Annotated in this window: 52 protein-coding genes and 1 pseudogene; 27 read left to right on the forward strand and 26 right to left on the reverse strand. The window is 67.0% G+C overall.

The window, feature by feature from the left end:
- Nucleotides 1–1,956 (forward strand): annotated as a pseudogene (locus tag AWC16_RS25050) (PE family protein); the annotation flags it as partial.
- Nucleotides 1,957–2,047: 91 nt separating this feature from the next.
- Here the strand turns inward: AWC16_RS25050 and AWC16_RS09845 are convergent.
- From AWC16_RS09845 to AWC16_RS09855, 3 genes are read right to left on the reverse strand one after another with little or no spacing between them, the layout of a single operon-like run.
- The gene (locus AWC16_RS09845) at nucleotides 2,048–2,536 is read right to left on the reverse strand and encodes a nitroreductase family deazaflavin-dependent oxidoreductase (RefSeq protein ID WP_085264579.1); all 489 of its coding nucleotides are present in this window, start codon (nucleotides 2,534–2,536) and stop codon (nucleotides 2,048–2,050) included.
- Between the two features lie 9 nt (nucleotides 2,537–2,545).
- On the reverse strand, nucleotides 2,546–2,926 hold the full coding sequence (locus AWC16_RS09850; RefSeq protein ID WP_234812201.1) for a DUF8021 domain-containing protein: 381 nt from the start codon (nucleotides 2,924–2,926) through the stop codon (nucleotides 2,546–2,548).
- Nucleotides 2,927–2,934: 8 nt separating this feature from the next.
- Entirely contained in the window at nucleotides 2,935–4,086 is a 1,152-nt protein-coding gene (locus AWC16_RS09855; protein ID WP_085264581.1) for a steroid 3-ketoacyl-CoA thiolase, read from the reverse strand.
- A 171-nt stretch (nucleotides 4,087–4,257) separates the two neighbouring features.
- On the opposite strand from AWC16_RS09855, the gene AWC16_RS09860 reads away from it, so the two are divergent.
- The 6 genes from AWC16_RS09860 to AWC16_RS09885 are packed head-to-tail and all read left to right on the forward strand — an operon-like array spanning nucleotide 4,258 to nucleotide 10,254.
- On the forward strand, nucleotides 4,258–5,508 hold the full coding sequence (locus AWC16_RS09860) for a cytochrome P450 (RefSeq protein ID WP_085264582.1): 1,251 nt from the start codon (nucleotides 4,258–4,260) through the stop codon (nucleotides 5,506–5,508).
- 36 nt (nucleotides 5,509–5,544) lie between these two features.
- Complete coding sequence (locus AWC16_RS09865) at nucleotides 5,545–6,549, forward strand: acyl-CoA dehydrogenase family protein (RefSeq protein ID WP_085264583.1); 1,005 nt, start codon at nucleotides 5,545–5,547, stop codon at nucleotides 6,547–6,549.
- Nucleotides 6,550–7,713 (forward strand): acyl-CoA dehydrogenase FadE29, encoded by a 1,164-nt coding sequence (fadE29, locus tag AWC16_RS09870; RefSeq protein WP_085264584.1) that lies wholly within the window; start codon nucleotides 6,550–6,552, stop codon nucleotides 7,711–7,713.
- Between the two features lie 14 nt (nucleotides 7,714–7,727).
- Nucleotides 7,728–8,699 carry a bifunctional MaoC family dehydratase N-terminal/OB-fold nucleic acid binding domain-containing protein gene (locus tag AWC16_RS09875; RefSeq protein WP_085264585.1) on the forward strand — a complete coding sequence of 324 codons (972 nt, stop codon included), beginning with the start codon at nucleotides 7,728–7,730 and terminating at the stop codon, nucleotides 8,697–8,699.
- Nucleotides 8,696–9,097, forward strand: a complete 402-nt coding sequence (locus tag AWC16_RS09880; protein ID WP_085264586.1) for a MaoC family dehydratase — start codon at nucleotides 8,696–8,698, stop codon at nucleotides 9,095–9,097. The genes AWC16_RS09875 and AWC16_RS09880 overlap by 4 nt, the downstream gene beginning before the upstream one ends.
- Nucleotides 9,097–10,254: a lipid-transfer protein gene (locus AWC16_RS09885; RefSeq protein ID WP_085264587.1), complete on the forward strand. Its 1,158-nt coding sequence runs from the start codon at nucleotides 9,097–9,099 to the stop codon at nucleotides 10,252–10,254. Before AWC16_RS09880 ends, AWC16_RS09885 begins: the two co-directional genes overlap by 1 nt.
- A 106-nt stretch (nucleotides 10,255–10,360) precedes the next feature.
- On the opposite strand, the gene AWC16_RS09890 is transcribed toward AWC16_RS09885, so the two are convergent.
- The 3 genes from AWC16_RS09890 to kstD all read right to left on the reverse strand — a co-directional run bounded on the left by AWC16_RS09890 (nucleotide 10,361) and on the right by kstD (nucleotide 14,522).
- Nucleotides 10,361–11,893 (reverse strand): PPE family protein, encoded by a 1,533-nt coding sequence (locus tag AWC16_RS09890; RefSeq protein WP_085264732.1) that lies wholly within the window; start codon nucleotides 11,891–11,893, stop codon nucleotides 10,361–10,363.
- 83 nt (nucleotides 11,894–11,976) lie between these two features.
- On the reverse strand, nucleotides 11,977–12,837 hold the full coding sequence (locus AWC16_RS09895; protein ID WP_085264588.1) for a MaoC/PaaZ C-terminal domain-containing protein: 861 nt from the start codon (nucleotides 12,835–12,837) through the stop codon (nucleotides 11,977–11,979).
- Nucleotides 12,838–12,839: 2 nt separating this feature from the next.
- Nucleotides 12,840–14,522 (reverse strand): 3-oxosteroid 1-dehydrogenase, encoded by a 1,683-nt coding sequence (gene kstD, locus AWC16_RS09900; protein ID WP_085264733.1) that lies wholly within the window; start codon nucleotides 14,520–14,522, stop codon nucleotides 12,840–12,842.
- A 249-nt stretch (nucleotides 14,523–14,771) separates the two neighbouring features.
- Between kstD and AWC16_RS09905 the strand changes: the two genes are divergently transcribed.
- The 6 genes from AWC16_RS09905 to AWC16_RS09930 all read left to right on the forward strand — a co-directional run bounded on the left by AWC16_RS09905 (nucleotide 14,772) and on the right by AWC16_RS09930 (nucleotide 21,370).
- Nucleotides 14,772–16,022: a cytochrome P450 gene (locus AWC16_RS09905; RefSeq protein WP_085264589.1), complete on the forward strand. Its 1,251-nt coding sequence runs from the start codon at nucleotides 14,772–14,774 to the stop codon at nucleotides 16,020–16,022.
- A 161-nt stretch (nucleotides 16,023–16,183) separates the two neighbouring features.
- On the forward strand, nucleotides 16,184–16,969 hold the full coding sequence (locus AWC16_RS09910) for a 2-keto-4-pentenoate hydratase (protein WP_085264590.1): 786 nt from the start codon (nucleotides 16,184–16,186) through the stop codon (nucleotides 16,967–16,969).
- Between the two features lie 10 nt (nucleotides 16,970–16,979).
- Complete coding sequence (locus tag AWC16_RS09915; RefSeq protein ID WP_085264591.1) at nucleotides 16,980–17,921, forward strand: acetaldehyde dehydrogenase (acetylating); 942 nt, start codon at nucleotides 16,980–16,982, stop codon at nucleotides 17,919–17,921.
- Nucleotides 17,918–18,949, forward strand: coding sequence for a 4-hydroxy-2-oxovalerate aldolase (dmpG, locus tag AWC16_RS09920; protein WP_085264592.1), 1,032 nt, complete (start codon nucleotides 17,918–17,920; stop codon nucleotides 18,947–18,949). The genes AWC16_RS09915 and dmpG overlap by 4 nt, the downstream gene beginning before the upstream one ends.
- Nucleotides 18,950–18,988: 39 nt before the next feature.
- The gene (locus AWC16_RS09925) at nucleotides 18,989–21,076 is read left to right on the forward strand and encodes a RecQ family ATP-dependent DNA helicase (protein WP_085264734.1); all 2,088 of its coding nucleotides are present in this window, start codon (nucleotides 18,989–18,991) and stop codon (nucleotides 21,074–21,076) included.
- A 30-nt stretch (nucleotides 21,077–21,106) separates the two neighbouring features.
- On the forward strand, nucleotides 21,107–21,370 hold the full coding sequence (locus AWC16_RS09930; RefSeq protein WP_085264593.1) for a heme-binding protein: 264 nt from the start codon (nucleotides 21,107–21,109) through the stop codon (nucleotides 21,368–21,370).
- Here AWC16_RS09930 and AWC16_RS09935 read toward each other — a convergent pair.
- The 4 genes from AWC16_RS09935 to AWC16_RS09950 are packed head-to-tail and all read right to left on the reverse strand — an operon-like array spanning nucleotide 21,345 to nucleotide 24,475.
- Nucleotides 21,345–22,064, reverse strand: a complete 720-nt coding sequence (locus tag AWC16_RS09935; RefSeq protein ID WP_085264594.1) for an EthD domain-containing protein — start codon at nucleotides 22,062–22,064, stop codon at nucleotides 21,345–21,347. The two genes, AWC16_RS09930 and AWC16_RS09935, sit on opposite strands and share 26 nt — an antisense overlap.
- Before the next feature lie 10 nt (nucleotides 22,065–22,074).
- Nucleotides 22,075–23,007, reverse strand: a complete 933-nt coding sequence (locus tag AWC16_RS09940; RefSeq protein WP_085264595.1) for a TIGR03619 family F420-dependent LLM class oxidoreductase — start codon at nucleotides 23,005–23,007, stop codon at nucleotides 22,075–22,077.
- Complete coding sequence (locus AWC16_RS09945; protein WP_207572294.1) at nucleotides 23,004–23,471, reverse strand: nuclear transport factor 2 family protein; 468 nt, start codon at nucleotides 23,469–23,471, stop codon at nucleotides 23,004–23,006. The genes AWC16_RS09940 and AWC16_RS09945 overlap by 4 nt, the downstream gene beginning before the upstream one ends.
- A complete protein-coding gene (locus tag AWC16_RS09950) occupies nucleotides 23,468–24,475 on the reverse strand; it encodes an IclR family transcriptional regulator (RefSeq protein WP_085264596.1) in 1,008 nt (335 codons plus the stop codon). Before AWC16_RS09950 ends, AWC16_RS09945 begins: the two co-directional genes overlap by 4 nt.
- Nucleotides 24,476–24,572: 97 nt before the next feature.
- Between AWC16_RS09950 and AWC16_RS09955 the strand changes: the two genes are divergently transcribed.
- Genes AWC16_RS09955 through AWC16_RS09965 form a run of 3 tightly spaced genes read left to right on the forward strand, consistent with a single transcriptional unit; the run spans nucleotide 24,573 to nucleotide 27,639 of the window.
- Nucleotides 24,573–25,700 carry a hypothetical protein gene (locus AWC16_RS09955; protein ID WP_085264597.1) on the forward strand — a complete coding sequence of 376 codons (1,128 nt, stop codon included), beginning with the start codon at nucleotides 24,573–24,575 and terminating at the stop codon, nucleotides 25,698–25,700.
- A gap of 2 nt (nucleotides 25,701–25,702) precedes the next feature.
- Nucleotides 25,703–26,485: an SDR family oxidoreductase gene (locus tag AWC16_RS09960; protein WP_109561356.1), complete on the forward strand. Its 783-nt coding sequence runs from the start codon at nucleotides 25,703–25,705 to the stop codon at nucleotides 26,483–26,485.
- Nucleotides 26,485–27,639 carry a sulfotransferase family protein gene (locus AWC16_RS09965; RefSeq protein ID WP_085264599.1) on the forward strand — a complete coding sequence of 385 codons (1,155 nt, stop codon included), beginning with the start codon at nucleotides 26,485–26,487 and terminating at the stop codon, nucleotides 27,637–27,639. Before AWC16_RS09960 ends, AWC16_RS09965 begins: the two co-directional genes overlap by 1 nt.
- Nucleotides 27,640–27,726: 87 nt before the next feature.
- Here the strand turns inward: AWC16_RS09965 and AWC16_RS09970 are convergent, their stop codons facing one another.
- Together AWC16_RS09970 and AWC16_RS09975 are read right to left on the reverse strand one after the other, a co-directional pair.
- The gene (locus tag AWC16_RS09970; protein ID WP_085264600.1) at nucleotides 27,727–28,197 is read right to left on the reverse strand and encodes a hypothetical protein; all 471 of its coding nucleotides are present in this window, start codon (nucleotides 28,195–28,197) and stop codon (nucleotides 27,727–27,729) included.
- Between the two features lie 9 nt (nucleotides 28,198–28,206).
- Nucleotides 28,207–29,379 (reverse strand): 3-ketosteroid-9-alpha-monooxygenase, oxygenase component, encoded by a 1,173-nt coding sequence (locus AWC16_RS09975; RefSeq protein WP_085264601.1) that lies wholly within the window; start codon nucleotides 29,377–29,379, stop codon nucleotides 28,207–28,209.
- 110 nt (nucleotides 29,380–29,489) lie between these two features.
- Here AWC16_RS09975 and AWC16_RS09980 point away from each other — a divergent pair, with 110 nt between their 5' ends.
- Nucleotides 29,490–30,026 (forward strand): gamma carbonic anhydrase family protein, encoded by a 537-nt coding sequence (locus AWC16_RS09980; RefSeq protein ID WP_085264602.1) that lies wholly within the window; start codon nucleotides 29,490–29,492, stop codon nucleotides 30,024–30,026.
- A 58-nt stretch (nucleotides 30,027–30,084) separates the two neighbouring features.
- Here the strand turns inward: AWC16_RS09980 and AWC16_RS09985 are convergent, their stop codons facing one another.
- Genes AWC16_RS09985 through AWC16_RS10000 form a run of 4 tightly spaced genes read right to left on the reverse strand, consistent with a single transcriptional unit; the run spans nucleotide 30,085 to nucleotide 33,804 of the window.
- On the reverse strand, nucleotides 30,085–30,510 hold the full coding sequence (locus tag AWC16_RS09985) for a nuclear transport factor 2 family protein (RefSeq protein ID WP_085264603.1): 426 nt from the start codon (nucleotides 30,508–30,510) through the stop codon (nucleotides 30,085–30,087).
- Between the two features lie 26 nt (nucleotides 30,511–30,536).
- Nucleotides 30,537–31,733, reverse strand: a complete 1,197-nt coding sequence (locus AWC16_RS09990) for a thiolase domain-containing protein (RefSeq protein WP_085264604.1) — start codon at nucleotides 31,731–31,733, stop codon at nucleotides 30,537–30,539.
- Entirely contained in the window at nucleotides 31,733–32,797 is a 1,065-nt protein-coding gene (locus tag AWC16_RS09995; protein ID WP_085264605.1) for a thiolase domain-containing protein, read from the reverse strand. Before AWC16_RS09995 ends, AWC16_RS09990 begins: the two co-directional genes overlap by 1 nt.
- An 8-nt stretch (nucleotides 32,798–32,805) precedes the next feature.
- Nucleotides 32,806–33,804 (reverse strand): Zn-ribbon domain-containing OB-fold protein, encoded by a 999-nt coding sequence (locus AWC16_RS10000; protein WP_085264606.1) that lies wholly within the window; start codon nucleotides 33,802–33,804, stop codon nucleotides 32,806–32,808.
- A 58-nt stretch (nucleotides 33,805–33,862) separates the two neighbouring features.
- Between AWC16_RS10000 and AWC16_RS10005 the strand changes: the two genes are divergently transcribed.
- Nucleotides 33,863–34,894, forward strand: a complete 1,032-nt coding sequence (locus AWC16_RS10005; protein WP_085264607.1) for an LLM class F420-dependent oxidoreductase — start codon at nucleotides 33,863–33,865, stop codon at nucleotides 34,892–34,894.
- Between the two features lie 54 nt (nucleotides 34,895–34,948).
- The gene (locus tag AWC16_RS10010) at nucleotides 34,949–36,499 is read left to right on the forward strand and encodes an acyl-CoA synthetase (protein ID WP_085264608.1); all 1,551 of its coding nucleotides are present in this window, start codon (nucleotides 34,949–34,951) and stop codon (nucleotides 36,497–36,499) included.
- Here the strand turns inward: AWC16_RS10010 and AWC16_RS25055 are convergent.
- The 3 genes from AWC16_RS25055 to AWC16_RS10025 are packed head-to-tail and all read right to left on the reverse strand — an operon-like array spanning nucleotide 36,496 to nucleotide 39,146.
- A complete protein-coding gene (locus tag AWC16_RS25055; RefSeq protein ID WP_234812202.1) occupies nucleotides 36,496–36,987 on the reverse strand; it encodes a hypothetical protein in 492 nt (163 codons plus the stop codon). The genes AWC16_RS10010 and AWC16_RS25055 overlap by 4 nt on opposite strands.
- Nucleotides 36,988–36,990: 3 nt before the next feature.
- Nucleotides 36,991–38,850, reverse strand: coding sequence for a TNT domain-containing protein (locus AWC16_RS10020; RefSeq protein WP_085264609.1), 1,860 nt, complete (start codon nucleotides 38,848–38,850; stop codon nucleotides 36,991–36,993).
- Complete coding sequence (locus tag AWC16_RS10025; RefSeq protein WP_085264610.1) at nucleotides 38,832–39,146, reverse strand: DUF2563 family protein; 315 nt, start codon at nucleotides 39,144–39,146, stop codon at nucleotides 38,832–38,834. The genes AWC16_RS10020 and AWC16_RS10025 overlap by 19 nt, the downstream gene beginning before the upstream one ends.
- A 251-nt stretch (nucleotides 39,147–39,397) precedes the next feature.
- Here AWC16_RS10025 and AWC16_RS10030 point away from each other — a divergent pair, with 251 nt between their 5' ends.
- Nucleotides 39,398–39,874, forward strand: a complete 477-nt coding sequence (locus AWC16_RS10030) for a hypothetical protein (protein ID WP_085264737.1) — start codon at nucleotides 39,398–39,400, stop codon at nucleotides 39,872–39,874.
- Nucleotides 39,875–40,196: 322 nt separating this feature from the next.
- Here the strand turns inward: AWC16_RS10030 and AWC16_RS25060 are convergent, their stop codons facing one another.
- Nucleotides 40,197–40,403, reverse strand: a complete 207-nt coding sequence (locus AWC16_RS25060; RefSeq protein ID WP_133055929.1) for a hypothetical protein — start codon at nucleotides 40,401–40,403, stop codon at nucleotides 40,197–40,199.
- 1,320 nt (nucleotides 40,404–41,723) lie between these two features.
- On the opposite strand from AWC16_RS25060, the gene AWC16_RS25065 reads away from it, so the two are divergent.
- Both AWC16_RS25065 and AWC16_RS10045 read left to right on the forward strand, forming a co-directional pair.
- Nucleotides 41,724–42,497, forward strand: coding sequence for a DUF5631 domain-containing protein (locus tag AWC16_RS25065; protein ID WP_234812203.1), 774 nt, complete (start codon nucleotides 41,724–41,726; stop codon nucleotides 42,495–42,497).
- A 32-nt stretch (nucleotides 42,498–42,529) separates the two neighbouring features.
- Nucleotides 42,530–42,928, forward strand: coding sequence for a hypothetical protein (locus AWC16_RS10045; protein WP_085264613.1), 399 nt, complete (start codon nucleotides 42,530–42,532; stop codon nucleotides 42,926–42,928).
- On the opposite strand, the gene AWC16_RS10050 is transcribed toward AWC16_RS10045, so the two are convergent.
- Nucleotides 42,925–43,707 carry an acetoacetate decarboxylase family protein gene (locus AWC16_RS10050; RefSeq protein WP_109561357.1) on the reverse strand — a complete coding sequence of 261 codons (783 nt, stop codon included), beginning with the start codon at nucleotides 43,705–43,707 and terminating at the stop codon, nucleotides 42,925–42,927. The genes AWC16_RS10045 and AWC16_RS10050 overlap by 4 nt on opposite strands.
- A 28-nt stretch (nucleotides 43,708–43,735) precedes the next feature.
- Here AWC16_RS10050 and AWC16_RS10055 point away from each other — a divergent pair, with 28 nt between their 5' ends.
- On the forward strand, nucleotides 43,736–44,968 hold the full coding sequence (locus AWC16_RS10055) for a cytochrome P450 (protein ID WP_085264738.1): 1,233 nt from the start codon (nucleotides 43,736–43,738) through the stop codon (nucleotides 44,966–44,968).
- Nucleotides 44,969–45,064: 96 nt separating this feature from the next.
- Here the strand turns inward: AWC16_RS10055 and AWC16_RS10060 are convergent, their stop codons facing one another.
- Both AWC16_RS10060 and AWC16_RS10065 read right to left on the reverse strand, forming a co-directional pair.
- A complete protein-coding gene (locus AWC16_RS10060) occupies nucleotides 45,065–46,039 on the reverse strand; it encodes an NAD-dependent epimerase/dehydratase family protein (protein WP_085264615.1) in 975 nt (324 codons plus the stop codon).
- Nucleotides 46,039–46,839 (reverse strand): crotonase/enoyl-CoA hydratase family protein, encoded by an 801-nt coding sequence (locus AWC16_RS10065; RefSeq protein ID WP_085264616.1) that lies wholly within the window; start codon nucleotides 46,837–46,839, stop codon nucleotides 46,039–46,041. Before AWC16_RS10065 ends, AWC16_RS10060 begins: the two co-directional genes overlap by 1 nt.
- Nucleotides 46,840–46,899: 60 nt before the next feature.
- Here AWC16_RS10065 and AWC16_RS10070 point away from each other — a divergent pair, with 60 nt between their 5' ends.
- Nucleotides 46,900–48,564 (forward strand): acyl-CoA synthetase, encoded by a 1,665-nt coding sequence (locus AWC16_RS10070; RefSeq protein ID WP_207572295.1) that lies wholly within the window; start codon nucleotides 46,900–46,902, stop codon nucleotides 48,562–48,564.
- 23 nt (nucleotides 48,565–48,587) lie between these two features.
- On the opposite strand, the gene AWC16_RS10075 is transcribed toward AWC16_RS10070, so the two are convergent.
- On the reverse strand, nucleotides 48,588–49,451 hold the full coding sequence (locus AWC16_RS10075; protein WP_133055930.1) for an alpha/beta hydrolase: 864 nt from the start codon (nucleotides 49,449–49,451) through the stop codon (nucleotides 48,588–48,590).
- 100 nt (nucleotides 49,452–49,551) lie between these two features.
- Here AWC16_RS10075 and AWC16_RS10080 point away from each other — a divergent pair, with 100 nt between their 5' ends.
- The gene (locus AWC16_RS10080) at nucleotides 49,552–50,961 is read left to right on the forward strand and encodes a WS/DGAT/MGAT family O-acyltransferase (protein WP_085264619.1); all 1,410 of its coding nucleotides are present in this window, start codon (nucleotides 49,552–49,554) and stop codon (nucleotides 50,959–50,961) included.
- 3 nt (nucleotides 50,962–50,964) lie between these two features.
- On the opposite strand, the gene AWC16_RS10085 is transcribed toward AWC16_RS10080, so the two are convergent.
- Both AWC16_RS10085 and AWC16_RS10090 read right to left on the reverse strand, forming a co-directional pair.
- Nucleotides 50,965–52,518, reverse strand: a complete 1,554-nt coding sequence (locus tag AWC16_RS10085; protein ID WP_085264620.1) for a succinic semialdehyde dehydrogenase — start codon at nucleotides 52,516–52,518, stop codon at nucleotides 50,965–50,967.
- 42 nt (nucleotides 52,519–52,560) lie between these two features.
- Entirely contained in the window at nucleotides 52,561–53,361 is an 801-nt protein-coding gene (locus tag AWC16_RS10090; protein ID WP_234812204.1) for a serine hydrolase, read from the reverse strand.
- A 585-nt stretch (nucleotides 53,362–53,946) separates the two neighbouring features.
- Here AWC16_RS10090 and AWC16_RS10095 point away from each other — a divergent pair.
- Nucleotides 53,947–54,747 carry a hypothetical protein gene (locus AWC16_RS10095; protein ID WP_085264621.1) on the forward strand — a complete coding sequence of 267 codons (801 nt, stop codon included), beginning with the start codon at nucleotides 53,947–53,949 and terminating at the stop codon, nucleotides 54,745–54,747.
- A gap of 106 nt (nucleotides 54,748–54,853) precedes the next feature.
- Complete coding sequence (locus AWC16_RS10100; protein WP_207572296.1) at nucleotides 54,854–55,567, forward strand: hypothetical protein; 714 nt, start codon at nucleotides 54,854–54,856, stop codon at nucleotides 55,565–55,567.
- The last annotated feature ends 81 nt before the right edge of the window (nucleotides 55,568–55,648 follow it).

Genomic DNA, 55,648 nt, shown 5'->3' on the forward strand with positions numbered 1-55,648 from the left:
GGCGGGCATGCCGGTGGTATCGGCAATGGTGGTGACGGCGGTGCCGGTGGCTTCGGTGCCGACGGTGGCAACGGTGGTCACGGTGGCGAGATGTGGGGCAACGGCGGTGATGGTGGCGCCGGCGGTGCCGGCACCTCGGATCTGGTTGCGGGCAACGGCGGCAATGGTGGTTCGTCGGGTCAGGCCCAGGACTTCTTCGGTATGGGCGCGTGGGGCAACGGCGGTAACGGCGGGGCAGGCGGCGCCGGCTACACCGGGCCCAATGGCGGCGCGGGTACCGCTCCGGGTGGCAACGGTGGCAACGGTATTGCCGGCGGTGCCGGTGGCAACGGCGGCAAGGGCGGCGACGGTTCGTCGTTCGTCGGTATCGGCGGCAACGGTGGTGCCGGTGGTGTGGGCGGCAACGGCGGCAACGGCGGTTCGGGCGCGGCCGGTGCGACGGGGACGTTCGTCGACGACGGTACTGGCAACGGTGGTACCGGTGGCAACGGTGGTGACGGTGCGCTCGGCGGCAACGGTGGCGTAGGCGGTGCGGCCGGTATCGGCGGTTCGGCCGACGGCACCGTCGGTGTCGACGGCGACGACGGCGCAGTCGGCAACGGTGGTGCCGGTGGTAACGGCGGCGCCGGCGCGACCGGTGATCTCGGGGTCAACAACGGCACCGGTGGCGATGGTGGTGCCGGCGGCAATGGTGGTAACGCCGGGGACGCGACCGGCCAGGCCGGTAAGGGTGGAACCGGCGGGACCGGCGGTGCGGGCGCGACCGGTGATCTGTCGGAGAACAACGGTATCGGCGGTAACGGCGGCGACGGTGGGACCGGTGGGCTGGCCGGGACGATCGGCACTGGGGGCGAGGTCGGCAACGGCGGGGCCGGCGGTACCGGCGGTGCCGGGGCGACCGGTGATCTCGGGGTCAACAACGGCGCCGGCGCCGGTGGTGGTACGGGCGGCAACGGTGGCAATGCCGGAGATGCGACCGGCCAGGCCGGTAAGGGTGGAGCCGGCGGGACCGGTGGTGCGGGCGCGACCGGCGATATCTCGGAGAACAACGGCATCGGCGGCAACGGCGGCGACGGTGGTACCGGTGGGTTGGCCGGGACGATCGGCACTGGGGGCGAGGCCGGCAACGGCGGGGCCGGGGGTACCGGCGGTGCCGGGGCGACCGGTGACATTGTGTTGAACAACGGCGCCGGCGGCGATGGTGGTGCCGGCGGCAACGGTGGTAACGCCGGGGACGCGACCGGCCAGGCCGGCAATGGCGGTACGGGTGGTACCGGCGGTGCCGGCGCGGCCGGTGACATCACGGTCGACAACGGCATCGGTGGTGCCGGCGGCACCGGGGGTACCGGTGGGTTGGCCGGGACGGTCGGCACCGCCGGGCAGGCCGGCAACGGTGGCGACGGCGGGGCCGGCGGCAATGGTGCGGACGGTGACATCACGGTCGACAACGGCATCGGCGGCGCCGGTGGCACCGGCGGGTCCGGAGGCAACGCCGGCGGAGCCTCCGGTCAGGCCGGGTCTGGCGGGAACGGCGGGGACGGCGGCAACGGCGCCGACGGTGACATCACGGTCAACGGCGGCAACGGCGGCAACGGCGGCGACGGCGGTGATGGCGGAGCCGCCGGGACGATCGGTACGGCCGGTTCCAGCGGCAACGGTGGCGACGGCGGGGACGGCGCCACCGGCGCGGACGGTGAGATCACGGTCGACAACGGCAATGGCGGCGACGGCGGCAACGGCGGCGCCGGCGGCAACGCCGAGTCGGGCGGTGTGAACGGCGACGGTGGCGACGGCGGGGCCGGCGGCAACGGCGCAGATGGTGACCCCGACCTCAACGGCGGCGCTCCCGGGCAGGGCGGCGCCGGCGGGCTCCTCGGACCTGCCGGGAGTGGCGGCGGCGGCGCTGGTCAGCCCGGGGTAGGCGGCCCACCCGGGGTGCCGGGGAATCCGGCCTAACAGCGGTTCTCGGCGGGCCTAAGGGTTTCGCCTACCGGGGCGAACGTCTCTGGCAGGCGACGCTGGCTGAGGCGCCGTGATCGTCGTCGGGTCAGGATTCGCAGATGACGATCGGGATCTCTCGGTCGGTCCAGGCGCGGTAGTTGACGAAGTCGGGATACATCACGTCAAGCTTCGGCCAGTAGGCGGCGCGCTCGGACTCGGTCGCGTCCCGGGCGCGCAGGGCCAGCACCTCGTTGCGGATCCGGAATGACACCTGCGGGTTGGCCTTCAGGTTCAGGTACCACATCGGGTTGGTGGCGCGCCCGCCCTGGGAGGCCACCAAGATCACCCGGTCGCCTTCCCGCAGGAACAGCAACGGAGACTCACGCGGCTGACCGGTCTTGCGTCCGATGGTGGTGAGGATGCCGACCTCGGGAACCTCACCGAAATGCTTGGTGCCCAAGCGCCATTTGCCGCCGACCCGGCCGCCGGTCGCCTTGTAGGCCCAGGTGTTGGCCCGCGACATCCACTTGATGATGGTGCCGGTGACCGGCGAATCCAGCGACTTCGGCTTCTCTGGCGTACCTGGGTTGCTCACGGCATCACTCTAACGGTGAATGAACGGACGAATCCCAGCCCGGATGTGGTGGATGACGGCGGTACCGTCCGGGCTGTCGGCGGGAATCCGGAAAACCTCGTCCACGTGCGAGCAGACCCGCACCCCGAACAGCGACGGCTTGGTGATGATGTCGTAGACCGCTCGCACGTCATCACCGTCGATGCTGTACTCCGGCAACGTGGCCGCTGAGATCAACCGGAACTGCGGCCCGCGGTTCAGGCTGCGGCGCAGATGATTTCCCGAGAAACCGGTCTTGAGCCCGACCTCGATCCGGACGCAGTCCGGGCTGAACGAGACCGCCGAGGCGTCATGGCTGACCAGTGCGTCGATGTAGGACTGGGCGGCCGCGATCCGGTCGGCCTCCGGCACGGGGGCCACTAGATGCGCTCGATGATGGTGCCGGTGGACAATGCGCCGCCCGCGCACATGGTGATCAGCGCGGTCGAGCCGTCGGTGCGCTCGAGCTCGTGCAGCGCGGTGGTGATCAGCCGGCTGCCGGTGGAGCCCACCGGGTGGCCCAGCGCGATCGCCCCGCCGTTGACGTTGACCCGGTCCATGTCCGGCTTGTGCACCGAGGCCCAGGACAGCACCACCGAGGCGAACGCCTCGTTGATCTCGACCAGGTCGATGTCGCCCATCTTCATCCCGGCCTTCTCCAGCACCTTGGCGGTGGACTGCACCGGACCGTCCAGGTGGTAGTAGGTCTCCGAGCCGACGTTTGCCTGGCTGATGATCCGGGCCCGCGGCTTCAGACCCAGGGCCCTGGCCTTATCCTCGTCCATCCACAGCACCGCGGCCGCGCCGTCGGAGATCTGTGAAGAGGTGCCGGCGGTGTGGATGCCGCCTTCCATCACCGGGTTCAGCGCCGCGAGGCCCTCGATCGTGGTGTCGCGCAGGCCCTGGTCACGGCTGACCATGTTCAGCTCCGCGGTGGGCTGCTTGTTCTCGTCGATCACCGGGGCTTCGATCGGGGAGATCTCCCGGTCGAACCGGCCCTGCGCCCAGGCCTGCTTGGCCAGCTGCTGGGACCGCAGGCCGAACGCATCCACGTCGGCACGGGTGATGCCCCGGCGCTTGGCGATCCGCTCGGCCGCCTCGAACTGGTTGGGCAGGTCGATGTCCCAGGACGCCGCACGGGCACCGCCGCCGTTCGCGCCAAGAGGCACCCGGCTCATCGCCTCGATGCCGCAGGCGATGCCGATGTCGATCGCGCCGCTCGCGATCAGACCGGCAACCAGATGGTTGGCCTGCTGCGCGCTGCCGCACTGACAGTCGACACTGGTGGCGCCGACGTGCTCGGGCAGCCCGGCGACCAGCCACGACTGCCGGGTCACGTTGTTGCCCTGCTCGCCGAACTGGGTGACGCAGCCGCCGATGACCTGCTCGACGTCGCCCGCGTCGATCCCCGCCTTGGTGATCAGTGCCTTCTGCACCGCCCCGAGAAGTTCGGTGGCGTGCAGGCCGGACAACCAGCCGTTACGTTTGCCGATAGGGCTGCGAGTGGCTTCGACGATGACAGGATTACCCATGCGGCCAGGCTAGAACACGTTTCATTACTCTGACAAGCGACGATGCGACACTGCCTTTGATCTGCGGTCGAGCCGTGTTTCAATGGTCGCAATCAGGCACTAGACGGCGTTGTCCGGCTGCATCGTTCAAACGTCGTCGAACCACCAACAGATCACTCTAGGAGTAGACACATGGGCTGCCCCGCCATCCCCGACGAGTTCGACTTCCTCGATTCCGACCTGAATCTCCGAGGCCTACCGGTCAAGGAGCTCGCCGAGCTGCGCAAGGCGGAGCCGGTGCACTGGGTCGACGTTCCCGGGGGTACCGGAGGTTTCGGCGACAAGGGTTACTGGCTGGTGACCAAGCACAAGGACGTCAAGGATGTCTCGCTGCGCAGCGACGTCTTCTCGAGTGCGATGAACGGCGCGATCCCGGTCTGGCCGCAGGAGATGACTCGCGAGCAGGTCGACCTGCAGCGCGCCGTCCTGCTCAATATGGATGCGCCGCACCACACCCGGCTGCGCAAGATCATCTCTCGTGGCTTCACCCCCCGTGCCCTCTCCCGGCTCGAGGACGAGCTGAGGGCCCGCGCGCAGAAGATCGCCGAGACCGCCGCGGCGGCCAACACCGGAGACTTCGTCGAGCAGGTGTCCTGCGAGCTGCCGCTGCAGGCCATCGCCGAACTGCTCGGTGTGCCCCAGGATGACCGGGACAAGCTCTTCCGCTGGTCCAACGAGATGACCGCGGGCGACGACCCCGAGTACGCAGATGTCGACCCGGCCATGTCGTCGTTCGAGGTCATCAGCTACGCGATGAAGATGGCCGAGGAGCGGGGCAAGAACCCGACCGATGACATCGTGACCAAGCTGATCCAGGCCGACATCGACGGCGAGAAGCTCAGCGACGACGAGTTCGGCTTCTTCGTCGTCATGCTGGCCGTCGCCGGCAACGAGACCAGCCGCAACTCGATCACGCACGGCATGGTCGCGTTCTCGCAGAACCCCGACCAATGGGAGCTGTTCAAGCGGGAACGCCCGCAGACCGCAGTGGACGAGATCATCCGCTGGGCCACACCGGTCTCGGCATTCCAGCGGACTGCGAGCGAAGACACCGAGATCTCGGGCGTCAAGATCAAGGCAGGCGATCGGGTGGTGATGTCCTACCGTTCGGCCAACTTCGACGAGGAGGTGTTCGACGACCCGTTCACCTTCAACATCCTCCGCGACCCGAACCCCCACGTCGGCTTCGGCGGTACTGGAGCGCACTATTGCATCGGAGCCAACCTGGCCCGGTTGACCATCAATCTGATCTTCAACGCTGTGGCCGACCACATGCCTGACCTGAAGCCGATCGGCGAACCCGAGCGGTTGAAGTCTGGATGGCTCAACGGCATCAAGCACTGGCCGGTCGACTACACCGGTGGGTGTCCGGTCGCTCACTGAGCTGACCGCCGGCCTAACCGAACAAGGAGGATTCGGGTGGATTTCACACCGAACCCGGAGCAGCAGGCTGTCGCCGATGTGGTGACTTCCGTTCTGGATCGTGACAACAGCTGGGAAGCCCTGGTGTCCGGCGGTGTCGCGGCGCTGGGCGTGCCGGAACGACTCGGTGGTGACGGCCTGGGGCTGTCGGAGCTGGCAACAGCCCTGACCGAGATCGGTCGCCACGGCACGATCGGTCCGGCGCTGGCAACACTGGGCCTGGGACTGATACCGCTGCTCGACCTGGCGTCCGAGACCCAGCAGGACCGGTACCTGTCGGGGGTGCCCACCGGAGCGGTGCTCTCAGCCGCGCTGAACGAGCCTGGCCGGCAGCTGCCCGAGCACCCCGCGACCAGCTTCGCCGGCGGAAGGCTCAACGGCACCAAGACCGGAGTGCCCTACGCCGAGACGGCGGCGTGGCTGATCGTCACCGCTGACAAGGCGGTCGTGGTCGTCGCTCCGAACGCCGACGGCGTCACGGTCACCAAGACCCCGACCTCCAACGGATCCGACGAATACGTGGTGACGTTCACCGACGTCGCCATCGAGGACGCCGATGTGCTCGACGGTGCCGGCGTGGCCCGGGTTAACCAGCTGGCGCTGGCGGCCACCGGGGCATTCGCGGCCGGACTGGTGGCCGGCGCCCTGCGGCTGACCGCCGACTACGTGGCGACCCGCGAGCAGTTCGGCCGTCCGCTGTCGACCTTCCAGACAGTGGCCGCGCAGCTCTCCGAGGTTTACATCGCCTCGCGGACAATTGATCTGCTGTCGACCTCGGCGATCTGGCGGTTGGCCGAAGGCCTTGATGCCGACGAGGATCTGAACATCCTGGGCTACTGGCTGACATCGCAGGCCGCACCGGCCATGCGACTCTGCCACCACCTGCACGGCGGTATGGGTATGGACATCACCTACCCGATGGACCGCTACTACTCCTCGATCAAAGACTTGACCCGGCTGTTGGGTGGTCCGGTGCACCGCCTCGATCTGGTGGGAGCGTAAATGTTCATCGACCTGACACCCGAGCAGCGGGCGCTGCAAGCCGAACTGCGCGAGTACTTCTCGACCCTCATCACGCCCGAAGAGGCGCAGGCGATGGAGTCGGATCGGCACAACGAGGCCTACCGCGCCGTGATCAAGCGGATGGGCAGCGACGGCAAGTTGGGCGTCGGCTGGCCCAAGGAGTACGGAGGTCTGGGTTTCGGTCCGGTCGAGCAGCAGATCTTCATCAACGAAGCCAACCGGGCCGACATCCCGTTGCCCATGGTCACCCTGCAGACCGTCGGCCCCACGCTGCAGGCGCTCGGCACCGAAGCGCAGAAGAAGAAGTTCCTGCCTGGAATTCTTTCCGGCGACGTGCATTTCGCGATCGGCTACTCCGAGCCCGACGCCGGCACCGATCTCGCCTCACTGCGCACCACCGCGGTCAAGCACGGTGACGAGTACATCGTCAACGGGCAGAAGATGTGGACCACCGGCGCCCACGATGCCGACTACATCTGGCTGGCCTGCCGAACCGACCCGACCGCTGCCAAGCACAAGGGCATCTCGATCCTCATCGTCGACACGAAGGATCCCGGATACTCCTGGACTCCGATCATCCTGTCCGACGGGGCCCATCACACCAACGCGACGTACTACAACGACGTGCACGTACCCGCCGACATGCTGGTCGGCGAGGAGAACGGTGGCTGGAAGCTCATCACCACTCAGCTCAACCACGAGCGCGTCGGTCTGGGGCCGGCTGGTCGCATCGCCGGCATCTACGACCAGGTACACCACTGGGCGTCCAAGCCCGGTTCGGACGGCGTTACGCCGATCGAACACGACGACGTGAAACATCTGCTGGCGCAGATCAAGTCGATCTGGCGGATCAACGAGTTGCTCAACTGGCAGGTGGCAGCTTCTGGTGAGAACATCGCCGTCGCCGACGCTGCGGCTACCAAGGTGTTCTCCACCGAGCGAATCCAGGAAGTCAATCGCCTCGCTGAGGAGATCGTCGGCAGATTCGGCAACCCGGCGGACCCCGAGACCGCCGAAGTCCTCGTCTGGCTGGACAAGATGGCCAAGCGCAACCTGGTGATCACCTTCGGTGGCGGTGTCAACGAGGTCATGCGCGAGATGATCGCCGCTTCTGGGCTGAAGGTTCCGCGGGTGTCACGATGAGTCGAGGAGAGGTGATGACCGACATTTCCTCCGGGATCGAGCAGATACTGGCCTCTGGCCGCAGCAAGCCGCGGACCGGCCGGGATCCGGTGAACCAGCCGATGATTCGGCACTGGGTGGATGCCATCGGCGACGCCAACCCGATCTACACCGACGACGCAGCCGCGCAGGCGGCCGGGCATCCCGGAATCGTCGCTCCGCCGGCCATGATCCAGGTGTGGACGATGATGGGCCTTGGTGGGGAGCGCCCCGCCGATGACCCGCTCGGCAAGGTCATGGAACTGTTCGACGGCGCAGGCTATGTCGGCGTGGTGGCCACCAACTGTGAGCAGACCTACCACCGCTACCTGCGCCCCGGCGAAGAGGTCAGCGTCACCGCCGAGGTGACCGACATCGTCGGCCCCAAGCAGACCGGTCTGGGTGAGGGATACTTCATCACCCAGAAGATCCGCTGGTGGGTGGGCGAAGAGAACGTCGCCGACATGATCTGGCGCATCCTGAAGTTCCTGCCCGCCGAGAAGACGAGCCCGGGCTCGACGGCCGCGGTGCCGGACGATCTCGACCCCGACAAGATGATGCGCCCGTCATGGTCGAGGGATTCCAAGTACTTCTGGGACGGGGTGGCCGCGCACGAGCTGCGGATCCAGCGCCGCCCGGACGGCAGCCTGCAGCACCCGCCGGTACCGGCGGTCTGGAAGGACAAGACCGAGACCACCGACTACGTCGTTTCCAGCGGCAGGGGAACGGTGTACAGCTACGTGGTGCACCACGCGCCCAAGGTCCCCGGACGCAGTGTGCCGTTCGTGATCGCGCTGGTCGAGCTCGAAGAGGGCGTCCGGATGCTCGGCGAGCTCCGCGGGGTCGACGCCGCCGCGGTGAAGATCGGAATGCCGGTTCGCGCAACCTATCTCGATTTCCCCGCCGGCGATGCCGGCCCGGCGTGGACCCTGTACGCCTGGGAGTCTGTGGAAGGAGACGGGGCATGAGCGCTGCGACTGTCGAAGTGGGCACCAAACTGCCCGAGCTGAAGATCTACGGCGACCCGACCTTCATCGTCTCCACGGCGATCGCCACCCGCGACTACCAGGACGTGCACCACGACCGGGACAAGGCGCAGTCCAAGGGCTCCAAGGACATTTTCGTCAACATCCTCACCGACACCGGACTGGTGCAGCGCTACCTCACCGACTGGGCCGGATCCAACGCGGTGATCCGTTCGATCGCGTTGCGGCTGGGCGTGCCGTGGTACGCCTACGACACGGTGACCTTCTCCGGTGAGGTGACCGCAGTGGACGATGGCCTGATAACCGTGAAAGTCGTTGGCAACAACAGCCTTGGCGACCATGTCATCGCCACCGCCACACTGACGAATGGGGAGGCGTGATGTTGTCCGGTAAGGCGGCCATCGCCGGTATCGGCGCGACCGACTTCTCCAAGGAATCCGGGCGCAGCGAACTGCGCCTGGCTGCCGAGGCGGTGCTCGACGCCCTCGACGATGCCGGCCTGAAGCCTTCCGACGTCGACGGCCTGGTCACCTTCACGATGGACTCCAACCTGGAGACCGCCGTCGCGCGCGCCACCGGGATCGGGGACCTGACGTTCTTCTCCCAGATCGGTTACGGCGGCGGTGCGGCAGCGGCCACGGTGCAGCAGGCGGCCATGGCGGTAGCCACCGGGGTGGCCGAAGTCGTGGTGGCTTACCGGGCTTTCAACGAGCGCTCGGAGTTCCGGTTCGGTCAGGTGATGACGGGGCTGACGGTCAACGCGGATTCCCGCGGCGTGGAGTACAGCTGGTCCTATCCGCATGGGCTGAGCACCCCGGCCGCGTCGGTGGCGATGATCGCTCAGCGCTACATGCACGAATACGGTGCCACCAGTGCGGATTTCGGTGTGGTGTCGGTCGCTGATCGCAAGCACGCGGCGACCAATCCCAAGGCGCACTTCTACGGCAAGCCGATCACGATTGAGGATCACCAGAACTCACGGTGGATCGCCGAGCCGTTGCGGCTGCTGGACTGCTGCCAGGAGACCGACGGCGGCGTGGCCATCGTCGTCACCACTCCCGAGCGCGCGAAGGATCTCAAGCACCGTCCGGCGATCATCGAGGCGGCGGCCCAGGGGTCCGGGGACGACCAGTTCACCATGTACTCCTACTATCGCGAGGAGCTCGGGCTGCCCGAGATGGGTCTGGTGGGCAGGCAACTGTGGGCGCAGTCCGGCCTGACGCCCGCCGACATCCAGACCGCGGTGCTCTACGACCACTTCACGCCGTACACGCTGCTGCAGTTGGAGGAGTTGGGATTCTGCGGCCGTGGTGAGGCGAAGGACTTCATCGCCGGCGGAGCCATCGAGCTGGGTGGCCGGTTGCCGATCAACACCCACGGTGGGCAACTCGGCGAGGCCTATGTGCACGGCATGAACGGCATCGCCGAGGGCGTGCGGCAGCTGCGTGGCACCTCGGTCAACCAGGTGCCGAACGTGGAGCACGTGCTGGTCACCGCTGGCACCGGGGTGCCGACCTCGGGCCTGATCCTGGGCTAGGGACTAAGCGCCGCCGCTTTCTTCCCCGCCGAGAGTGAAGTTAGCTTCACGCTGGCGATTCGGGCGTGAAGCCAACTTCACGTTGGGCGGAGGAGAACCGCTTGGCTCAACGGTCGGTGGACTCACCCCAACTGTCGGGCAACAGCGGTACCGTCGGCCCGTTGCCGAAACTGTCGCCGGCCAAGGTGGCCAAACCCGTTGCGGGCAGGTGCGGCTTGGCTTGCGCCCCGGCGAAACCCAGGGAGCCGGCATTGCTTCCGGAGGCGCGAGTCGAGCTGTCGGGACCCGTATCGGGGTATGAGAAGCTGTCGGCTTCCAGATCGGCGAACTCGTACGCCTCGTCGCGGGCACGCCGGCGTCGGCGGGCCCGGGTCCGATCCCGTGCGGCCGCGGCTGCTGCGGCTGCCTCGGCGGCCACATCCGGATTCGATGACTTCGTGGCGGCGCGGCTGCGAGCCTTGGCGCTGGACTGAGCGACAGTGCCGACCGGCCCGATCACGTAGGGCGGGAAGAACCCCGGGCTCCCCCCGGCCGGGGGAGCCGCGGGCGGGGCGGCGGCCGGAGCTGCGCTGGTGGTCGGCACCGACGCAGACGAGGGCACCGTGGCGCTCGTGGAGGCGGGAGCCGCCGGGGGGGTGGACGCAGCGCCGGCGGCCGGCGCCACCGAGGGCAGCTGGGGGATCGGTTCCGAGCCGATCGGTGCGATGGGCGCAGGCTGAATTCCGGCCAGCCCGGCCAAGCCGGCTGCCCAGCCCAGATTTCCGATCGCCAGGACCAGAGCGGGCTGAATCAGCGCCGGGGCGAATTGGTTGAGCGTCGAGGCGATCTGGGCCGCGTGGAAGGTCAAGTCAGCCATGATCCAGGTGAGGTTGTTCATGAACGCACCGGGGTTGTAGAGCAGATCATTCATCAGGATCTCGGCATACTCGAACAGCTCGCCCCCCACGGCCAGCCACCATTCCAGCTGAGTCGGGTCCAGCCCCTCGCTCGGGTGGTCGTGGTCGTGGTCGCCGTGATCGTGATCGTGATCGTCGTGATCACCGTGGTCGTGATCGTCATGATCGTCATGATCGTCGTGGTCATGATCATGGTCGTGATCGTGGTTCACGATCGGTGGTGCCACGGTGGCCTGCGGGGCGGATGCCACCGCTGCGCCGGAGACCGCTTCGTAGGTCGCCATCGTGGTGGCGGCCTGCACCCACATCCGCACGTAGTCGGCTTCGTTGAGCGCGATAGGAATGGTGTTGATGCCAAAGAAATTGGTGGCCACCAGGACGCCGTGGATGGCGTGGTTGGCCGCCAGTTCGGGCATTGTGGGCATGACGGCCAAGGCGCTGACGTAGGCCGCGGCCGCCGTTTCGTGCTGGGATGCGTGCGCGGCGCTGTCGGCGCTGGCCGTCATCAACCAGGCCAGATAGGGCAGATGCGCGGCCAGATAACTCTCGGCGCTGGGCCCCTGCCAGGCCGTTGCCTGGGTGGCTCCCAGTAGTTCGCGCAGCGCCTCCGCGATCGCGGTGTACTCCAGGCTCAGCGACGACCATGCGCCGGCGGCAGACAACAGAGGGCCCGGTCCCGGGCCGGTGCTCAGCGCCGCAGAATGCACCTCGGGGGGAGAGGCCATCCACACCGGCGCGGTCATGGCGCTCACCATATCGAAGATGAAAGTCATTTTCAATTAGGTGTCACGCACTGGTGACCGGTGTGATCCGCGCCGAAGCGCCACTAGGTCGAGATCAGCTCCACGTCGTTGAGGATGGCGGCGTTGTCACGCGACGGCGCCACCACATTGCCCAGCAGCCGGCCGTCGTCCTTCCACAGCCGGGCGCGCAGGGTTTCGCCCGGGAACACCACCCCGGCGAACCGCGCGCCGAAGGACCGCACCGCGCCGGCGTCGCCGCCCAGCGCGGCATCCACGGCCGCCTTACAGGTCATGCCGTAGGTGCACAGTCCGTGCAGGATGGGCCGGTCGAAGCCGGCCGCCGCCGCGAACTGCGGGTCGCTGTGCAGCGGGTTGCGGTCGCCGCAGAGCCGGTAGAGCAGCGCCTGCTGCGGTGCCACCGGGATGTCGATCTCGAAATCCGGTGCCCGGTCCGGTAGTTCACTGGAGGTCGATGGTCCCCGCTCGCCGCCGAAGCCGCCCTCGCCGCGAGCGAAGATGGACCGGTGCTGGGTCCACAGCGGAGTGCCGTCGGTGCCTGTCACCGAGGTCTCCAGCACCACCACCGCGGCCTTGCCCTTGTCCCACACCTCCACGATCCGGCTGATCGCGCGGGCGTCGCCCGACGGCGGCAGCGGCGCGGGCACCGTCACCGTCTCGGAGGCGTGCAGGATCTTCGCCAGGTCGATCTCCACGCCCGGCCAGCTCACCTTCGGGGGGTCGACCTCGTTGAACGATGCCGCGACGCAGCCGAAGGTCGGCAGCACCTGCGGGGTGCGGTCCACGACATAGCTCAGCTCACCTGGGTCCATCGGGTCCGACCCGGCGCCCAGCGCCAGGTTGTAGAGCTGCACATTGGTTGCGTTCCAGGAGAATTCGACCTCGCCGAACTCAGCACCCAGCGCGACGTCGAGATCGATCGCCATGCCTAGGCCCCCGCTGCGATGTCGAGAGCGGCCAGGTAACCGAACGTCATGGCTGGCCCGATGGTCCCGCCCGGTCCCGGATAGGTGTGGCCCATCACCGGGGCGCTGACGTTCCCGGACGCATAGAGTCCCTCGATGACGCTGCCGTCGTCGCGCAGTGCCCGACCGCGGACATCGGTGCGGATCCCGCCCTTGGTGCCCAGGTCGCCCGGCACCATCTTGGCTGCGTAGAACGGGCCCTGTGCGATCTGGCCCAGGTTCGGATTCGGCTTGTTCGTCGGGTCACCGTAGTAGCGGTCGTAGGCGCTCTCGCCGCGGTGGAAGTCCTCGTCCACGCCGGTGCGGGCGAACTCGTTGAACCGCTCGACGGTCGCCGTCAACGCCGCAGCCGGCACTCCGGTCTTGGCCGCCAGCTCCTCCAGGGTGTCGGCGGACACGATCACCCCGGACTCCAACCACTTCTTCGGGATACGTTGGCCCGGCTGCAATCCCGCGAAGATGTAGTTGTTGCGGTAGCGCTGGTCGAACACCAGCCAGGCCGGGATGTTCTCGCCGGGGCCGGGGCCCTGACCGTACTGACCGCCGTACATGTGATGGCAGGCCTCGACGTAGGGCATCGACTCGTTCATGAACCGCTTGCCGGCCATGTTGACGATGATCGACCCGGGCGAGTTGCGCTCCGACAGCGCGAACCACGGTGACCCGGGCAGCGGCACCGTCGGCCCCCACCAGGAGTCCTCCATGATGTCCAGTGCGGCGCCGAGCTTTTCACCGGCCAGGATGCCCTCGCCGGTGTTGGCCTTGGCTCCCACGGTCCACTCGGTGGTGATGGGGGCGCGCTGGTACTTCACCCGCATCTGCTCGTTGTGCTCGAATCCGCCGCTGGCCAGGATGACGCCGCGCCGCGCCCGGATCAGCCGCGGCTCGCTGGTCTCCGCGGCGTTGCTGTCCCGTACATAGACGCCCCGGACCACACCGTCTTCGACGTAGAGGTCGGTCAACGCGGTGTTGAGCTCAACCGGAACCCCGACCTTCTGCAGGCCGATGCGCAGCGGCGCGATCAGGGCGCGGCCCATGCCGACCAGGTTCTTGCCGGTGGCCTGAGCCCACATGGTGCGAGCGCCGACCTTGAGGCTGCGCAGCACTCCGCGCGGGTGGCGCTTGAGCTGGTTGAGCCGGACATAGTCCTGCTGCATGACGACCACGTTCAGCGGCACCTTGCCGTACGCCGGCTCCAGCCCGTCCATGTCGGCACCGAGCTTCTTGGCGTTGAACGGCTTCGGCTCGATCGAGCGGCCGGTGGGCTTGCCGCCGGGCTGCTCGGGGTAGTAGTCGGCGTAACCGGGAACCCAGCACATCTTCAACGGCGAGTTCTTCAGCACGAACGAGAGCATCTCCGGCCCGCGCTGCAGGTAGGTGTCGATCTTCTCGGCCGGGACCACGTCGCCCACGATCGTGTGCAGGTAGGTGCGGGCGGCTTCGGCGGTGTCTTTCACGCCGGCGCGTGCAAGCACCTCATTGTTGGGGATCCACACGCCGCCGCCGGAGCGGGCGGTCGAACCGCCGTAGTGGGCGGCTTTCTCAATCACTACGGTTGACAGTCCCTGGTGGGCGGCGGTGAGGGCGGCGACCATCCCGGCGCCGCCGCTTCCGACCACGACGACGTCGTACTCCTGTTCGGCCATGTAGAACACGTTATAGAATTGCCCCGCCCGAGCGCCAGTTGGCTGGCGGTATTGCCGCGGCAGCCACCCGGACGACCGTTCTCTGCCCTGCTGATGCCCCGCAGGACCAGGCAGGTCGAGCCAACTCTAGGCAAGTAGAACGCGTTCCAATTTAAGTGACTTTGTTACCTTTTTTCCACGGCTAGAGGATGTTTTACTGGCACGAGTAGACATCGTGTCTTGGATGCGCCGTAGTAAGGAGTTGTCACCGTGGCCAGCCCCACCATCCCCAACATTCCCGCCGGTTTCGACCCGACGGAACCGGAGATCTACGCCGAGCGGTTGCCCGTCGAGGAGTTGGCTGAGCTGCGTAGGTCCGCGCCGATCTTCTGGGTCGAGCAGCCGGACGACAAGAGCGGCGGTTTCAAAGACGGAGGCTACTGGGCGATCACCAAACACGCCGACGTCAAGGAGATCTCCCGGCTCGACGACGTGTTCTCCAGTGAACAGAACACCGCCATCCCGCGGTTCAACGATGACATCCCGCGCGAGATCATCGACACCCAACGCATCCTGATGCTCAACCAGGATGCGCCGAGGCACACCCGGGTGCGTCGCATCGTCTCCCGCGGTTTCACCCCGCGCCACATCCTGCCGTTGCACGACGAACTGGAGCGGCGCGCCCAGGCGATCGCCAAGGAAGCCGTGGCCCGCGGAACCGGTGACTTTGTCGTCGAGGTGGCCAGCGAACTGCCGCTGCAGGCCATTGCCGGGCTGATGGGGGTGCCGCAGGAAGATCGCGGCAAGCTCTTCGACTGGACCAATCAGATGACGTCCTATGACGACCCCGAGTTCGCCCACTACGACCCCGCCAATTCGGCGATGGAGATCATCTCCTACGGGCTGCAGCTGGCCGAGCTCAAGCGGCAACAGCCGGGCAAAGACATCGTGAGCACCTTGATCGAGGCCGACATCGACGGTGAGAAGCTCAACGACGAAGAGCTGGGCTACTTCATCATCCTGCTGGCGGTGGCCGGCAGCGAGACCACCCGCAACTCGATCACCCAGGGCATGATGGCCTTCCTGGACAACCCCGACCAGTGGGAGTTGTTCAAGAAGGAGCGTCCCGAGACCGCCGCCGACGAGATCGTGCGGTGGGCCAGCCCGGTCACGGCGTTTCAGCGCACCGCCACCCGCGATCACGAGCTGTCCGGGGTGCAGATCAAGAAGGGGCAGCGGGTGGTGATGTTCTATCGCTCGGCCAACTTCGACGAGGACGTCTTCGAAGACCCGCAGACTTTCAACATCCTGCGCGACCCCAACCCGCATGTCGGGTTCGGCGGCACGGGGGCGCACTACTGCATCGGCACTCACCTGGCTCGAATGACGATCAGCCTGATCTTCAACGCGATCGCCGACCACATGCCGGACATCAAGGCGATCGGGCAACCCGAACGGCTGCGGTCCGGCTGGCTCAACGCCATCAAGCACTGGCAGGTCGACTACACCGGTCAGGCCTGACAGCCGGATCGCCGGCGGGGCCGACGGTGACCACTCCGTCGGCCCTCGCCGTTGTCCGACTGCGTGGGACCGCCCGAGCCAAAAGTTAGAACACGTTATAGAATTCTCGGCAGCGGCTCGGTTTCATCCGCGTACCCACCACATCAAGGGGACCATCGAAGATGCTCAGCGCCCAGATCCGCGACGAACTCGCCGCCGAGTTGGCGCAAGCGGAGCGCAGCCGGGTCCCGACCTCCCCGCTGACCGCGGCGCACCCCGACATCGATGTCGTCGACGCCTATGAGATCCAGCTGATCAACATCCGCCAGCGGATCGCCGAGGGCGCCCGCGTCGTCGGGCACAAGGTCGGCCTGTCCAGCGAGGCGATGCAGCAGATGATGGGCGTCGACGAGCCGGACTACGGCCATCTGCTCAATGAGATGCAGGTGTTCGAGGACAAGCCGGTGAAGGCGTCGAACTACCTCTACCCGCGCGTCGAGGTCGAGGTGGCATTCATCCTGGCCGAGGACCTGCCCGGTGCGGACTGCACCGAGGAGCATGTGCTGGCCGCCACCGAGGCGTTCGCCCCGGCGATCGAGCTGATCGACAGCCGGATCACCGACTGGAAGATCAAGCTCTGCGACACCATCGCCGACAACGCCTCATCGGCGGGATTCGTCCTGGGCAGACAGCGGGTCAAGCCCGGTGACATCGATATCAAGAACATCGAGGCGTCGCTGACCAAGAACGGCGAGGTGGTCGCGCAGGGCCGCAGTGATGCGGTGTTGGGCAACCCGGTCACCGCCGTGGCCTGGCTGGCTCGCAAGGTGGAGAGCTTCGGGGTGCGGTTGAAGGCCGGCGACATCGTGTTGCCGGGTACCGCGACCCGGGCCATCGACGTGCACGCCGGCGACGACTGCGTCGCCGATTTCTCCGGGCTGGGTTCGGTCCGGCTGGTTTTCGAATAGAGGAGCGCTCATGGCTGCAAAAGCGTCAGTCGCGATCGTCGGGTCGGGCAACATCAGCACCGACCTGCTGTACAAACTGCTGCGCTCGGAGTGGTTGGAGCCGCGCTGGATGATCGGCATCGACCCCGAGAGCGAAGGCCTGGCCCGAGCCCGCAAGCTCGGCCTGGAGACCTCGGCCGAGGGGGCTGACTGGCTGCTCGCGCTGGATGAGAAGCCGGACTTCGTCTTCGAGGCCACCAGCGCCTACGTGCACAAGGCGTATGCACCCAAGTACGAGGCCGCCGGCATCCGGGCCATCGACCTGACTCCGGCCGCGGTGGGCCCGGCCGTGATCCCCCCGGCCAACCTGCACGAACACGTCGACGCCCCGAACGTCAACATGATCACCTGCGGCGGCCAGGCCACCATCCCGATCGTCTACGCGGTCACCCGCGCGGTGAAGGAACAGGGCGGCACGGTGCCGTATGCGGAGATCGTCGCGAGCGTCGCGAGTGTTTCGGCCGGACCGGGCACCCGGGCCAACATCGATGAGTTCACCAAGACCACCTCACGCGGGGTGGAGACCATCGGCGGCGCGCAGAAGGGCAAGGCGATCATCATCTTGAACCCGGCCGACCCGCCGATGATCATGCGCGACACCATCTTCTGCCAGATCCCCGAGGACGTCGACCGCGACGCGATCACCAAGTCGATCCTCAGCGTGGTGGAACAGGTGCAGACCTACGTGCCGGGCTACCGGCTGCTCAACGAGCCGCAGTTCGACGAGCCGTCGCTGAACTCCGGTGGCCGCGCGGTGGTCACCACGTTCGTCGAGGTCGAGGGCGCCGGCGATTACCTGCCGCCGTACGCGGGCAACCTGGACATCATGACCGCCGCCGCCACCAAGGTGGGCGAGGAGATCGCCCGCGAGATGACGTCTTTATCAGTCGCCAAAGCAGGAGAGACGAAATGAGCGACCACATCTTCGATGTGCGGATCACCGACACCTCGCTGCGGGACGGTTCGCACCACAAGCGCCACCAGTTCACCCCCGACGAGGTCGCCGCGATCGTCGCCGCGATCGACGCCGCCGGGGTGCCGGTGATCGAGGTGACCCACGGCGACGGTCTGGGCGGCTCGAGCTTCAACTACGGGTTCTCCAAAACCCCCGACCAGGAGCTGATCAAGCTCGCGGCGCAGACCGCCCAGGACGCCAGGATCGCCTTCCTGATGCTGCCCGGCGTGGCCACCAAGGAAGACATGAAGGAGGCGCAGGGCAACGGCGGACAGATCTGCCGGATCGCCACCCACTGCACCGAGGCCGACGTCTCCATCCAGCACTTCGGCCTGGCCCGCGAGCTTGGCCTGGAGACCGTCGGGTTCTTGATGATGGCCCACACCGTCTCCCCGGAGAAGCTGGCCGCCCAGGCCCGCATCATGGCCGACGCCGGATGCCAGTGCGTCTACGTGGTGGACTCCGCCGGTGCACTGGTGCTCGAAGGCGTCCGCGACCGGGTGCAGGCGCTGGTCTCCGAGCTCGGTGACGACGCCCAGGTGGGCTTCCACGGTCACGAGAACCTCGGGCTGGGCGTCGCCAACTCCCTGGAGGCGGTGCGCGCCGGGGCCAAGCAGATCGACGGCTCGGTGCGCCGATTCGGCGCCGGCGCGGGCAACGCCCCGGTCGAGGCGCTGATCGGGGTGTTCGACAAGGTCGGGATCAAGACCGGCATCGACTTCTTCGACATCGCCGACGCCGCCGAGGAGGTGGTGCGCCCGGCCATGCCGGCCGAGTGCGTGCTGGACCGCAACGCGCTGATCATGGGCTATTCCGGGGTGTACTCCAGCTTCCTCAAGCATGCGGTGCGCCAGGGTGAGCGCTACGGCGTGCCCGCCCACGAACTGCTGCACCGGGCCGGGCAGCGCAAGCTGATCGGCGGCCAGGAGGACCAGCTCATCGACATCGCGCTGGAGATCCAGCGGGAGCGGGCTGCCGCCGAGTAGTGCGCGCGCCCTGTCGGGGTGGCCCGGCATGATGGCGTGGTGACCACCGCGGTACGGCCCGACGCCCAGGCGATTCTGGAGCAGCTGGCCGGACCCGAGGCGCGGCTGCGCGACGACCAGTGGGCCGCGATCGAAGCCCTGGTAGTCGGGCGTCGCCGCGCGCTGGTGGTGCAGCGGACCGGCTGGGGCAAGTCGGCGGTGTACTTCATCGCGGCCAAACTGCTGCGGGCTCGCGGACACGGGCCGACGGTGATCGTCTCGCCACTGCTGGCGTTGATGCGCAACCAGGTCGCCGCCGCAGAGCGGGCAGGCGTGCACGCCGCCACCATCAACTCGTCGAACGTGACCGAGTGGGCCGAGGTGCAGGATCGGGTGGCTCGCGCCGACCTCGATGTGCTGCTGGTCAGCCCGGAGCGGCTCAACAATCCGGACTTCCGCGACGAGGTGCTGCCCGCGCTGGCCGCCCGGGCCGGGCTGGTCGTGGTGGACGAGGCCCATTGCGTCTCGGACTGGGGCCACGACTTCCGGCCGGACTACCGGCGTATCCGCACCCTGATCGCCGAACTGGGCACGGGAGTCCCGGTGCTGGCGACCACGGCGACGGCCAACGATCGGGTGGTCGAGGACGTCGCCGGTCAGCTCGGGGTCGGTGGTGGCGACACCCTGGTGCTGCGCGGCGGCCTGGACCGGGAGTCGCTGCGGCTGTCGGTGGTGGCCGCCGGTGGCCCGGCGCAGCGCGCCGCCTGGATCGGTGCCCACCTGAACGAGCTGCCCGGCTCCGGGATCGTCTACACGCTCACCGTGGCCCAGGCCCACGACGTGGCCGCCGACCTGCGCGCCCAGGGGTTCGCGGTGGCCGCCTACACCGGTTCGACCGAATCGGCCGACCGGGAGCAACTCGAGGCGGATTTGCTGGCGAACCGGGTCAAGGCGCTGATCGCCACTTCCGCGCTGGGTATGGGGTTCGACAAACCCGACCTCGGTTTCGTCGTCCACCTGGGTGCCCCGTCCTCGCCGATCGCCTACTACCAGCAGGTCGGGCGGGCCGGACGCTCCACGGCCAGCGCCGAGGTCATCCTGCTCCCCGGCACCGAGGATCAGGACATCTGGCGCTACTTCGCGTCGCTGGCGTTCCCGGCGGAGTCCTTGGTGCGCAAGGTGATCGCCGAGCTTTCCCCGGACCGGCCGCTGTCGACGCCGGCCCTGGAGTCCCGGGTAGACCTGAACCGCTCGCGTTTGGAGATGGTGCTCAAGGTCCTCGACGTCGACGGCGCGGTGCGCCGGGTCAAGGGCGGTTGGCTGGCCACCGGCGCGACCTGGAGCTACGACGAGCAGCGCTACCGCAAACTCGACGAGCTGCGCCGCGCCGAGCAGCAGGCGATGCTGGACTACCAGAGCACCGGCGAGTGCCGGATGAGCTTCCTGCGCGCCCAGCTCAACGACCCGCAGCTGCGTCCCGCGGAACGGTGCGGGCGGTGCGACAACTGCGCCGGGCCGCGGTTTGCCGCCGAGGTGGATCCCGCCGCCGCCGCGGCCACCCGGGAGCGGCTGATGCGTCCCGGGGTGGAGATCACCCCGCGGCGGCAGTGGCCGTCGGGGATGGGCCAACTCGGCGTCGACCTGTCCGGCCGGATCACCGACGGCCCGGAGCCCGGCCGCGTCATCGGCCGGCTCACCGACCTGGGCTGGGGCGCCCGGTTGCGTCGGCTGCTCGACGAGCCGGACGGCGAGGTTCCCGACGAGGTGGTGCGCGCGGCGGTGACTGTGTTGGCCGGCTGGGATTGGCAGGTCAGGCCCACCGCGGTGCTGGGGCTGGACTCGGCCACCCACCCGGTGCTGATCGGCTCGCTGACCGACCGGCTGGCGCAGCTCGGCCGGCTGACCCGCCTGGACACCCTGCGGTATGCGCCGGGCCGGCGGGCGACGACGGCGGCGAACTCGGCCTACCGGGTCGCCGCACTGCAGGGTTGTTGGCTGCCTCCCGCCGAGCTGCCGGCGGGCACCGGCCCGGTGCTGTTGGTCGACGACGTGACCGACACCGGGTGGACGTTGACGATGGCGGCCCGGGTTCTGCGCGCGGCCGGTGCGCCACAGGTCATGCCGTTTGCTCTGGCCAGCGTCAGCTAACCTGTCCCGCGGCGCGGGTACCGTCGAGTGATGAGCGGCATTACTCGAGCAATTGCGGTCGGATTGTTGAGCGTGGCCGGTGTACTGGCACCGGTGGCCAACGCCGAACCGTGCGATCAAACCGTCGGCGAATCCATCGACTCGTACCTGAATCGCCATCCCGACATCAAGAACGACTTGGCCAATCGGGGTAAGCAGGAGGACCCCGGCGCGCCGAACCCGGTGCTGGCCTACCTCGAACGCCACCCGAACGTGCGGCAGGCGTTGATCACGTTGTCCCAGCAGTGTGCGTGACGAACGGCGAGCGGAACACATATCGACTGGTGGGCACCGTGTCGATGTTCTGGTGCGCGCCGAACCGCGAGACGCTGGCCAGCAGTCGGCTGACCCGGTCGCCCAGATCCGCGTCGTCGGCGGCGCCGTAGAACGCGTACGGGTCTGACACCGCCTCGTCGGGGAACAGTTCCTCGACGATCGCGTCTATCCGGGGCGCGTCCTGGGTGAGCGCGCGGACCACGGTGTTCTGGGTGTAGCCGAAGGTCGCCTGGGTGTCGATCGCGATCTGGGTGTGGTCGATGTGCCAGCGGTGCAGCCAGGTCTCCTGATCCAGATCGGCGGGCCGGCGGAGCAGCGCAACATTGGCCAGGCCGGGAGTGCGCGCGCCGTCGCCGGGGTCCGGCGGTGGCATCGGTGTCGATTCGGTCACCAGATACGCTGCCGCCGAATCAGATTCGGCTTCGATCAGGGCAATGGCTGCTCGAGTGGCTTCGCCGTAGTACTGCTGGGTCCACAGGCTGATGATGGCCGCCGCCGGCGGATCCAGCGTGGTCAGGGTCATCATGGCGTCGCGCACCGGCTCGTCGCGCACATTCACCGCGACGCCCGGCAGCCCCAGTTCCAGCAGCTTGGCGGCGACCGGACCGCGCAGGTTCTGGCACCATTGTTCGCTGAAATCGGCTGTCCGCGCGATGATCACGACCTTTTCCATCGGTGTCTCCTCAACGGGTGGCGGAGCGAAACGCCCCGACGAGTTCGCTCAGCAGGTCAGCGGCCCGGCCGGTGTCGGACGGCAGTGAGCAGGTGACGCGCACATCGGTGACTCCGGCGGCCACCAGCGCCGGTGCCGAGGCTGCGGTGGCGGCGGGGTCGATCGAGCCGTCCGGGTTCTTGACGGTGGTGGCATGGCCCAGCACCTGCAGGCCGGCGGGATCCCCGTCCAGGCCGGCGATGCGGTCCTTCATCGCCGCGATGGCGCCGGCCGGGTCGCGCATCGCCGGGCCCCACGGGATCCAACCGGAGCCGAACCGGGCCAGCCGGCGCGCCACGGCGTCGTTGACGGTCCCGCTCACCCAGATCGGAACACCGTCGGGCTGAACGGGTTTGGGCATCTGATGGATGTTCTCGAAGGACAACTCCGGGGAGGCGTAGCTGCTGCGGTTCCGGGTCCACAGTGTCTGGCACACCTCCAGGGTGTGGTCCAGGAGCCGCCCGCGGCGCTCGAACGACAGGCCCGCGGCCTCGTACTCCTCGCGCTGCCAGCCGACGCCCACCCCGAGATCCAGTCGCCCGCCCGACAGTACGTCCAGGGTGGCCAGTTGCTTGGCCAGCACGGCCGGCCGGCGCAGGGCCGCCAGCAGCACCGCGGTGCCCAGGCGGATACGGGTGGTGGTCGCAGCCAGTGCGGTCAGCACGATCAGGGGTTCCAGCCACTGGCCGTCGGGCCCGGTCGGCTGGCGTCCGCCGGCGATCCCGCCGAGCCGCGGGTCGGCGTAGGCGTCCGGGTTCTCGCCGAACACAACATGATCGGAGACCACCACGCGATCCACTCCGGCGGCGTCCATCGCCCGCCCCAGGGCCAGCGTGGTGGACCAGTCATGGCCGGGGTCGTCGGTGAAAGTCTTCAGCTGCAACGAGATCTGGGGTGCCATCATGGCCGCACCTGCCAGGCCGGCCGGGATTCGATCGCGTCGATCGACAGCTCGCGCACCGCGATCCGCCAGGCCTGCTCGACGCGGCGATAGGTGTCGCTGTAGCGCAGGTACCAGACGTGGTCGATGAACTTGCCGCCGCTGTCGACCCAGTGGTGCGCCACCCCGGTGACCGCGCCGGTCGCCACATCGCCGGAGGCTTGCCCGGTGTAGAACTCGCCGACGATGCCGTGGTGGGTGCGAGTCACCGCCGACAACGCAGACATCGCATCCCGCACGCCGGCGTGGCCCCGGTGGCGCACGCAGGGCTCCAGGTGATCCGGCGGATTCGGCAGCACCAGTTCGGCGTCCGCGGTGAACAGCTCAGCCAGCTCGTCGAAGCGGCGGGCGTCGACGTAGCCGGCGTAACGGTGCACGAGCTCGGACAGCTCCAGCTGTGAGGCAACGGACAAGGCCAGCTCGGTCATGGCGCCGACCCCAACAGCGGCGCCGGCTTGGTCCCGCCGAGTTGCGCGGTGAGCGCATCGGCGGTCCGGAGCAACCCGCGCGCCCATTTGGTGATCTCCGTGTCGGTCAGTGCCCGTTGGGCGTGCAGGGACACCACCATGGCCTGGCGCTGATGGTGGTCGTAGACCGGCGCGGAGATGACGCTGATGTCGTGACGACCCCGGCCACCGGCCTCACTGCGCAGATATACCCGCTCGCCGATATCGGAGACCAGCTCGCCGAGCAGGGCCCGCAGCTCGTCGGGCAGGTCGCTGGACAGGCCCGCCATCAGACCGTAGAGCCGTTGTCCGCCCGGGGTCAGTCGCTCGACGAGATAACCGTCGGAACGGCATTCGGCGACGACGCGCTCAAGCCGCTCGCTCTCCGAGCGCAGCGGGATGGTGGGTTGCCGGGCCAGCCAGTCCCGCAGGGCAGAGTCATCCCAGAGCACGAACATCAGCCCGACCGGGGGTGCGAACGGATAGCTCTGGCCGGCTTGGACCCCCGGGTTTGTGCGGCGGTTCCAGCTTCGGCTCTCCTGCGTCGAGCCTCGCTGAACCCCCGGATGCGCGTTGGGTGCCGCCACCAACTCCAGCACCGTGATCCGATCATCGACCACCGCGCTCAGCGCGACGGAGGTGGCGAAATCCGCGGAGAGCCGGCGCAGTTGCTCGCGTGCCTCAGGACCGACCCGCAGCGACTGCTGGGCGGCGCGGCCCAGCGAGATCAGCCCCGGCCCCAGCCGGTAGGTCTTGTCCGGGTCGTCGCGGGTCAGGTACCCGGCTTCGGCCAGGGCGGTGGCGATGCCCAGGCAGGTGGGCTTGGCCAGGCCGGTGCGGCGGGCCAGTTCGGAAAGGCCGAAGCCCTGGTCGGGATGGCGGGCCAGGAAATCCAGGATGGTCACCACCCGCTCGGTTGGGGGGGATGACCGCACGACGTGTCGGGGCGCCGCTTGTTCAGACGCCGCTTTTCCAGGCACAGCCATTGCAGCATGCTACCGCGACGGTCTAAGGTTAGTTCAAGATATCTACCATGCTGGTCCAATATTGGACCGCCAGACAGATTTGGGAGGTGCTGCAGCGATGTACTCCGAACCGCTTTCGGCCGCGATCGCCGAGGCGGAGAAACTGGTAGCCGCGGCCCCTCACATCGAGACCGAAGCCGACCTGCTCGAGGGCCTGCAGTATCTGGCCGGCGGCGTGGAAGCGTGCGTGCACGCCGCGTTCAACAGCGAACGCGACCACCCGTTCCTGCTGTCGGGCACCGGACCGTTCACCAAGATGGGGCTGGACAATCCCGACACGCTGTACTTCGGCACCGTCGTGCGTCCGGGCAATGAGTACGTGGTGCGCGGCACCCGCGGCACCACCACCGACCTGAGCTTCCAACTGCTCGGCGGCGAATACACCGACGCCAATGTTCCGCCCAGCGAAGCGGCGTTCGACGACCGCGAACTCAGCATCGCCGCCGATGGTGGCTTCACCTGGCGTTTCCAGCCGAAGTCCCCGGCGCAGCTGGTGATCCGCGAGGTCTACAACGACTGGGCCGCCCAGCGCGGCACGCTCTCGATCGCCCGGACCGACACCGAGGGCACCGCACCGCCGCCGCTGACCAGTCAACTCATCGAGAAGCGTTATGCGGCAGCGGGAAAACAGCTGATCAACCGGGTCAAGACCTGGCTGGCGTTCCCGCAGTGGTTCTACCTCAATCTTCCGGTCAACACCATGGTGGCGCCGCGGCTCACTCCCGGCGGGCTGGCCACCCAGTACTCATCGGCCGGGCACTATGAGCTGGAGCCCGACCAGGCGCTGGTGATCACCCTGCCGGTGTCGGATGCGCCGTATCTGGGATTTCAGCTGGGCAGCCTGTGGTACATCTCGCTGGACTACATCAACCACCAGACATCACTGAACGGCACTCAGGCGCAAGCGGATCCGGACGGCAAGATCCGGATCGTGGTCTCCGACACCGATCCCGGGGTCACCAACTGGGTCGAGACGCTGGGGCATCGGCGCGGCTTCCTGCAGTTCCGCTGGCAGCGGGTGTCGCGGCAGCTGACCGAGGCCGACGGTCCGACCGTCGAACTCGTCGATGTCGACGCGGTGCCGGCCGCGTTGCCGTACTACGACCACAACAAGATTTCCCAAGACAGCTGGCGAGCGCGTATCGCGCAGCGCCAGCAGCAAATCGCTAACAGAATGCTGGGGTGAAGATGACTGGAATCCTCGACGGCAAAGTTGTTGTGATCAGCGGGGTCGGGCCGGGCCTCGGCAGCACGATGGCGAATCGGTTCGCGGCCGAAGGCGCCGACCTGGTCCTGGTCGCGCGCAGCGCGGATCGCCTGGAAGAGGTCGCAAAGCAGGTCAGGGCCGCCGGACGTCGCGCGCTGGTGGTGCCGGCAGACATCACCGACGACGACCAGGTCGCCCACCTGGCGGAGGCCGCGTCGGCGGAGTACGACCACATCGATGTGCTGATCAACAATGCCTTCCGGGTGCCGTCGATGAAGCCGTTGGCGCAAACCACGTTTCAGCACATTCGGGACGCGATCGAGCTCAGCGGGCTCGGGGCACTGCGCCTGACCCAGGCGTTCACGCCGGCCCTGGCCGAGGCAGGCGGATCGATTGTCAACCTGAACTCGATGGTGATCCGGCACTCGCAGCCCAAGTACGGTGCCTACAAGATGGCTAAAGCCGCGCTGCTGGCGATGTCGCAGTCGCTGGCCTCCGAGTTGGGCGAGCAGGGTATCCGGGTCAACTCCGTTGCGCCCGGCTATATCTGGGGCGACACCTTGCAGGGCTACTTCGCCCATCAGGCCGGCAAGTACGGCACCACGGTGGAACAGATCTACGCCGCCACCGCCGCGAACTCCGATCTGAAGCGCCTGCCCACCGAGGACGAGGTGGCCTCGGCGGTGCTCTTCCTGGCCAGCGATCTGGCCAGCGGGATCAGCGGCCAGGTCCTTGACGTCAACTGCGGGGAGTACCACAACTGATGACCGAGCACACCGGCCGCATTGATGTAGGCACCGTCGAGGACCTGCACGCCTCGGCCACCAAGATGGTCGGCCTCGACGACTTCGGGCCCGACGACGACAACTACCGCGAAGCACTCGGCGTGCTGCTGGATTCCTACCGCACCGAGGCAGATCTCACCGAGCTGGGCAGCAAGATGAACCGGTTCTTCCTGCGCGGTGCGCTGGTGGCCCGGCTGCTCTCGCAGGCCGGTTGGAATGCGCACCCGGAGTACACCGAGGTCGCCGTCGAGCGGCCGATCTTCGTCACCGGGCTGCCCCGCACCGGCACCACCGCGCTGCACCGGCTGCTGGGCGCCGACCCGGCGCACCAGGGCCTGGAGATGTGGCTGGCCGAGTTCCCTCAGCCCCGGCCGCCGCGCGAAACCTGGGACACCAACCCGGTTTTCCAGCAGATGCAGGCCCAGTTCGCCCGGCACCACGAGGAGAACCCGGATTACACCGGGCTGCACTTCATGACCGCCGACGGCCTGGAGGAGTGCTGGCAGTTGCTGCGCCAATCGCTGCACTCGGTGTCCTATGAGACGCTGGCGCATCTGCCGAGCTATTCGCGCTGGCTGTCCGAACAGGACTGGACCCCGGCATACCGGCGGCACCGCCGCAACCTGCAACTGATCGGGCTCAACGACCCGGGCAAGCGGTGGGTGCTCAAGAACCCCAGCCACCTGTTCGCCCTGGACGCGATCATGGCGGTTTACCCGGACGCGCTCGTCGTGCAGTGCCACCGGCCGCCTGCGACCATCCTGGCGTCGATGTGCTCACTGGCCCAGCACACCACCGAAGGCCAGTCGAACACCTTCACCGGCGCGCAGATCGGCGCCGATGAGATGGAGACCTGGGCTCGCGGGCTGGAGCTGTTCAATGCCCAACGCGCCCAATATGATCAGGCGCAGTTCTGCGACATCGACTATAAGGAGTTCGTCGCCGACCCGCTGGCCACCGCGGCGGGCATCTACGAACGCTTCGGTCTGCCGCTCTCGGATGCGGCTCGCCAAGCCATGGCCGAGGACTACGCGGCCAGCAAGACCGGGCCCCGGGCACCCAAGCACGAGTACTCGCTGGCCGACTACGGCCTAACCGCTGAAGAGGTGCAGGAGCGCTTCGCCGGCCTGTGATTTCCCTGGCGCGAGCAGACGCAGAATCGCACTCCACGACTGCGCGGAGTGCGATTCTGCGTCTGCTGGCGGGGTGAGGCAGGCGGCTCAGTCGATGCCGTCGCCGGGCGGTGGAGCGGTGGAGCGCTCCTCCAGGTGGCCCTCGGCGACCGCGTGCAGAATGCTCTTCGCCAGTTTCGGGCAACCGCGGCTGCGGCTGCTGGTGTGGCCGGCCTCGCGTTCAGCGGTGAAATGCGCGCACCGCTTCACCGCGTCCGAATTCCATTGCACCGAGGTGTATCCGGGCCCCAGCTTCTTCACCTCGACGGTGGCCGTACAGTGTCGGCATTCCACCGGCATCAGGCCCGAATGCAGGTAGCGGTCCGTATCCCGTTCGGTCGCAGCACGTATCGCCTCATACCGTTCCGGGTCGACCGGGAACAGCGGCTGCCGCGCGTAGCGGGTGTCGGGGCCGTCGTCGTCGGGGTGGTCGCCGTGCTCGTCGTGGTCGTGGTGCGGGCCGTAGAGCAGCAGCATGGACCGCGCCAGCTCGCCGGCGTCGGGAACCTCGCGGGCCATGGCTACGGCCTACTCTGCCGTGACGGTTTCGGCGGCTTTCTCTTCCTGCTCTTCCTCGGCCTGCACCCGCAGGTTCTCGGCGACCTCGGCGTTCCACTTCTCGTTGGCCACCGTGGCATCGATCTCGATCTCGTAGCGATCGGTCATGTCCGGGGTGACGTCGGCGGCGTCGACGTAGAACTGCGAGTACCAACGGCGCAGCTGGTAGACCGCGCCGTCCTCCTCGACCAGCAGCGGGTTCTCGATCCGACTCTTGTGGGTCCAGATCTCGACATCCTGCAGGAAGCCCTTGCTGACACCATCGGTCATCGCGTCGGCGATCTTCTCGGTGGTCGCGTCGTCCAGGCCCTTGGGCTTCTGCACGATCACGCCCCACATCAGCCGGAACTGGTCATGGCTGATCGGGTAGTGGCAGTTGATGAGGATCGACTCGGCCTTGAAACCGCTGTAGCTGTTGTGCAGCCAGTTGATCATGAACGAGGGGCCGAAGTAGGAGGCCTCCGAGTCCAGTACCGACTGGCCGTACTGGGTGCCCAGGCCCGGGACGTCGGGGCGACCGACGTTGCGCAGGTACTGCGAGGCGATGTGGCCCTCGAAGACGTTCTTGAACGAGGTGGGCAGGCCGTAGTGGATGTAGAAGAAGTGCGCGAAGTCGGTGACGTTGTCGATGATGTCGCGGCAGTTCGAGTCGATCACCATGCTGTTCCAGCGCCAGTCGGTCCACTCTCCGCTGGACCACTCTTGGATCTCCGGGATCCGCACCTCGTCCGGCGGCGGATTGCCCTCCGGGTCGTGGTACATGAACAGCAGGCCGCCCCGCACGTCGGTCGGGAAGGACTGGGTGCGGGCCACCCGCGGGGTCCGCTTGGAGTAGGGGACCAGCTTGCAGCGGCCGTCGCCGCCCCAGCGCCAGTCGTGGAACGGGCAGGCGACCTCGTCGCCCTTGATCTCGCCGCGGCTCAGGTCGCCGCCCATATGGCGGCAGTAGGCGTCGAGCACGTGCAGGTCACCGTGCGAGTCGGCGAACACCACCAGCTTGGCGCCGAACGCGTGGATGGAGTGCGGTTTGCCGTCCTTGAAGTCTTTCACCGGGCCCAGGCAGTGCCAGCCCCGGGCATAGCGGTCCGGAAGTGTGCCGGTATCGATGTGGCGGACGCCGACCTCGGCGTTGTCAGTGCTCACCAGTTGCCTCCAACCCTCTGCTTCTAACTAGAACACGTTACAGTTTTGACACGTGTTTGCGCAATAAACCCTGCTGGTTCGGGGTCTTTGGTCCCTGGTATATGTGAACGATGCAGCTGTTCTCGTTCAACGGTCGCTCGCCACGGATCGACCCCACGGCATTCGTCGCTCCCACCGCCACTTTGATCGGCGATGTCACCATCGAAGCCGGGGCCTCGGTGTGGTTCGGCGCCGTGTTGCGGGCCGATGATGCGCCCATCGTGGTGCGGCAGGGCGCCAACGTGCAGGACGGCTCGGTGCTGCACGTGCCACCGGGTGTCCCGGTGGATATCGGCCCGGGAGCGACGGTGGCCCACATGTGCCTGATCCACGGGGCCAACATCGGCGCCGAGGCACTGATCGGCAACCACGCCACGGTGCTCGACGGTGCGGTGATCGGCAGCCGCTCCCTGGTGGCGGCCGGAGCGATGGTGCTCGCCGGGACCAAGATCCCCGCGGGAGTGCTGGTGACCGGTGCGCCCGCCGCCGTCAAGGGCCCGATCGCCGGTACCGGCGCCGAGATGTGGATCAACGCGAACCCGCCGTACTACCAGGATCTCGCGCAGCGTTACCGCGACGGCCTGGAGCCGTTTGAGCTGGACGGTTGATGTCGCTCGTCGCCGATCGTGTACTCAGACCGAAAGATCGCCGCGGAAGTCGGTCTGACTACACGTTCGACGCGGGTGTTGGCCTAGCCGTCTTGGCGGCGCGGTCCAACTCCCAGTAGGCGCGCAGCGCGACAAGTTCGCCCTTCTCGTTGGCCCGGTAGGTGAAGACGCCTTCGGTGACGATCTGGTGGCCGGCCATGGTGATCGTGATGTTGCCGGTGTTGGCTTCCTCGTCGCCGCACTGGAAGGTGTCGGCGAAGTTGAACTCGATCTTGTCGGTCGGCGCGATCGCCTTGTCCCAGAACGCCGAGATCTCGTCGCGGCCGCGGTGACCCTTGCCCTCCGGGTCGAAGTGCGACGGCCCGATCGGGTCCTGCACGATCGCATCGTCGGCGAAGTTCGAGAGCCAGGCTTCCTTGTCGCGGGCTGCTACGGCGTCACGGGAGCGCTTGCCTGCCAGGTGTGCGGGGTGATCAGTGTTCATCCGGGGGTCCTCATCAATCGGCGGGATCAATTGGCGGGCTTGGGGGCGGGCCTGTCGGAGCTGACCACCCACATCGAGTAGTACTGCGAGCCACCGCCGTAGGCGTGCCCGAGCGCCTTGCGGGCGTTCGGCACCTGGTGGTCACCGGCCTTGCCCATCACCTGGATCGCCGATTCGGCGAACCGGATCATCCCCGAGGCTCCGATCGGGTTGGAAGACAGCACACCACCGGAGGCGTTCACCGGCAGCTTCCCCCCGATCGCGGTCTCGCCGGCCTGGGTGAGCTTCCAGCCCTCACCCTGCTCCGCAAAGCCCAGGTTCTCCAGCCACATCGGCTCGAACCAGGAGAACGGCACGTAGATCTCCGCGGCGTCGATCTCGTCGATCGGGCTGGTGATCCCGGCTTCCTTCCACAGCGCGGCCGCGGCGTCGCGACCGGCCTGCGGATTGACCTGGTCGCGACCGGAGTAGGCCAGCGGTTCGGTGCGCAGCGCGGTCGCGTGAATCCAGGCCACCGGCTCGCCCGCGTCGATCCGGGCCTGTGCCGCGTCCTCGTCGCCGATCACGATCGCACACGCACCGTCCGAGGACGGGCAGGTCTCGTCGAAACGAATTGGATCCCAAAGCATCTGGGAGGCCATCACCTTCTCCACGGTGATGTCGGGCTGGTGCAGGTGCGCGAGCGGGTTGCGGGCGCCGTTGAGCCGGTCCTTGACCGCGACTATCGCGCCGATGTCGTTCGGTGCGCCGGACCGGCGGATGTAGGCGCGTACGTGCGGGGCGAAGTAGCCGCCGGCGCCGGCGCCGACCGGCTTGGTGAACGGCACCGGAATGCTCAGCGCCCACATGGCATTGGACTCCGACTGCTTCTCCCAGGCCATCGCCAGCACCCGCCGGTACTTGCCGGACTTCACCAGGCTGGCCGCCACGACTGCGGTCGACCCGCCCACCGAGCCGGCGGTGTGCACCCGGATCAGCGGTTTGCCGCCGTTGGGGCCTGTGGCGCCAACAGCATCCGCCATGAACAGCTCCGGCATCATGACGCCCTCGAAGAAGTCCGGCGCCTTGCCGACCACGATCGCGTCGATGTCGTCGAACGTCGAGCCCGAATCGGCCAGGGCGCGGTCGATGGCCTCACGCACCAGGCCGTTCATCGACACGTCCTGGCGCTTGGCGACGTACTTGGTCTGCCCGGTGCCCAGCACCGCAGCCAATTGGCCCATCAGTTGCGTCCTTCCATCACTGCGACCAGGTTCTGCTGCAGCGCAGGCCCGCTGGTGGCGTGGGCCAGTACCCGGCCCGCCGAACCATTGAAGATGTGCTGCGCGGCGAAGCCGATGCGCTCCAGCCCGGCGACGAACATCGGATTGGCCGCCAGGGCACCGCCGGAGGGGTTCACCTTCGTCTTCGACGGCAGTCGCATCGCCTCGGTCAGGATCAGCTGCTGATGGGTGAACGGCGCGTGGATCTCGGCGACGTCCACCGCGGGCATGGCATCGCCGCTGGCCGTGAGTGCCGAGACGGTGGTCGACGGCGACCGGGTCAGGTCGCGGCTGCCCAGCACCGGTGACTCGATACGGTGCTCGAAACCGGTGATCCAGGCCGGGTTCTCGCACAGTTCGCGGGCCCTGTCGCCGGCGGCCAGGACGATCGCGGCGGCACCGTCGGTGATCGGCGCGATGTCGTGTCGCCGCAGCGGGTCGGCGAAGAACGGGCGTTCCAGCAGTTCGTCCAGGCTGGTGGAGGACTCCACCGAGTCCACCCGATCGGCGACCGCGAATGAATCCAGCGCCACCCGGGCCATCTGTTCGGCGGTCCACTGGCCGCCGTCGAGACCGATCCGGGCTTGCAGCCCGGCGATCGAGACCGAGTCCGGCCACAGCGGCGCGACGGTGTAGGGGTCGGTCTGCAGGGCCAGGATCCGGCGCAGCTGTCCGGCCGAGGACTTGCCGAATCCGTAGGCCAGCGCGGTGTCGACCTCGCCGGTCAACACCTTGATGTAGGCCTCATAGAGCGCCCAGGCGCCGTCCATCTCCACATGCGACTCGTTGATCGGCGGAACCGCGCCGATCGAGTCGATCGCCGAGATGAATGAGAATGCCCGTCCGGCAAGGTAATCCGACGATCCGGAGCACCAGAAGCCGATGTCGGTCTGGGCGATTCCCAACTCGGAGTACAACTGAGCAAAACACGGCATCAACATCTCGACGCCGTTGGTGGTGCCGTCGGTGCGGCGAACGTGCGGGGCGTGGGCAAAGCCCACCACCGCGACATCGCGTTGCGTCATGCTGCCCCTCACAGGTGGTGCTTGTAGGTGTCGTAGTCGGCGTCCGGTTCGCCGGTGGGCCGGAAGTATTCGATGTTGTCGATGCCCAAACCCCACTCCTCGCGGGGCTTCCACACCGCCTCGACGCGCATGCCCATCCGCACGTCGTGGGCGTCGATCTCGGACACCAGGTGCAGGAACGGGATGTCGGCGCCGTCGAGCAGCACATAGGCCGCCACATACGGCGGCTTGATGCGCTGCCCGGCGAACGGGATGTTGATGATGGCGAACGTCGTCACCGTGCCCTTGTCGGGCAGCTCCACGAAGTTGTCCAACGGCAGACCGGTGGCCGGATCGGCTTCCTTGGGCGGGAAGTACAGCTTGCCTTCGGTGCCGGTGCGCGCCCCGAGCAGCTTGCCCTCCTGCAGGGCGCGCAGGTATGCGCTCTCCGGCAGCGAGGCGGTGTGCTGGATCTCCAGGCTGGACGGGATCACCACCATGCTCACCGGGTCGCGCTCATCGGTGGTCTCGGTGGACTCGGCGGCGGGTTCTTCATCACCGATCTCGAAGTAGGCGATGTCGGTGATCGCCCCGACGGGCTCGTCGGCCCAGTGCACGTGCACCCGGGTGCCGGTGCTGATCGCTTGGGGACTCTCCGCCGCCACCGCGTGCAGCAACGGCACGTCGGCGCCGTCGAGCTTGATCAGCGCCCAGGCGAACGGAGTGTCCAGGGGCTGGCCCTCCAGCGGGGCCGGCTGCCAGGTCCACGAGACCACGGTGCCGACACTGGCCACCGGTACGATCTCGGTGAGCTGTTCGTAGCTGACCGGGTCGTATTCGGCAGGCGGCACGTACACCCGACCGTCGGAACCTCGGACGCCGACGATGCGGCGCTCACGCAGAGCGGTGAAGAATGCGCCGAGGGTGGGGCCGACTGAACGTGTGTAGTCGAAGGACAACTTCAACGGCGCGGAAAGAGGCGGCTCGTGCTCATCGATCTGCGCGCGGTGGCTTTGGCTGGCAGTCACGGCATCGAGTAGAACAGGTTCTAACAATGGTGGCAAGCATGCGAGCAAGGAGCCAAGGATGAAGCTGGGACTGCAACTGGGATATTGGGGAGCGCAGCCGCCGACCAACCACGCGGAACTGGTGGCCGCGGCCGAGGAGGCCGGTTTCGACGCCGTTTTCACCGCCGAGGCCTGGGGCTCCGACGCCTACACGCCGCTGGCCTGGTGGGGCTCGTCGACGTCGCGGGTGCGGCTGGGCACCTCGGTGGTGCAGCTTTCGGCGCGGACCCCGACCGCCTGCGCGATGGCCGCGTTGACGTTGGATCACCTCTCCGGCGGCCGCCACATCCTGGGACTGGGTGTGTCCGGGCCGCAGGTGGTGGAGGGCTGGTACGGCCAGCGTTTCGGAAAGCCCTTGGCCCGCACCCGCGAGTACATCGACATCCTGCGCCAGGTGTGGGCGCGTGAGGCGCCGGTGACCAGTGCGGGCCCGCACTACCCACTGCCGCTGGGCGGTGAGGGGACCACCGGGTTGGGCAAGGCGCTCAAGCCGATCGTGCACCCGCGGCGCGCCGACATTCCGGTGATGCTCGGCGCGGAAGGCCCGAAGAACGTCGCGCTGGCCGCCGAGATCGCGGACGGTTGGCTGCCGATCTTCTATGCCCCGCGGCTGGCCGACATGTACAACGAGTGGCTGGACGAGGGCTTCGCCCGGCCGGGGGCGCGGCGTACCCGCGAGGACTTCGAGATCTGCGCGACGGCGCAGGTGGTCATCACCGACGACCGTGCCGCGGCGTTCGCCGGCATCAAGCCGTTCTTGGCGCTCTACATGGGTGGTATGGGATCCGAGGACACCAACTTCCACGCCGAGGTCTACCGCCGGATGGGTTACGGCCAGGTCGTCGACGACGTGACCAAGTTGTTCCGCACCAACCAGAAGGAAAAGGCTGCCGAGATCATCCCCGACGAGCTGGTGGATGACGCCGTGATCGTCGGCGACATCGACTACGTGCGTAAGCAGATCAAGGTGTGGGAGGCCGCCGGGGTGACCATGATGGTGGTCGCCGCGCGCGACACCGCCCAGGTTCAGCAGCTCGCGGCGCTGATCTGAGTCGGGCGCGGCCCCGCCTTGCGAGGGCACTAGAACGCGTTCTAGATTGGCCGGATGAGCGAAGCCGGCCTGTGGAACATTGCCCGTGACACCCCCGACGCCGTCGCCGTGGTCGACGTCCACGGTGGTCAGCTGACCTACGGTGAGCTGGCCGCTCGCGCGGACCGCTACGGACGTGGCCTGCAGGCAATGGGCTTGGAACCCGGCGACGTGCTGGTGATGGTGCTGCCCAACATCGTCGACACGTTGGCGGTGTACTTCGCCGCCATGCAGACCGGGCTGTACATCGTCGCGATCAACTGGCACCTGACCGGTCCGGAGATCGGCTACATCCTCTCCGACAGCGGCGCGAAGGTTGTTGTCGCTCACGAGCGGTTCGCCGAGGCATCCAAGATCGCCGCGGACGAGGCCGGCCTGCCCGCCCAGGGGCGGTTTGCCGTCGGAGACGTCGAGGGGTTCGCCCCGCTGTCCACGTTGGGCGCCGAGGAGCCGGCAACCCGGCCCGACGTGCGCACCATGGGCGCCGCGATGCTCTACACCTCCGGTACCACCGGCAAGCCCAAGGGCGTCAAGCGTCCGCTGACCGGCGCCGACCCCGACGCGGTTCCGGTTGCCTCGGCCGGCTTCTTCGCGCTGTATGACCTGGCGCCGTTCGACAACCACGTACACATCTGTGGCTCGCCGCTGTATCACACTGCGGTGCTGAACTTCTCGTCGATCTCCATCCAGCTCGGCCACAAGGTGGTGCTGATGGACAAGTGGGACCCCGAAGAGATGCTGGCGCTAATTGACGAGCACAAGGTCACCCACAGCCACATGGTGCCCACCCAATTCCGTCGGCTGTTGGCGCTGCCCGCCGAGGTGCGCGCCCGCTACGACATGTCCTCGCTGCGCAACATGATCCACGGCGCGGCGCCGTGCCCGCCCGAGGTCAAGCGCCAGATGTTGGACTGGTGGGGCCCGGTGATCACCGAGTACTACGCCGCCACCGAGGGCGGCGGCACCAAGATCAGCGGCGCCGAGTGGCTGACCCACCCGGGTTCGGTGGGCAAGGCTTGGCCGTATTCGGTGGTCAAGGTGCTCGACGACGAGGGCAACGAGCTGCCGTCCGGCGAGGTCGGCACCGTCTACATGCAGATGGGCGGCTCCACCTTCGCCTACCACAACGACCAGAAGAAGACCGAGGAGAACCGCGCCGGTGACCTGTTCACCGTCGGTGACGTCGGCTACCTGGACGAGGACGGCTACCTGTACCTGCAGGACCGCAAGACGAACATGATCATCTCCGGCGGGGTCAACGTCTACCCGGCCGAGATCGAGAACGAGCTGATCATTCACCCGAAGGTGCTCGACGTCGCGGTGTTCGGGGTGCCGGACGAGGAGTGGGGTGAGGCGATCAAGGCCGTCGTCCAGACCGCCGAGGACGTGACCGGTGACGACGCGCTGACCGCCGAGCTGATGGAGTACGCGGCGGCACGGCTGGCGAAGTTCAAGCTGCCCAAGTCAATCGACTACATCGCGGAGATGCCGCGCGACCCCAACGGCAAGCTGTACAAGCGCAAGCTGCGTGACCCGTACTGGGAGGGTCGGGAAGCGAAGATCTAGGGGGTGGTGTCGTCTAGGGCCGTCCTGGCTGCTTGCTCAATCTGCTCAACTGACATCAGCATGATGTGACTGAATATTGTCGATATACCAGACATAAGGACAGCGCAGTCGCCCCGCAGGCATATTTTTATGTGTGCGTCGTTGACGGGGGTGACGTCAACACTGGGCGCATATCCCTTTTTATATAGATCAGCACCCAACTCGCCGGAGGCGAGACTTGGATATGCCGAGCATGCCCAATCCCAGATCAGGTATTTTTCCGTCAACTCAAATGTGGCAAATTTGGCGATGCTGGTTGATCGCTGGTTGCGGTCGTTGACTGTATCAATTATCCACCAGTGGCTCTTCTGATAGAGGTGTACCGAATAGTCGCCAGACGTGAACAAGAACGCGCAATCGTCGCACTTGGCCGAAACTGCCACGTCAGTGAGGCCGCTTCTGGGAGCCCATTCCATCCAAATTTCTGAAAGGCGCGAAAAATCCGTCATCTGTCACCCAATCTTCCGTACGACTCCAAAGCGTTCCAAGTCATTCACTGCGCCGGTTGTTCCGTCTGGCCTGATTATTCGGAATTGTGTTCCGCCACCGGGTTGGTGAAACCACGGCGCAGTTTGTGACTGCTCGATATGCCAGCCGGGCGGCAGCGCCGTGGGATCGTTGACGACATACCGTAGATACGGTTTCGTTGCGCTTTCCGGCGGGAGTGATAATTCGGCAAATGGCGTCCCTTTCGGAGCCATGTAGCCGCCGTATTCAGAGCCGAATCGTCCGAGCTCGGTGCCAGCGGCCAAGTCGGCGTCGGGGATGACGGTGCCCGGTATGGCGTAGGGCTTGCTGGCCAGGCTGTCATTAGGGTAGATCAGGTGGCCGGCGGAGTCGGTGTACTGGGGTCCGGGTTCGATGGGGTGGTAGCCGTCGAACAAGGGTGATTCGGGTGGGAGCGGATGTACCTCGGCTGCCTGGGGCGCCACGTGTGGGCCGCTGGCATGCGGGGCGTGTTCGTGGGTGACAGGCGGGGGGACGTGGTCGCCGCTGGTTGTGACCGGGGTGTGCAGTCCCTGGTGGACTGCGAGGTCGTCGGCGGCGGCGTGGGCACGGATTTCGGCTTGGGCTGTCGCGCGCGGCAGCACATTGTCGGCGCTCAGACCCGCGGCACTACCGCCACCGGCTTCGAGGGCTTCGCGGGCGAATAGTGCCCTCATTCCCTGCCAGCCGGCTTCGACGCCGGCCTTGCCAGCGCTGACCGCGGGACCGGCGCCCACCGCGGTGAAGATGACGTTCTGCAGCAGCGCGTCATCGGGGGTGACCCGGCCCGGATCGAGGAATCGAGAGGCGACCAGTTTGCCGTCCTGATAGGTGAAGTACGCCCCGCTGCCGGCTCCGGCGCCCTGGTCGTAGATCTCGCCGCGACCGTTCTTGAGCACCCCGGTCACCACCATCTTCTGACCGTCAAGGGTGTAGGCGAACGACAGTGCCCCGTCCTTGCCCAGCTGCACCGACGCCGGGTCGATCGTCGAGTAGTCGGGGATCTTGCCCAGGTCATCGAGGGCATCGGCAAGGTTCTTCTTCAACGCCGGTAGCCGCTTCATGGCCTGCTGGGCCTCATCGCTGCCGGCACCCTTCGCATAGGCTTTCGCCGCGGCATCATCGAGGGCCTTTTGAGCGGCCCGCACTCGGGCCATGGCATCCAGCACCGCGTGATCGTTGGCCCGCAACAGGTTATCGAATGCGGACTGGTTGCCCGGCGCTGTCGGGGCGGGGCTCAGGGGCCGGTAGCCGTACAGTGGTGCCGCGTCGTAGCCATCTGACAACAGCCTGCTCGTTGAGTCCTGAAGTGTGGCTGCGTAGTCGCCACGGATCTTTTCGATCTGATGCAGGATGCCGGCAGTGTCATCGATCGCCACCTGCTCCAGCTCGGAGGTGTCGAGGTCCGCTTCCTGGTACATCCCGATGCGGTTGTCGATGTCTTGCAGCTGAACCTCTAGCGCATGGATCTTCTTGGCCGCTGACTTCTGGGCTTCGGCCAGGGCGGCTGCGATGTTCTCCAGGTCGGTGCCGATCGCGGTGAGCTGGGTTTGCTGCAGGTGCAACGTAGTGGTGGCGCGCCGCACTTCGGGCGAGTCGTTGATCGGATGCTCGCCGTTCTCCCGGTTCCAGGCCGTCTGGAAGCGTTGGCGGGCTTCGGCAAATGCCGCGCCGGACTCGGCGGTACACGCGCCCGCGTTGTGGAAGGCCTGCGCGAGCTCGTCGACGACGGCCGGGTTGCCGCTTTGCAAGGTGTTGTTGACCTGCCACGGGTCACCGCCGGCGGCGTCGATGAGCAGCGCCAGATTTATATGCCGGAGTTGCACCGCACCGCACGAAGTTCGGCCGCACTGTGCTGGTCCATGCCGATGAAGGCTTCCCGGGCGCGGTGTGCCTTGTTGGCGACATCGGTCAGAACCCGGCGGTGATCGTTGAGGGTAGTGACATGGTCGCTGTGGCGGGTCGAGATCGCCTGGTGGTAGACGTCGGCGGCGCCGAAACTGCCGAAAATTCCTGCGGTTACCGCGTTTTGATCCAGGGATTCGGCACCCGCCCGGGCGTGGTCCGCGGCGCCGTGGGAATGGGTTGCACCGTCCTTCAGCATCGCTGGATCGACGAACATCCCCAGCCCCTCCTATGCGTCAGCCGTGGATCAACATTGACAGCCGGATAACGGAGCGTCAATCCACCGGGGTGAAGAACGAGATTTGTGGATCAGGTGACGGCCCGCCGAATGCCCACGTGACACCTGCCGCGGCTGAAACCACGTTGGCTGGCTATGAGGCTTTCGGCGACCCGCTTTGGGCCTCCTTACAGCGGAAACAACATGTAAGCGAAGAACCGTGACTCGGGGCTACCATCCGTGAGGTGACCATGACGCAGCCCTGGCCCGCACCGCCAGCACCAGTCCGATCCCGCAACTGGCTAGCAGTGACACTCGCTGCCCTGGCCGTAGTCCTTGCGGCAGCCGCGTTGATCGTGGCGCTCACGCGGTCAGGATCGGGGGCAGCTCCTACCTACACGGCGGCGCAGAAGGCTGAGGCGAAGACAAAACTGTGTGACAGCTATCGACTTGCAGCCCAAGTCGCGCATATCGAGACAACGGGTCCAGAAAGCGATCTCGGATTGGCGCGTAATGCTCTCACAAATGGCGCCCTAATGCTTGAAACTGCCGCCGACGCGCCAGCCCTAGGTTCGGAATATCGTAATGCAGCTCGGGAGCTAGCGGCGGTCTATCAAACTCAGGCCGCCATGGGCACGAGGGGAATGGCCACTACTGAAGAATACCAGTCAATCGTTAATGACTCGAACGCCAAGGATCGCATGATGAGAGAGTTGTGCGGTGACTGACCTTCCTGACTCCAGGCCGTTCACGCAGATGTTGATTGGTGCTTGGTGGCCTGGTCCGCCCACCGGTCCGGTCGAAGCAGTTGCGTTTTGGTCTAGTCAAACAGATGTCAAACAGAGGGAGGCTGAGGAACTCAACAACGCGGCTACTTGGCTGGGGGAAAACAACAGTGGCCACACCTTTGAGGATATGCTGAGCCGCCTGCGGCTTGGAAAGAAGCGGTTGCTCGACGTTGCTCACCAGTGCCGCACCAAAAAGGAAGCCAATGAAAGTGTTGTCACCGCGGTGAACCACCTGCGCGAGACATTGACAAGTATCGCGAAATCAGGCAATGACGAGATTGACAAAATCCAGAAGAGTAATGAACCGCCAGAAGCGAAGGTCGCGAAAATTAGTGGCGTGGTATTTGAGGCGAATCGACAAGCCAGCACCGCAGCGATAACCGCAAACAATTCGATAGTCGACGCCACGCAGCGGATGTTCGACGAAACCGGGGTCCGCGCAAACGCTGACGAATGGCTGAGAGGCCACGGCGCAAACCTCGATGTCCCGCCCCCGCGAAAACCGATCCCGGACGAGGTGACCAGGGCACAAAGCTATGTCGGCGGCCAGGGCGGCCTCGGGACCAATGGCTCTCGACCCACCGATGGCCGTGGCACCACCGGCGGCGACGGTGGCGCAGGCGGCCAAGGTGGAACGGGTGCCGGAACACCCGCAAGTACCAACGGAACCGGTGGCGACGGTGGCGCGGGTGGCGCTGGCGACACGGGTGGTACCACCGGTCCTACAACAGCCAATGGAGATGGCACAGCTACCGGCAACGGTGGAAACGCGGGGACCGGCGGCAACTTTGGCAGCACGGGCGGCGGCGGCAGGGCAGGAGGCGCCAACTCGAACGGTACGGCAGCCGGTACTAGCGGATCTACCGGTACTGGGGGCAGTGGCGGCGGCCAGACTGGTACCGGCGCAGGAGGTCAAGCCAGTACCAGCGGGCCTACAAACACAGGCGGAGGCGCCCGAGGCGCCAACATCGGCACTGGTGGAGGCGGTCAAACAGACGGCGGTGGGACGGGTGATGGCGCTCAGGCAGGTAATAGCGGCACTGGTGGGGGCGGTCAAACGGGCGGTGGTGGGACCGGTCGTGGCGCTCAGGCCGGAAATAATGGCAACAGTGTTGCGAGCGGTGTCCCAGCTGGAACCGCCGGACCGCCCGGCGGTGTCCCTGGCTTGCAGGGAGGCGGCGGTGGAGGTGGAACGCCCGGTTTCGGCGGGTCGGGCGGCGGCCTTGGCGGTACATCACCCCTGACCTCCTCCCTGCCGGGCCTCGGCGGTGGTGGCAGCGGGCCTGGCGCCGGCCCACAGAGCCTCCAGAGCGGGGGACTGCAGGCATTTTCTTCGGTGACACCCGGTGGACCTAATGGGCCGGGCGGACCGCCGCCACCGTTGGCGCAGGGCGGACCGGGCTCGTCTGGTTTCGGCCAGTCGGGCGGACCGAACGTTCCGCCGTCGCCGTCGGTGACGCCGATGGCCGGTGGGATGCTCGGCAACTTGGCCCATCTGGCCGGCCCGAGCTCTGATGCGACGGCTGCCGCCTCAGCCGCTGGCGGGACGACGCCGACACCGGCGACGCCGGTAGCCCCAACGGTGTCAGCCGGCCCGGCGTCGGTGCCGTCGGCTCCGATCAGCGCCGGCCCGGCAGTCCCCTCGGGTCCGTTGCCCGGCTATGGGGCCGACCTGCGCCCGGCGGGTGGAGCCGTCCCGGCCACGCCCGTGAGCCCTGCTGGGCCTGCTGGTCCGCCCTCACCGCCATCGCCTGGCAGCCCTACGACACCGACTTCGGGCGGAGCCACGGTGGCTTCCACCGGTGACCGTCCGGTCCCGGGTAAGCCAGCCCCCGGTATCGGAGGGCAGTCGGGTGCGTCGGTGGCCGGCAATATGGGGGCCGGGGGCACTGCCGGGGCCGGGGCCGGCACGGCCGCCCGGCGACTGGCTGAACAGCAGGATTTGCAGCGCAAGGTTGACGCGGTAGCCCGCCAGGCACCCAACCTCGCCTGGGCGGCCGGGCTTCGCGATGACGAGACCACCACCGTGCTGGTCACCGACCTGGCTGGGGGCTGGATTCCGCCCACCGTCAAACTTCCACCCGGGGTCACCCTGCTGGATCCGGCGCACCGTCGCCGCGACACCACTGCGGTTGATCTGCTCGGGGCGGTGGTCGCGGCCGCTGCCCACCAACCCAACACCTACATCACCGACGCCGGTCCGAACGATCCGATTCCCGGCAGCGGGGAGCGCGCCCGCTATGGCCAGCACCTCGATGAACTGGGTCCCACGCTTATCGACGTCACCGGATCCAACGCGCGCTTGCCGCGCATCGTGCAGACCGTGGCACGTGCCATGGCCCGCAGATCCGGCGTCGCCGACAACGAAATCGCACTGTTCCGGCAGGTAGTCACCGAGACGCAGGCGCGGGTACTGTCAGCCTATCCCCAGCACGCTCCCCGGGATGTGGCCGACTGGATGCTGTTAGCGGCCATCGACGCCCTGATCGACGGGAGCGAAGAGCTCGCCCGCTACCACCTCGCGTGGCGCCAGGCAGTCTCAGCGGTCGGGCACGCTGTATGAGCGCACCTGATGGCTCGCCGTGCGGTGCGGCTATGGCCGGACTGAACCAGCTGCTGGAATCCGATGCGCTGGCGCACATCGATCCAGGCGTAAAGAAACAAGCTTGGACGACAGCTGCCGCCGCGGTCACCCACCTGCGCGCCAGGCTCACTGAAATCTGCGAGGCCGGGGATCAGGCTTGCAACGCGGCAGCGGCCTCCGCTCTGTCGGACGCAGCCAAAATTAACCAGTTGAATGCGGTCAAGGACCGCGTCAATAGTGACGCAGCCGGGGCCAGCCGGGCGGCTGTCGCAAAGATCGTCGGTGTCATCCAGCAGCTTCTCGACGCTGCCGAAAGCCGCGAGGACGCCTCTAAATGGCTTGCCGCGCAAGGTTTCAATATTGCCGAACCCGCACCCCCGCCGCCGATCCCCAAAGACAAGCTCCGCTAGCTGCTCACCACATCGGGATCGCCGAACGTCATCTCGACGTGACCCACCGTCGAGGACATCATTGGCCGCTTCGGCAGGCCCAGTGCGGCCAGCTCGCGGGCATACGGGTGGGTGCCCAGCCGCAGCGTCGTACCGCCCATCGACCCGCGGACCCTGGAAACCCGCATCTCCCAAGGAATCTCCCGGGTGACACCGTCGAGGTGACTGAACGCCTTGAGTGTCCGTGGCCGGGATGTGAACAGGCCCGGCACCGGCAGTCCGCGTCCGAACTCCATAGTGACGATGTGTTGGCCGTCGGCGGCCACATCGAAACCCAACTGCCGGCCGTCGCGAACGGTGAAGTCCGCCATGATCTTCGGGAACCCCCAGATGGTGCGTCCGGCCTCGAGGGTGAACGCCTGGTCGACCGGCAGGTGGTGGATGAATGCGCCGGCGGAGCCCAGTGCACGCCAGCCGCGCGCCTCGGTGCCCGGCGGTTTAGCGAGGCTCGACGGAGGAGAGGCGAAGCTGGAACCGCCGCATGAACTCGGTGGGTTGATCATTACCGCGGTGCCGAATTCGTGATACTCACCCAGATCGCCGTCGATGTAGCGGGCCAGCATCAGGTTGACCGCGGCCTGCCCCGGCCGGTGCTGGAAGACCTGCAGGCCGCTGTAGTCGATCATCGCCTGTGCGGCGTCGGCCGCAACCGAGAACATCGCGGAATGCACATCCGCGTGACGGATCCGGACCGGCATGGTAAGCACAGTTCCAGCGATGGTGTGCTGTGAAAGAGCCATGACGCCCACTGTAATCCGAAGGATGGCGATGACCGAGGTAATGGCCGATGCGAAACCGACCACCAAGCCGGATGTCGATCTGACTGACGGCAATTTCTATGCCGACGGCGGTGCGCGCGCCGTCTACCAGTGGATGCGCGCATACGAGCCGGTGTTCCGAGACCGCAATGGCCTGGCTGCGGCGTCGACTTACCAGGCGGTGATCGACGCCGAACGTGACCCCGAACTGTTCTCGTCCACCGGCGGCATCCGTCCGGATTCACCCGCGTTGCCGCACATGATCGACATGGACGACCCCGAACACCTGCTGCGCCGCAAACTGGTCAACGCCGGATTCACCCGCAAGCGGGTGCACGCCCAGCTACCGTCCATCGAGACGCTGTGCGACACCCTGATCGACGCGGTATGTGAGCGCGGCGAATGCGATTTCGTCCGCGACATCGCCGCCCCGCTGCCGATGGCGGTGATCGGCGACATGCTCGGGGTGCTGCCCGAACAGCGCGGCATGCTTTTGAAGTGGTCCGATGATCTGGTAACTGGTCAGAGCTCTCACCTGGACCCGGAGTCGGCGACGGCTCAGGCGGTCATGGCGGCGTTCGCCGGCTGGACCGAATTCACCAGGGACATCATCACGAAACGTCGGGCCGAGCCCACCGATGACCTGTTCTCCGTCCTGGTCAACGCGGAAGTCGACGGGCAGCGGATGAGCGACGACGAGATCATCATGGAAACACTGCTGATCCTGATCGGTGGCGATGAGACCACCCGGCACACCCTGTCCGGGGGCACGGCGCAGCTGCTGCACCACCCGGACCAGTGGGATCTGCTGCAGCGCGAGCCGGACCGGGTGCCCGTCGCCATTGAGGAGATGCTGCGCTGGACCTCGCCGGTGAAGAACATGTGTCGCACCCTGACCCGCGACGCTGAGTTCTACGGAACGCAGCTGCGCGAGGGCGAGAAGATACTGCTGATGTTCGAGTCGGCCAACTTCGACGAGTCGGTGTTCGACGGCCCAGAGCGCTTCGACGTCACCAGAGACCCCAACAGTCACCTGGCATTCGGCTTCGGCACGCATTTCTGCCTGGGCAACCAGCTGGCCCGCCTGGAGCTGCGGCTGATGACGCAGCGGGTGTTGCAGCGGCTGCCTGATCTGCGGCTGGCCTCCGGGGAACCGTTGCCGCTGCGCCCGGCCAACTTCGTCAGTGGCCTGGAGGCGATGCCGGTGGTGTTCACTCCGACGGCCCCGGTGCTTGAGGGCTAAGTTTCGCGCCCAGCGTGTACTGAGCCCGAAAAATTCGCCGGATTCTCGGTCTCAGTACACGTTCGGCGAGGAGGGGGAGGGCCGAGCGGGCCGAAGCTAGCCGACCCGCAGCGACTCGATGATCGCCGCGGTCGGTGAGCTCCACTGCAGGCCCAGCTCGCCCAGGGTGGTGGAGTCGTCGGTCGGGGTGGGCGTGGTCAACAGCCACGCCGCCTCGTAGCTCAGGCTCTCGGGCAGTGCGACGAACTTGCTCACCAGATCGCTGACCCGGCCGATACCCCGGAAAACGCTGGGGGCAACCCGGATCCGTCGCACTCGCTTGCCCAGGCCCTGCTCCACCGCGTCGATCATCTCGTCGAAGCCGACCAGGATCCCGCCGCATATGTAGCGGTGTGGGCCGCGGCCGGGACGCATCAGCGCCTCGTGCACTCGGCCGATGTCGCGGACGTCCACCATCGCCATGCCGCCGCGCACCACCGGCGCCACCCGGTACCGCGCGATCGTCGCCCAGCCCCGTTCGGTGACGCCGGGCGCGGTGTGAAACGCCGGCCCCACCACGCTGGACGGATAGGTGACCACGACGGGCGCACCCGCTTCCTGCAGTCGGCGAGCCACTCGATCGCCGTAGGCCTTGGTGCGGGCGTACGCGCTGCGCCCGGGCACGGTGGGCGAGTCCGGGCCGATGATGCCGTTGGGCGGCGGGAACAACGCGCTGTAGCTGCTGACCGACACCACCGGGTCCAGACCGGCGTCTACCGCCCGGGTCAGGATCGCCTCGGTGGCGTAGGCGTTGATGTCCCACATCAACTTTTCCTGGCGGTCGTTGGTCCCCACCACCCCGGCGGCGTGCAGCACCGAGTCGCAGCCGTCCAGCAGCGCCGCAACCACCGCGCTGTCGCGGATGTCGCCGTCGAGCACCTCCAGGGAACCCAACTCGCGCAGCCGGCCGATGACCGGCTCAGTGCCGCAGCCCGGGGCGACCAGGAGTCGCACCGAATGTCCGGCGTCCAGCAATGCCTTGACGGTATGGGCGCCGAGGTAGCCGGTGCCGCCGGTGACGGCGACCCGCATCAGCGGTTCTTGAATTCGGGCTTGCGCTTCTCGGCGAATGCCCGGGGGCCTTCCTTGGCGTCCTCGCTCAAGAACACCTTGATGCCGATCTTGGTGTCGATCTTGAAGGCGTCGTTCTCGTGCAGGCCCTCGGTCTCGTGGATGGTGCGCAGCATCGCCTGCACCGCCAGCGGCCCGTTGTTGTTGATCTGCTCGGCGATCTCCAGCGCCTTGGTCAGGGCTTGGCCGTCCGGAACCACGTGGCCGATCAGGCCCATGTCCAGGGCCTCCGCGGCGGTGATGTGCCGACCGGTGAACAGCAGGTCGCAGGCCATGGTGTACGGAATCTGGCGGGCCAGCCGGACCGCGGAGCCGCCCATCGGGTACAGGCTCCACTTGGCCTCGGAGATCCCGAACTTGGCGCTCTGGCCGGCGATGCGGATGTCGGTGCCCTGCAGGATCTCGGTGCCCCCGGCAATGGCGGGACCCTCCACCGCCGCGATCAGCGGCTTGGTGAGCCGGCGGCCCTTGAGCAGGCCGTCGATGCGCGAAGGGTCGTAGCTGCCGTCGGCGAACGAGTCGCCGGGCGCCTTCTTGTTGGCCGCCTTGAGGTCCATGCCCGCGCAGAAGTAACCGCCGGCGCCGGTCAGGATGCACGAGCGGATCTCGTCGTCGGTGTCCACCCGGTCCCAGGCCTCGACCATGATCGCCAGCATCTCGCCGGACAGGGCGTTGCGGGCCTCCGGCCGGTTCAGGGTCAGGATCAGGGTGTGTCCGCGCTGCTCAATGAGGGCGTGGGGCTGTTCTGACGACTCGCTCACCGGCGTCCGCCTTTCCGGGTTGGGTCCTCGACTTGAAATCGAAATGTAACACGTTCTAGTTTGTGTGTTGTGGCTCTCAACATCGCCGACTTAGCCGAACACGCCATCGACGCCGTACCGGATCGGGTTGCCCTGATCTGTGGCGACGAACAGCTGACCTACGCCCAGCTGGAGGAGAAGGCCAACCGGCTGGCCCATTACCTGATCAGCCAGGGCATCAAGAAGGACGACAAGGTCGGCCTGTACTGCCGCAACCGCAACGAGATCGTCGTCGCGATGCTCGGCATCATCAAGGCCGGCGCCATCCTGGTCAACGTCAACTTCCGCTACGTCGAGGGTGAGCTGCGCTACCTGTTCGACAACTCGGACATGGTCGCTCTGGTGCACGAGCGCCAGTACAGCGAGAGGGTCGCCAACGTGCTGCCCGACACTCCGAACCTCAAGACCATCCTGGTGGTCGAGGACGGGTCCGATCTGGACTACCAGCGCTACGGCGGGGTGGAATTCGAGGAGGCACTGGCGCAGGGCTCGCCGGAGCGCGACTTCGGACCGCGTAGCGCCGACGATATCTACCTGCTCTACACCGGCGGCACCACCGGCTTCCCCAAGGGCGTGATGTGGCGCCACGAGGACATCTACCGGGTACTGTTCGGCGGTACCGACTTCGCCACCGGCGAGCCGATCGCCGACGAGTACGACCTGGCCAAGCAGGCCGCCGCCAACCCCCCGATGGTCCGCCACCCGATCCCGCCGATGATCCACGGCGCCACCCAGTCGGCGACCTGGATGTCGCTGTTCAGCGGCCAGACCGTGGTGCTGGCGCCGGAGTTCGACGCCGACCAGGTGTGGCGCACCATCCACGACCACAAGGTCAACCTACTGTTCTTCACCGGGGACGCGATGGCGCGACCGCTGCTGGATGCCCTGCTGGCCCATCAGGATGCCGGCAACGAGTACGACCTGTCGTCACTGTTCCTGCTGGCGTCCACCGCGGCGCTGTTCAGCCCCAGCATCAAGGAACGGCTGCTGGAGCTGCTGCCCAACCGGATCATCACCGACTCCATCGGATCCTCGGAGACCGGCTTCGGCGGCACCAGCATCGTCGCCAAGGGCGAAGCGCACACCGGCGGGCCGCGGGTCACCATCGACAAGACCACCGTGGTGCTCGACGAGGACGGCAACGAGGTCCAGCCCGGCTCCCGCGTGCGGGGCATCATCGCCAAGCGCGGCCACATCCCGGTCGGCTACTACAAGGACGAGAAGAAGACCGCCGAGACCTTCCGCACCATCAACGGGGTCCGCTATGCCATCCCCGGCGATTTCGCGCAGGTCGAGGCCGACGGCACCGTCACCATGCTGGGCCGCGGTTCGGTGTCGATCAACTCCGGCGGGGAGAAGATCTACCCCGAGGAGGTAGAGGCCGCCCTCAAGACCCACCCCGAGGTTTTCGACGCCCTGGTGGTCGGGGTGCCCGACCCGCGCTACGGCCAGCACGTCGCCGCGGTGGTGCAGGCGCGCGGGGACGCCCGGCCGTCACTGGAGGAGATCAACGCCTGCGCGCGCACCGAGATCGCCGGTTACAAGGTGCCTCGCAGCCTGTGGTTCGTCGACGAGGTCAAGCGCTCCCCGGCCGGCAAGCCCGACTACCGCTGGGCCAAGGAGCAGACCGAAGCCCGTCCCGCCGACGAGGTGCACGCCAAGCACGTGGGGACTTCTACGTCCTAGGGCCACAACGGGAATGCGCGGTCCTAGCGGCCGAGGCTGCCCAGCCAGGCCACCTGGTCGGAGATGACCCCGGCCATGTGCTCGCCGTGGAACGGTTCGAAGTGGTCGATGTCGTACCGCTTCAGCACCGCGCCGGGCACCCGCTGCGCGAGCTGATCGATCGCCCGGGCGGACACCGTGATGTCGCGACTGCCGGCCTGAATCAGTGTCGGGCAGCTGATCTTTCGAGCCTGGGTGACCGGACGATAGACCAGCATGGGGAAGGCCACCCCGGACCGCACTTCGTTGCGCCAGCCGGGCGCCGCGGTCGCACGGAACCCGGCCAGCTCGCCGGGGTAGGTCAGTGCCGCGCGTCCACTCGGTTCGGCGGCCACCGGAACCGGCGCGTCCCGCAGCGCCCGCCCGACAACCCAGGTGGCGTTGCCGGGATGCTGGCGCGTCTCGCGCAGCATCCGCCACCGGCCATCGGCGAACGGGCAGAGCAGAATCGCGCCGGCCAGCCGCTGATCGGCCGCCGCGGCGTGTATCGCATTTCCGCCGCTCAACGAGTAGCCCCACACGATGATCCGATCCGGGTCGATGCCATCGAGCGTGCGCGCGAACGCGATCGCCGCCATCCGGTCACGGAGTTGATCGGACATCCGGATGCGTTGGCGAGGTTCACCTTCGGAGTCGCCCATGAAGCGATGGTCGTAAACCAGCACAGCGGTGCCGGCTCGGGCCAGCGCGTCGGCGTACTGGGCCAGGCCGTCTCGGCGGGTCAGGCCGAAGCCGTGGGCCATCACCACGCACGGAACGTCGCCGTCGACATCGGTCGGGCGGTATAGCCAGCCGGCACAACGTATGCCACCGGAAGAGAAGCTGACATCGGCGAGCTGGCGGGTCATGGCCCGAATTATGACCACGAAGTTCGGCACGGTGATGAGATTCACGGGTTTTAACGGCAAGCCGCGCCCGACGATCCGCCGTCCGGGCTAGTCTCGGTCGATGCAGCGACTTTCGGGCGTCGACGCGGCGTTCTGGTCGGCCGAAACGGCGGGCTGGCACATGCACATCGGCGGGCTTGCGATCTGTGACACCACCAATGCGCCGAACTACAGCTTCGAGCGGGTGCGCCAACTCCTGATCGAGCGATTACCCCAACTGCCGCAGCTGCGCTGGCGGGTCAGCCCTGCCCCGCTGGGGCTGGACCGGCCGTGGTTCGTGGAGGACGAGAACCTCGACATCGACTTCCATCTGCGGCGCATCGGCGTTCCCGCCCCGGGCGGACGTCGCGAAGTCGAAGAGCTGGTGGGGCGGCTGATGTCCTACAAGCTGGACCGATCACGCCCGCTGTGGGAGATGTGGGTGATCGAAGGAGTCAACGGCGGCCGGGTCGCCACCCTGACCAAGATGCATCACGCGATCGTCGACGGGGTGTCCGGTGCGGGACTGTTCGAGATCATGCTGGACGTCACCCCGGAACCACGCCCGCCGGACCCGGAGGCCATCGGGTCACTGACCGGGTCCAGTATGCCCAGCTTCGAGCGGCGTGCCGTCGAGGAGTTGGTCAACGTCGCGGTGAAGACGCCGTTCCGCATCGGCCGACTGCTGCAACAGACCGTCCGCCAGCAGATCGCCACCGTCGGGCTGGCGCGTAAGCCGCCGCGCTACTTCGACGCCCCGGTGACCCGGTTCAACGCCAGCGTGACGCCGCACCGGCGGATCAGCGCCACCCGGGTCGAACTGGCGCGGATCAAGGCCGTCAAGGACGCCTACGGCGTGAAGCTCAACGATGTCGTGCTCGCCATGGTCGCCGGCGCCGTCCGGGAGTATCTGAAGGAGCGCGGGGAGCTGCCGACCAAGCCGCTTGTCGCTCAGATTCCGGTGTCGACCCGTACCGAGGAGAGCCAGGGCGAGGTCGGCAACAAGGTGAGTTCGATGACGGCGTCGCTGGCCACCGATATCGAGTCACCGGCCCAGCGGCTCAAGACGATTCACGGCAGCACCCAGAGCGCCAAGCAGATGGCCAAGGCGCTGTCGGCGCACCAGATCATGGGGCTCACCGATACGACCCCGCCCGGCCTGTTGCAGCTCGCCGCCCGTGCCTACACCGCGACCGGGTTGTCGAATCGGCTGGCGCCGATCAACCTCGTGGTCTCCAATGTTCCCGGCCCGCCGATTCCGATCTACATGGCCGGGGCGGAACTGGAGTCACTGGTGCCGCTCGGCCCGCCGGTCATGGACGTGGCGCTGAACATCACCTGTTTCTCCTACCGCGACCACCTCGACTTCGGGTTCGTCACCACACCGGAGATCGCAGAGGACATCCACAAGATGGCCGACGCGATCGAGCCGGCGCTGGCCGAGCTGGAGCGCGATATCGACCGGGGGAAGAACCGGACCGGTCGGCGCTGAGCGCTACCGGCCCGGCAGCGCCTGCACCATGCGGATCATCGGGGTCAGGAGCTTCTGCCACCGCGGAGTCGAGATCCCCAGCGGCGGGTCCAGGTTCAGGATCCGGGCGGTGGAGACCGTCTGCGACTCGGTGTATTTGAGGATCCCGTCGGGCCCGTGGCGCCGCCCCACGCCGGAGGCCTTCATGCCGCCCATCGGCGCGGCGGTGCTGCCGAAGGCCAGCGCGTAGCCCTCGTCGACGTTGACGGTGCCGGACTTGATCCGGGCGGCAATCGCCTCACCCTGGGACTTGCTCGCCGCCCACACGCTGGCGTTGAGCCCGTATTCGGTGTCATTGGCGCGTGCGATGGCCTCTTCGACGCTGTCGACGGGGTAGATCGAGACCACCGGGCCGAACGTCTCATTACGTCCGCACTCCATCTCATCGGTGACGTCGGTCAGCACCGTCGGCTCGTAGAACAGCGGCCCGATGTCCGGACGGGCATTCCCTCCGGCGATAACCTTGGCGCCCTTGGCCTTCGCGTCATCGACGTGGTTGGAGATGGTCTTGATCTGGTCCTCGGAGATCAGGCTGCCCATGTCGGCGGAGAAGTCGTAGGCGCTGGACAGCTTCATGGCGCGCACCTGCTCGGCGAACTTCGCGGCGAACTCGTCGGCGACCTCGCGCTCGACGTAGATCCGCTCGATCGAGATACACAACTGCCCGGCGTTGGAGAAGCAGGCGCGGGTGGCGGCCTTGGCGACCTCGGACAGGTTGGCGCCCTTGGTGACGATCATCGGGTTCTTGCCGCCCAGTTCCGCGGAGAAGCCGATCAGACGGGCGCCGCACTGTTCGGCCAGGGTGCGGCCGGTGGCGCTGGAGCCGGTGAACATCAGGTAGTCGCACTGCTGCACGATCGCGGTGCCGACCACCGATCCCGGGCCGGGCACCACCGCGAACACCTCACGCGGCAAGCCGGCCTGATACAGCAGCTCGGCGTTGGCCAGCGTGCAGTAGGGGGTCTGGCTGTCCGGCTTGACCACGACCGCGTTGCCGGCCAGCAGTGCGGGGATGGCGTCCGAAATCGACAGTGTCATCGGGTAATTCCACGGCGCGATGACGCCCACGACGCCCTTGGGGTGGTGGTTGATGACGGTCTTGACGATGCCGGGCAGCAAGCCCGGTACCCGCTTGGACGACAGCAGCTTGGTGGCTTGGCGCGCGTAGTAACGCGCGTTGAGCATGATGTCGAGGATCTCCTCCTGGGCCGCCGAGCGCGCCTTGCCGGTCTCGGCCTGGGCGACGTCCATCAGGAAGTCCCGGTTGCTGATCACCAGGTCGCGGTAGCGCTCGATGATCGCGCAGCGCTCCTTGACGCTGCGCGCCGCCCACCCGGCCTGGGCCGCGCGGGCCTTGTCGACTGCCGCCGTGACGTCGTCGGCGTTGCCGACCGGGATGGTGGTCAGCGGTTTACCGGTGAAGACCTCGTCGATGGTCCGGGACTGCCGGGAATCGACATCGTCGATGGCGACCAGCTGGCGCAGCCGGTCGAAGTCTGCGGGGGACGGGGCGGGCATGGCTTTCTCCTACTCGCGGGTAACAAGTGGTTAGCCGCAAACCTACCCCGCGCAGTGGCCGCCCGGTAGCTCGGCGGCATTGGCTTTGAGCCACTCGGTCATCTGGTTGAGCGCGGCGATCCCGGACTCGAAGCTGCCGTCCTTGGGTTCGGCGGCCAGTGCCACCGCAAGATCACCCCGCGGAGTGCCGACGATGCCGAACTGCCGCACCAGATACCCGCCGCCCACGCCGGGTCCCCAGCCGCCTTTGGTCGGGGCACCGATGGTGGCCAGTCCCCAGCGCTGGTCGGGGACGGTGTTGCGCATCAGGGTCACGACCGGTGTGGCAGCGGGCATACACGGCAGGTGCGCGGCGAACACGGCCTGGCGGGCCAGCGGCCACTGGGTCTGCCCGAACGCGCTGAACTCGGGCCGGAGCCGCCGGGATTCGACCGCGGTGCCGGTGTCGCCGCCGGCCCGCAAGACGGCCTGCACCTGCTGGGCGGCCTGGGGCGCCGGCCCGAGCGAGGCCCACAACTGCTCGGCGGCGTCGTTGTCGGATGCAGTGACGGCCTTGGCGGCCAGCTCCTGCGCGTTCGGGCGGTTGGCGTGGATCGCCGCGATCGCCAGCGGCACCTTGATGGTCGACCAGGCCACTCCGTGCTGCAGGGAACCGAGCGTGCCCACCTGATTCTGGCCGACCGGGGCATAGGCGATGCCGACGTTGGCCGGGATGGTGTTGGCCAGCTGCGCAAAGCTCGCCTGTAGGGGCTCTGCAGCGGCGGGGGAGGCTGGCGAAACGGGGGAGACCACGGACAGCAGAGCGGCCAAGGCCGCGACAAGCACTCGGCGGACGGCAGGCATTGACTCAGTATTGTCCGCCGGGAGGCCAAAACGGTGGTGGCCACACCGCGTGACTTGTCAGTACGTGTTGCCTCACGTCACGTGTTGCCTCACGTCGAGATGCGCGCGAAGGGGGCATGGTGGCCTCAGGTGATTGTGTGTGCTTGGGGACTCGGGCCTGGTAGCGGGTTGGGACTTGCTGGTGGCCATTTTGTGAAGCCGTGTGGTTAGCGCCTGGATCTGGCGCTGGGTGGCCGCGGGGTTGGTCTGAACCGCCCCGGTAGGTCCAGAGTGGTGATGTGCCCCGGGTTCGGTGGTGTCGCCATACTTGGTTTCAGGCCACGGGCCGGCTGGGTAGCCGTTCTGAATCTCCAAGGCCACGGACGACCAACGAGTCGGGATTCGGACGCGAGGAGACCAACGGTCAGGCCAAGCGACGTGCTGCAGTCAGAAGCCGTGTCAACAATCCAGGGGTGGCATTGCGATGGAGCTTCGATATGACTCTGAATTGATCTTCGACGAACTACGATAGATCAGTCTGGAACGACAAGATTATTCTGCTGGTAAGCTTGCCAGATTGATGCTAGAAGAGCCACAATGGGCGTTATGAAGAGCAAGCCCAGCGAGGAGCAGCGGGAAACTGTTGCAGCGCTTCTGGACGCCGCCAAGCGTCCATCTCAACGCGTGAACATTCGCAACACCTTCGTTCAGAGCGGCGACCAGAAGCACCCAATCCCCGGGCCACTGGCGGCGATGGTGCGCGGTCACGACGAAGGCGCTCTCGACCTGTACCTCCTGCACCGTGCGCTGGTCTCCAGTGAGCCGTGGACGAGTCGGCCACTCCGGTCGAGCGTATGGGCACGAACGCTGGGCGTGCATACCGACTCTGATGGCGGCGCGGCAGTGATCTCGAAGACATGGAGACGGCTGGACACGAAGTACCAACTCGTCGAGCGTGGCCGGTCGGGGCGGATCGCAGTGTTCACAGCGCTGCGCGAGGATGGTTCCGGCCAGGTCTACACCTCGCCGGACGGCAAATCGCGCGACGAGCGGTTCTTCACGCTCCCGTTCGAGTACTGGACTGCTGAGCAGGCCTGGTACCGATCATTACCCCTGAATGCCAAGGCGATGCTGTTGATTAGTTCGACCCTGAAACCGGACTTTGTGTTGCCTACCGAACGCGCCAAGGACTGGTATGGCATCAGCACGGAGACCGCACAGCGGGGATTGCGGCACCTGCAAGAAGTGGGTTTGATTCACCGGCGCACGCGTCTGCGGCCGACTCCGTTGGGGCCAACGATGATGACGCAGGAATACCACTACACACTGCACCCGCCGTTCGGGCGGCAGCCCAAGAAAGCGGCCCGACCGTCGCTGACAGTCGTCGAAGGCGGTGTTTCGGCGTGAGTACCAGCCTGAGCACTAAGAAGCCCCGGGGACGTAACCGAAGTCAGCGGTCATCCGGGGCTGTTCGTCAACAACTGTACGCCCTGCCGGGCTGCGGGGACAAGTGATGACCGCATTCACGCCAATTCTTCCTGGCTGTGATGGTCAGTGGGTGGAGGACTGGCTAAGCGCCGCCCGGCTTGCCACTTACCTCGCGGCGGCCAATGGATCACGGCCAAAGGCACTGGCGCTCTACGAATGGAACATTCGTGCGGCGTCCGCTATTCAGCAGGACTTGTGCCACCTTGAGATTGGATTGCGCAACGCATACGACACCGCTCTGCGAGCCCACTGGCCTGGACCCGCCGACTGGACCGAAGATCCGATTGGAGTTTTCCCGCCGCAGCCCAGTACCCGTGGCGGCAAGGGCACGGCGAACCCGAAGGCGAAGGTCGACGTCAACGCGACGCCTCGCGCCCTGCTGGTGAAGGCCCGTCAGGACGCCGGTGGCTCCACTGCCCAGCCGGGCAAGGTTGTTGCAGAGCTGAGTCTCGGATTCTGGCGTTACCTCTCGATCAAACGTCATGAGAAACACCTCTGGGTGCCGTACCTCCACCATGCGTTTCCTACAGGCACGGATCGCTCGCGCGATGTCGACAGCCGCATCTTCCGTCTGCATACCGTCCGCAACCGGGTCGCCCACCATGAACCTCTGCTCGGAGTGAACCTTCTCGCCCGCCTAGGCGACATCGTCGACCTTGCGAAACTGATCAATCCTGATCTCGGCATGTACATCGACAACACCACCCAGATCCGCCAGGTTGTAGTCGATCGCCCATAAGCGGGTGGGGGATGGCGCGAGCCGAGAACGTCTTTCAGCTAACCCTTGACTATCACCGAATGAAGACGTTTGGCAGGTGAT

This window comes from Mycolicibacter longobardus (genome assembly GCF_002102265.1).
Lineage (GTDB): Bacteria > Actinomycetota > Actinomycetes > Mycobacteriales > Mycobacteriaceae > Mycobacterium > Mycobacterium longobardum.

What these genes read in the sequence shown, in the direction of transcription:
- AWC16_RS09875 (WP_085264585.1), top strand. Translation starts at nt 7,728, where the DNA reads ATGACCGACATTTCCTCCGGGATCGAGCAGATACTGGCCTCTGGCCGC.
- dmpG (WP_085264592.1), top strand. Translation starts at nt 17,918, where the DNA reads ATGAGCGACCACATCTTCGATGTGCGGATCACCGACACCTCGCTGCGG.
- AWC16_RS09895 (WP_085264588.1), bottom strand. Translation starts at nt 12,837, where the DNA reads ATGGCGATCGATCTCGACGTCGCGCTGGGTGCTGAGTTCGGCGAGGTC.
- AWC16_RS10050 (WP_109561357.1), bottom strand. Translation starts at nt 43,707, where the DNA reads ATGGCTCTTTCACAGCACACCATCGCTGGAACTGTGCTTACCATGCCG.
- AWC16_RS10030 (WP_085264737.1), top strand. Translation starts at nt 39,398, where the DNA reads ATGACGCAGCCCTGGCCCGCACCGCCAGCACCAGTCCGATCCCGCAAC.
- AWC16_RS10055 (WP_085264738.1), top strand. Translation starts at nt 43,736, where the DNA reads ATGACCGAGGTAATGGCCGATGCGAAACCGACCACCAAGCCGGATGTC.
- fadE29 (WP_085264584.1), top strand. Translation starts at nt 6,550, where the DNA reads ATGTTCATCGACCTGACACCCGAGCAGCGGGCGCTGCAAGCCGAACTG.
- AWC16_RS10060 (WP_085264615.1), bottom strand. Translation starts at nt 46,039, where the DNA reads ATGCGGGTCGCCGTCACCGGCGGCACCGGCTACCTCGGCGCCCATACC.
- AWC16_RS09990 (WP_085264604.1), bottom strand. Translation starts at nt 31,733, where the DNA reads ATGGGCCAATTGGCTGCGGTGCTGGGCACCGGGCAGACCAAGTACGTC.
- AWC16_RS10080 (WP_085264619.1), top strand. Translation starts at nt 49,552, where the DNA reads ATGCAGCGACTTTCGGGCGTCGACGCGGCGTTCTGGTCGGCCGAAACG.
- AWC16_RS10100 (WP_207572296.1), top strand. Translation starts at nt 54,854, where the DNA reads ATGACCGCATTCACGCCAATTCTTCCTGGCTGTGATGGTCAGTGGGTG.
- AWC16_RS09970 (WP_085264600.1), bottom strand. Translation starts at nt 28,197, where the DNA reads ATGGCCCGCGAGGTTCCCGACGCCGGCGAGCTGGCGCGGTCCATGCTG.
- AWC16_RS09890 (WP_085264732.1), bottom strand. Translation starts at nt 11,893, where the DNA reads ATGACCGCGCCGGTGTGGATGGCCTCTCCCCCCGAGGTGCATTCTGCG.
- AWC16_RS09880 (WP_085264586.1), top strand. Translation starts at nt 8,696, where the DNA reads ATGAGCGCTGCGACTGTCGAAGTGGGCACCAAACTGCCCGAGCTGAAG.
- AWC16_RS10090 (WP_234812204.1), bottom strand. Translation starts at nt 53,361, where the DNA reads ATGCCTGCCGTCCGCCGAGTGCTTGTCGCGGCCTTGGCCGCTCTGCTG.
- AWC16_RS10010 (WP_085264608.1), top strand. Translation starts at nt 34,949, where the DNA reads ATGAGCGAAGCCGGCCTGTGGAACATTGCCCGTGACACCCCCGACGCC.
- AWC16_RS09945 (WP_207572294.1), bottom strand. Translation starts at nt 23,471, where the DNA reads ATGACCGAGCTGGCCTTGTCCGTTGCCTCACAGCTGGAGCTGTCCGAG.
- AWC16_RS09995 (WP_085264605.1), bottom strand. Translation starts at nt 32,797, where the DNA reads ATGACGCAACGCGATGTCGCGGTGGTGGGCTTTGCCCACGCCCCGCAC.
- AWC16_RS09930 (WP_085264593.1), top strand. Translation starts at nt 21,107, where the DNA reads ATGAGCGGCATTACTCGAGCAATTGCGGTCGGATTGTTGAGCGTGGCC.
- AWC16_RS09855 (WP_085264581.1), bottom strand. Translation starts at nt 4,086, where the DNA reads ATGGGTAATCCTGTCATCGTCGAAGCCACTCGCAGCCCTATCGGCAAA.
- kstD (WP_085264733.1), bottom strand. Translation starts at nt 14,522, where the DNA reads ATGGCCGAACAGGAGTACGACGTCGTCGTGGTCGGAAGCGGCGGCGCC.
- AWC16_RS09940 (WP_085264595.1), bottom strand. Translation starts at nt 23,007, where the DNA reads ATGATGGCACCCCAGATCTCGTTGCAGCTGAAGACTTTCACCGACGAC.
- AWC16_RS09910 (WP_085264590.1), top strand. Translation starts at nt 16,184, where the DNA reads ATGCTCAGCGCCCAGATCCGCGACGAACTCGCCGCCGAGTTGGCGCAA.
- AWC16_RS09965 (WP_085264599.1), top strand. Translation starts at nt 26,485, where the DNA reads ATGACCGAGCACACCGGCCGCATTGATGTAGGCACCGTCGAGGACCTG.
- AWC16_RS10085 (WP_085264620.1), bottom strand. Translation starts at nt 52,518, where the DNA reads ATGCCCGCCCCGTCCCCCGCAGACTTCGACCGGCTGCGCCAGCTGGTC.
- AWC16_RS09950 (WP_085264596.1), bottom strand. Translation starts at nt 24,475, where the DNA reads ATGGCTGTGCCTGGAAAAGCGGCGTCTGAACAAGCGGCGCCCCGACAC.
- AWC16_RS10095 (WP_085264621.1), top strand. Translation starts at nt 53,947, where the DNA reads ATGAAGAGCAAGCCCAGCGAGGAGCAGCGGGAAACTGTTGCAGCGCTT.
- AWC16_RS09955 (WP_085264597.1), top strand. Translation starts at nt 24,573, where the DNA reads ATGTACTCCGAACCGCTTTCGGCCGCGATCGCCGAGGCGGAGAAACTG.
- AWC16_RS10025 (WP_085264610.1), bottom strand. Translation starts at nt 39,146, where the DNA reads ATGTTCGTCGATCCAGCGATGCTGAAGGACGGTGCAACCCATTCCCAC.
- AWC16_RS09985 (WP_085264603.1), bottom strand. Translation starts at nt 30,510, where the DNA reads ATGAACACTGATCACCCCGCACACCTGGCAGGCAAGCGCTCCCGTGAC.
- AWC16_RS10075 (WP_133055930.1), bottom strand. Translation starts at nt 49,451, where the DNA reads ATGACCCGCCAGCTCGCCGATGTCAGCTTCTCTTCCGGTGGCATACGT.
- AWC16_RS09860 (WP_085264582.1), top strand. Translation starts at nt 4,258, where the DNA reads ATGGGCTGCCCCGCCATCCCCGACGAGTTCGACTTCCTCGATTCCGAC.
- AWC16_RS25055 (WP_234812202.1), bottom strand. Translation starts at nt 36,987, where the DNA reads ATGACGGATTTTTCGCGCCTTTCAGAAATTTGGATGGAATGGGCTCCC.
- AWC16_RS09915 (WP_085264591.1), top strand. Translation starts at nt 16,980, where the DNA reads ATGGCTGCAAAAGCGTCAGTCGCGATCGTCGGGTCGGGCAACATCAGC.
- AWC16_RS09935 (WP_085264594.1), bottom strand. Translation starts at nt 22,064, where the DNA reads ATGGAAAAGGTCGTGATCATCGCGCGGACAGCCGATTTCAGCGAACAA.
- AWC16_RS10045 (WP_085264613.1), top strand. Translation starts at nt 42,530, where the DNA reads ATGGCCGGACTGAACCAGCTGCTGGAATCCGATGCGCTGGCGCACATC.
- AWC16_RS09960 (WP_109561356.1), top strand. Translation starts at nt 25,703, where the DNA reads ATGACTGGAATCCTCGACGGCAAAGTTGTTGTGATCAGCGGGGTCGGG.
- AWC16_RS09980 (WP_085264602.1), top strand. Translation starts at nt 29,490, where the DNA reads ATGCAGCTGTTCTCGTTCAACGGTCGCTCGCCACGGATCGACCCCACG.
- AWC16_RS09885 (WP_085264587.1), top strand. Translation starts at nt 9,097, where the DNA reads ATGTTGTCCGGTAAGGCGGCCATCGCCGGTATCGGCGCGACCGACTTC.
- AWC16_RS10005 (WP_085264607.1), top strand. Translation starts at nt 33,863, where the DNA reads ATGAAGCTGGGACTGCAACTGGGATATTGGGGAGCGCAGCCGCCGACC.